Source organism: Roseomonas sp. USHLN139 (assembly GCF_037145735.1).
Taxonomy (GTDB): domain Bacteria; phylum Pseudomonadota; class Alphaproteobacteria; order Acetobacterales; family Acetobacteraceae; genus Pseudoroseomonas.
The window spans coordinates 734,043-779,945 of the sequence record NZ_JBBCWY010000002.1 but is presented as its reverse complement, the minus strand read 5'-3'; the positions used below and the strand labels follow the sequence as shown (position 1 = coordinate 779,945).

Sequence of the window (45,903 nt, the reverse complement as noted above, 5' to 3'; positions counted from 1 at the left end):
ATGCGCTCTGGGATGCCATCCGTGACGCCCTCCCGCAGTTCTCACCGCAGGAGTGTGCCAGCTACTTCACCGCCGCAGGATATGAACCAGAATGATCGGATTATGCTCTAGCCTGCTCTGGAGGTCGACACGGCCGCCCACCTTCTCGATGGCGCTGCGCACCACATCCATGCCGACGCCGCGCCCCGAGAGATCGGAGATCTGCTCGGCGGTGGAGAAGCCGGCGGCGAAGACCAGCCTGACCGCCTCCTCGTCCGACAGCGCCGCCGCCGCCTCGGCATCCAGCATGCCCCGCTCCACCGCCTTGCTGCGGATGCGCGCCGGGTCGATGCCGCGGCCATCGTCGCTGACCGCGACGATGATGCACTCGTTCTCCTGCTTCGCCGCCAGGCGCAGCGTGCCCTGCTCGGGCTTGCCGGTCGCCAGGCGCTGCTCGGCCGGCTCCAGGCCATGGTCCAGGCTGTTGCGGACCATGTGGATCAGGGGATCGCTCAGCGCCTCGATCATGTTCTTGTCGGCCTCGGTCTCCTCGCCTTCCAGCACCAGCTCGACCTGCTTGCCGAGCTTGCGGCTGATGTCGCGCACGAGCCGCGGGAAGCGCTGGAAGATGTGGCTGACCGGCAGCATGCGGATCGCCATCACCGCCGACTGCATGTCCTCCGCCAGGCGGTTCACCACCGCGTGCTGGTCCTTGATGTCCCGCGCCAGCTCGCGCGCGCTGGCGCCGGCCTCCGCCTTGCGGGCGAGATAGGCGAGGCTGTTCTTGGCGATGATCAGCTCGCCGATCAGGTTCATCAGCGTGTCGATCTTCGACTGCTCGACCCGCAGCGTCGTCAGCGGCGCCGCGCGCAGCTCGGCGCCGGGGGCCTGCGCTGCCTCGGCCGCGCCGCCGCGCGGCTCGGCGGGCTCGGGCCGGCGGGCCGGGCGGCATCCCTGCAGCAGCGCCGCCAGCGCCTCGCGCCTTCCCTCCGCCGCGGCGGCGGTGGCGGCGGCGAGGGCCGGCTCGTCGAGCGCCAGCCCGGCATGGCGGGCGATGCGCCGCAGCACGCCGGCCGCGGCGGCGGCGCGGCCGGCCGCCAGCTCCGGTTCCGCGCTCTGGCCCAGCATGCGGAGCTGGGCATCCACCAGCTCGCCGATGACATCATGGTCCGGCCGCAGCGTCTGCAGCGGGGCATAGGCCACGATCTCGACATCGTCGCAGTAGCGGAAGATGTGCCTGACATCCTCCAGCGGCGCGACCGAGAGCAGCTGGAACGACAGCTGGCACTGCAAGGGGTCCAGCAGCGCCGCCGGGGCCCAGGCTTCCGGCTGGACAATGTGCAGCATGACCAGCTCGGGCGTCTGCCGCGCCAGCTGCAGCGGATCCTCCCCGGCGAAGAAGCAGTCGGCGCCGGGGCGGTACTCCACCGCGACGATGTCACGGTCGGCCGCCCGCGCCGCCTGTTCGGCCGCGTCGCGCGCGGCGGCAGCGAGGCCGGCGACCCAGCCGGGCGCCTTGCAGGGCGCCTGCGGCGACGCCGCGGCGGCGCCGGCAGCGGCGGCGGCAGGGCCACTCAGCAGGGCACGCAGGGCTTTTGCGCGCGCCGCCGCGACCTCCGCGGCCCCGTCGGGCAGGGTCTCGCTGCGTTCCAGATCCTCCAGCCAGGCGCGGGTCTGGTCGAGCGCGGCGAGCAGCAGATCCACCATCTCGCCGGTCAGCTTCAGCCGCTGGTCGCGCACCGCATCGAGCAGATCCTCCCCGGCATGCACCAGGGCGGTGAGCGGCGCGATCTCGAAGAGGCCGGAGGTGCCCTTCAGGGTGTGGACGGCGCGGAACACCGTGTTGACCAGTTCCGGATCGCCGCCCGATCGCTCCAGGCCCAGCAGCCCTTCGCCGGCGGTGTCGAGCAGGTCGCGCGCCTCGGTGAGGAATTGTTCGAGCAGCGGGTTCATGTGAGCGGCATCCCCAGCAGCACCCGCACGATGCTGGTCAGGCGCTCCGGCCGGACCGGCTTGTGCAGGTACAGATTGGCGCCGACCGCCTGCGACTTGGGCGCGCCCTGCTCGACGCTCTCGGTGCTGATCATGACCGCGGGGATGCTGCTGAGCACCGGCTCCTGCCGCACCGCGCGCAGCATGCCGTAGCCGTCGAGATAGGGCATGTTCACATCGACCAGGAAAAGGTCGGGCGGCGCGAGCAGCGCCTTCTCCAGCCCCTCCGCGCCGTTCCAGGCCTCCTCCACCAGGCATCCCAGGGCCGAGAGGATGCCGCTGTAGTAGAGCCGGACGGTGGCCGCGTCGTCGACGATCAGGATCTTGCTGCGCATGACGCCCTCAGGGATGCCGCTGGTAGACGATCGCGTCCGCGAACTTCCGTGCCGTGAACAGCGAGGAAATCCGGCTCATCGATTCGGAGTGGCCGAGGCAGACGAAGCCGCCGGGGCGCAGCGCATCGTGCAGGGCTTCCGCCGCCCGGCGCCGCGAGGCGTCATCGAAATAGATCAGCAGGTTGCGGCAGAAGATGACATCGACATGCTGGAAGCGCCGCATATCCGTCTCGCTGCTGATATTGACCTGGCGGAACTCGATCGACTCCCGCAGGCTCTGCACCACCTGCCAGCGCTCGCCGCCCAGCGCGTTGAAGTACCGGCCCAGCGCGCGTGGCGGCACATGCTGGACGGAGCGCGCATCGTAGATGCCGGCGCGCGCCTGCTCGAGCACCCGCGTATCGATGTCGGAGGCCAGCAGGCGGACATCGTAGCGGTCCACCTCCGGCCAGTTCTCCAGCAGGTAGATCGCCAGCGAATAGGCCTCCTCGCCGGTCGAGCAGGGCATCGACCAGATCTGCACCGGATCATTCGACCGCCGCCCGCGCACCAGCTCCGGCAGGATGGAATCGACCAGGCAGCGGAACTGATAGGCCTCCCGGTAGAAATAGGTCTCGTTCACCGTCATGGCGTTGACGAGGTTCTGCATCTCGACCGCCTTCGGATCATGGAAGCGGAGGAGGTTCAGATACTCGGCGAAGCTGCCGGTTCCGGTGGCCGCGATGCGGTCGGCCAGCCGCCGGTCGACGAAGTAGCGTTTCGATTCACCGAAAACGATGCCGGTCTTGCGGTAGAAGAGCTCCTGGAAGCGGGCGAAGTCGCCCTCCTGGATGGCCGTCTCCGCGTTCGTCACGCGCGATCACCGGCGGCAAGGCGGTCCCGCACCGCCTTCGCGGCGAAGGCGAGAAAGGGTTCGTCCGCGAAGCGGGCGGCCGTCCGTTCCAGGGCCGGTACCGAGGCGGGGCCGCCGATCTGCCCCAGCGTCTCGATGGCGCTGGCACAGACATTGATGTCGGCCTCGCTTTCCAGCAGCGCAGCGATCCAGCCTTCCGCCTCCTGGCAGCGTACCCCGCCCAGTGCCACCAGCGCGGCGATGCGCAGATCGATGTCCGGATCCTGCAGCATCGGCCGCAGCGCCAGGGCGGCAGCCGGGCCGATATCCTGCAGGGCGAGGACCACGGCATTCCGCAGCCAGGCATTGTCCGAACGTAGATGCGCCAGCAGCGCCGCCATGGCGTCCGGCGTGGCGATCCGGCCCAGCGCGCCCACCAGCGCGTCGAGCACCGTGCGGTCGGCCTCGGCGGCCAGGGCGGCGGCCAGGGCGGTCACGGCTTCCGGATGGTGCCCCAGATCCTGGGCCGCCCTGCGCCGCGTGGCGGCCTCCGCCGATTCTAACGCCGCGAGCAGGGTCGCGACCGCCGGCGGCGGTGCCGCCTGCGCCGGTTCCTGCGCGCTGCCGGCCTTCAACAGGGCCATGATCGTCTCTCCGTTCCAGTCCACTGCCTGAGTTGCGTGGCGATGCGGTCACAGGGAAGGATGGCGGTGGCACCCCCTCGTCGGACGAGCTCGCCGGGCATGCCGAAGACGACGGCGGATTCCTCCGCCTCGGCGATGGTGCGGCCGCCGCGCTGATGCAGCAGCGCCATCTCCTGCGCGCCATCGTCGCCCATGCCGGTGAGCTGGACGCCGATCATGGAGGCGGCCGGCACCACCGCCAGCGCGCTGCTGACCATGCGGCTGACGCTCGGGTGCCAGGGGCTGCCATCGGCGGCGACGGAGCGGGCGATCAGGCGGCCTAGCCGCATCTCCAGCACGATGTCCGCCTCGCCGCGCGCGATGTAGATATGCCCCGCCCGCAGCGGCGTCGGCTGGCCGACCTCGGCCACCGGCAGCGCGCAGAGGCCGTTCAGCCGCTGCGCCAGCGAGGCGGTGAAGGCGCGCGGCATGTGCTGCGCGATGACGATGGCCTGGGGATAGTCCGGCGGCAGCGCCGGCAGCACCTCCTCGAGGACACGCGGACCGCCGGTCGAGACGCCGATCAGGGTCAGGCCGAGGCTCTGCCGCGACTGGTCGCGCAGCTCCGCCCGGCGGCGCTCGCCCAGGGCGCGCTCGGCGCGCAGGTTTTCGCGCAGGCCGCGCATGCGGCGGGGGCGGGCGGCGGCGGCGGCGCGGACCTTGGCCAGCAGCTCGGCCTGCAGGCGCTCGATGCCGGAGGGCACCCCGGCGCTGCCCGGCTTCAGCACGACATCGACCGCCCCGAGGGCGAGGGCGCGCACCGTCGCGTCACTGCCTGCGGCGGTGGCCGAGGAGACCATCACCACCGGGCGCGGCGCCTCGCGCATGATGCGTTCCAGGCAGGCCAGCCCGTCCATGTCCGGCATGTTCACGTCCAGCGTGACGACCTGCGGGGCATGGCGGGCGAGCTGCTCCAGCGCCTCGACGCCGCTGCGGGCCTGCACGACCTCGATGTCGTCCTCCGCCTCCAGCAGCTTGCGGAGCTGCCGGCGCATCAGGGCCGAATCGTCGACGATCAGAACTCTCAACATGCGCTGCGTCAAAGCGCGGCAAGGGCGCCCTGCTCCTCCATGTTCAGCAGCCGTTCAGCCTTCAGCAGCAGCAGCATGCGCTTCTGCCGCTCGAGATTGGCCACACGGTCGATCAGCAGTTCCTGCTCGTCCGACAGTCGCGGCGCCGGGCCGATGGAGGAGCGCGCCACCTTCAGCACCTCCACCACGCTGTCGACGATGAAGCCGGTGCGCGCCTGCCCCACCATCAGCACCATGATCCGCTGCCGATCGTTGCGCGCCAGGTCGGGCAGGCCGAAGCGCCGCCGCTGATCGATCACCGGCAGGACGACGCCGCGGAGATTGACCACCCCCTCGATGAAGCCGGGGGTCTTCGGCACCCGCGTCAGCTGCTCGGGGATCCGGACGATTTCCTGGATGGCGGCGATCGGGACGCCGTACTCCTCGTTCCCCAGGCGGAACACCACGAGCTGCTCCTCGTCATCCGAATTCGTCATGTCGTCGCCATGGCCTGCCGCCCCCTCATCGCCCTCCGCCTGCGCCGCCGCGCCGACGCCCCCGAGGCGCAGCGGATCCTCGGCCGGGAACATTCTTTCTGCGGAGAGGATGGTCACGAGCCTCTTCCCGCCTTCCAGCCGGCAGATGGAGTCGAGTTCCGCGCCGCGTCCGCCGGAGGCCAGCAGCGGCGGCACGGCATCGACCATCGCGCGCGCGACGCGCAGCACTTCCTTCACCGCATCCATGATGATGCCGACCGAGACCGGGCTGCCGCCGGCATCCGCCCCGCCCAGGGAGACCACCACGATGCGGTTGTGCTCCTCGGGCACGCCCTGGGGCATGCCGAACATGCGGCGCAGCGAGACCAGCGGCAGCAGGCGGTTGCGCAGCGTCATCACCCCCATGACATGCGGCTCGCTGCGCGGCACCGCGCTGATGCGCGCGGGGATCTGGACGATCTCCTGCACGTCATCCATCGCGAAGGCATACTCCTGGCCCTCGACCTCGAAACTCACGAGCTGCAGCTCGTCGCCGCCACGCGGCCCGTCGCCGCTCTCCTGCGGCGGCGGCATGCCGGGGAGCTCCGCCGCGGGTGACGTCGGGCGCTCCGGCTCCGGCGCCTTCTCCCGGACATCGCCGAGGCTGGCGGGGTCCAGCAGCATGATCATGCCCTTGTCCCGCTTGACCACGCCCTGCAGCAGTTCGGTCCGGATGGTGCCGCTCAGCGCGTCGACCGGCTCGATCTCATGCTCCTCGGTGGTGATGACGCTGGCCATGCGGTCGACGACGAAGCCGGACAGCGCGCCGCGGTTGATGACCACGACCCGCGTGGCGTCGTCATGCGGGCCATCGCGCATGCCGAAGACGCGCCGCAGGCTGGTGATGGGCAGCACCGCGCCGCGCAGATTGGCGATGCCCTCCAGGCTGCCCGGTGCCCGCGGCACCCGGACGACGCCGGGCATCCGGATGATCTCCTGCACCTCCGCCAGGGGCACGCCGAAGATTTCATCCCGCACCCAGAAGGTGACGAACTGCCGGCTCGCGGCACGGGGGCCGGGCGCTTCGCTCATGGGTTCAGCCTCCGCTCAGGGGGGGCATGGCCGGCTCAGGCTTCGTGGCTCTGCAGATCCTCTGCCAGGGCGGTGATCTCCTCGACGGCCGCGGCCAGCTCCTCCGCCCCCTTGGACTGCTGGCGGGCAGCCTGGGCGGCCTCGCCGGAGGCCTGCGAGGCCTGGTGCGCCGCCGCGGAGATCTGCTCCATGCCCTTCTTGGCCTCGCCTAGGGCATTGAGGATTTCCGCGGCGCCGGAAGCGATGTCGCGGCTGCTGCCAAGGATCAGGCCCATCTCGGCCTCCATCGCGCCGAGATTGCTCATGATGGCCTTGTTCTTCTCGACCTCGGCGGTCGCGGCGGCGGCGATCTCGTCGAGATCGCGCCGCACCGCCACGATCTGGTCCTGGACCGCCTTCACCAGATCCTTGATCCGCTCCGCATTCTCCGAGCTGTCGCGCGCCAGGTTGCGGATGTCGGTGGAGACCACCATGAAGCCCTTGCCGAATTCGCCGGCGCGCGCCGCCTCGATCGAGCCGTTCACCGCCAGCATGTTGGTCTGGATTGACACGGTCGAGATCGAATCGACGATCTTGTCGATGCGGCGCGCCACCTGTTCCAGCGCATTGATCTGCTCGCGCGAGCGGGCGTTCTCCTCGACGGAGCGCTGCACGCCGGTGATGATCTGGTCGACCGTCACCCGGTTCTCGCGCAGCGCCGCCGCCATGGCCTGCCCCTTGTCGCGGGCCTCGGTCGCTCGGTTGCTGGCGATCGTCGCGCCGCGCTCGATCTGGGTGATGGCGGCGGCCGATTGCTGGGTCGCCGCGGCCTGCTGCTGCGCGCCCCGGCTGATCTGGTCGATCGCCGCCATGATCTGCGAGGCGGCGCGGTTGATCTCCTCGACGGCGGCGGAGAGCTCCTCGGAGGCCGCCGCCATTTCCTCGGCGCTCTTCTCGATGTCGCTGCTGCTGCGCAGCTCCTCCGCCATTTCGGAGAGTTCCGCCGAGGCCTGCTCGCTCTGCGACAGGGCGGAGGTCTGCTGGTCGACCGTGCGCATCGCCTCCTGGCAGGCGGCCGACTGCTCCTCGGCGGCGGCGGCGATCGCCTCGGCCCCCTTCTGGGCTTCCCGGGCCGCCTCGCTGGACTGCTCGGCCGCCGCCAGGATCTCCCGCGCGCCCTGCAGCACCTCGACCATGTCCAGCCGCAGCTGCTCCAGCTGGTTGGTGACGATCTGGCCCTTCTCCGCCTCCTGGGTGGCCGCGGCCGCCGAGGCATTGATGCCCTCGGCGATCACCTTCACCTCCTTCTGGATCTGGCCGATGAGCTCCTGGATGTCGCGCGCGCTCTTCTCGCTGGTCTCGGCCAGGTTGCGCACCTCGTCGGCCACCACGGCGAAGCCCTTGCCGTGCTGGCCGGCGCGCGCCGCCTCGATCGCCGCGTTGAGCGCCAGCAGGTTGGTCTGGTCGGCGATGCGCGCCACCGCCTTGACGATCTCGCCGATATTGGCGGCCTGCTTCTCCAGCTCCTCCACCATGGTCACCGAGGTGGTCTGGCGCTGCGCCGCGCGGCCGATGCTCAGGATGGTGGCGCTGATCTGCGCCGTCACGCCGCTGACCAGGGTCTGCAGCGCCGCCGACTTGGTGCCGGAGGCCTCGGCATTCTCGCGCTGCCGGGCGATGTTGGCGGTGATTCGGGTGACGGCGCGCATCGATTCCTCGGCGGCGCTCGACGCCTCCTCGGCGCCGCTGGCGATCTGCCCCATCGAGCGGCGCAGTTCCTCGACCGCCGATCCCGCCTCGGCGATGCCGCTGGCCACCTCGGTCGTCGCCGCCGCCACGCGCTCCGCCGCCTTCTGCTGCTTGCCCGGGCCGCGCGCCTGTTTCCGCGGCGGCGGCGGCGGCCGCCGCACGGACCCGCCCGCCGGCCGTCCGTCGCGCCCGGTCAGGGCGCTGGGCCCCTCGGGCACGGTCCGCGCCGTTTCGGAGCGGACGTCAAAAGACTTAACCAGGGCCATGGGGGCTGACCTGCCGAAGGTTGAACGGCTCCAGCCTTACAGGGTGACCGGTTGACGGACCGTTTCAGGGCCGCCGGCGTCGCGGCCTGCCCGCCCTGGCCGGCGGCGGCGCCCACGCCCGGCATTCACGAATCCTTGCATCACCGCCCCCGATGATGGCCGGCCGGCGGCCGTCACCTTGCCCGGCCTGGCCTGTGGAGTGGATCGCGTGAGCATGACAGACGAGCGGCGCCGGCTTCGGCGGCTTCGCGGCTACGGCCTTCTCGACACCCCGCCGGAGCCCGCCTTCGACCGCCTGACCCGGCTGGCCTCCTCCATGTTCGACGTGCCCGTGGCGCTGATCGCCCTGCTCGATGCCCAGCGGCTCTGGTTCAAGAGCCGCGTGGGGCTTGCCGCCACCGAGATGCCGCGCGCGTCCGCGCTGGGCGCGCCGCCCGGCCATCAGGGCGTCTGGGTGGTCCTGGATGCCAGCCAGGATGCGCGGCTGCGCAGCCATCCGATGGTCGTGGGCGAGCCGCATGTCCGCTTCTGCGCCGAGGCGCCCCTGCTCGCGCCGGATGGCACCTGCCTGGGGTCCTTCTGCCTGCTCGGCTTCCAGCCCCGCGCCGGCTTCGGCGAGGAGGAGCGGAGCCAGCTCCAGCACCTCGCCCGGCTCGCCGTCGAGGAGATGGAGCGGCGGGTCGGCGCGCCGCGCATGTCACCCCGGTGGCGGGCCGCCGTCGCGCTCCGCAACCTGGGTGGCGCTGCGCTGCTGGGCGCGGCGATGATGGCGGCCGCCGGCGCGGCAGGCCCGGCGGGGGGATGGGCGGTGCTCGCCGGCCTGGCCACGGCCAGCGCCGGCGCGGCGGCCTGGGCCTGGCAGGCCGGGCGATCCGCGCCGCCGGCGGCGGGCCGGGAGGCCGGCGCCACGGGCCTCGCGCCGGACCGGCAGCGGCTGGCCGAGGTCGAGGAGGACGAGGCGGTCTGGCGCGGCATCCTGCGCCAGGAAGGCTTCGCGGGCAGCCTCTGCCGGCCGGGCGACGTCATGCGGGCGCGGCTCGACCTCGCCGCGCAGCGGGGTGGCGCGCGGGGAGGCGCCGATCGCTGCGCCGCCTGGCTGCCGGAGCTCTGCGAATACACGCGGGACCAGCTCTGCTCCGCCATCGAGGAAACCGAAGGCGCCGCCTACATGATCATGGACCGGCTGCGGCAGGTCGAAGCGCTGGTGCAGGAGTTCCGCACCCTGGTGCATCATTCCGACGCGGAATCCGCCTCGCTGCTCCGGGCCTCGGGCGAGAGCGTCTCGCGCAACGAGGGCTTCATCCAGAGCCTGCATGCCTATCTGCAGGAGCGTTCCGACGCCACCGAGGCCGACCGGCAGTGCTTCCAGCGCATCGCCGAGGATGCCCAGCTGCTGCAGGATTCCGTCGAGTCGATCAGCAAGATCGTCGCCACCACCAATATCCTCGCCCTGAACGCCACCATCGAGGCGGCGCGGGCCGGCGAGGCGGGCCGCGGCTTCGCCGTGGTGGCCGCCGAGGTGCGCACCCTGGCGCGGGAGACGAAGCACGCCGTCGACCGCATCGAGACCGGGCTGGACAGCTTCCAGGCGAATATCCGGGCGCGTCTGCTGGCGACGCAGGCCGAATCAGGCTCGGCGGGCGAGCGCCGCCTGCTGGACGAGCTGGGCGGGCAGTTGCACGCGCTGGGCATCGGCTATGAGGGCCTCACCCGCCACCAGAAGCAGATCCTGGTCAGCATGGAGAACCTCAGCCAGAACCTGGCCGATTTCATGACGGCGGCGATGGCCGAGGTGCAGTTCCAGGATGTCGTGCGGCAGCGGCTGCAAAACATCGTCGATGGCGTCGCCGTCCTCGAGACCAGCGATGCCGAGAGCGCGGTCGAGCTGATGAAGACCCGGGCCAGGGTCGGCGCCCGGGAGAATGTCATCGACCTCTTCTAGCCGCCAGGAGGGGGCGGCGGGGTCACGCCCGGGGCGCCGCCCAGATCTGCGCTTCGGTCCAGCCGAGCGCGGCGAACTCGCCGGCCCGCAGCGGCGCCTCGGCTTCCGGGAAGAATTCGTCGAGCTGCGGCGGGGCGACGCTGCTGCCGCTCAGCATGGCATGCGCCTGGCCGCGATGGTGGATCTGGTGCTCGAAGAGATGCAGCAGCAGCCGGTCGCGCCGCTCGGCCTGGATGCGGCTGCCGCGATGCACGCGGACGATGCCGTCGAGATCGGCCGGCGCCAGGGCCTCCACCACCGCCAGCAGCCGGCGGTCGACCGCCTCCTGGGCGGCGCGCAGGCTGGCGATGTCACGGCAGGGCTCGCGCTCCGCCCAGGCGGCGGGGCCGAGCGAGCCGCCCTCCAGCGCGTCCACATAGAACCAGTCGACGATCAGGATGTGGTTCAGCGTGGCGCGCAGGCTGGGGAAGAAGCCGGTGCGCGGCGCTTCCAGCTCGCCCGGGGCGAGCCCGGCGCAGGCGGCCAGCAGCCGGTGGTTCGCCCAGGCATTGTTGTAGGCCAGGCTGCGGAAGGGCAGCAGGACATCCGGCATGGCGGGTTCCTCGGTGGCAGGGGCAGGGCGCGATCCTGCACCGGGCGGCGGCGGCTGCCCAGCCGAGGGCGGCCGGGGCGGCGGGGAGGGCCGCCACCCTGACGCCGATGTGACGCGCGGGCTTGTGCGGCGGAGAATACGATAATAAGAATCATTCTCATGAAGACCCAGACCCGGAGCCGCCGATGCCCCTGCTCGAGGTGAATGACCTGGCCGTCCGCTTCGACACCGCCGACGGCGCCATCCACGCCGTGAACGGCGTCAGCTACGCCCTGGAGCCCGGCGAGACGCTGGGCGTGGTGGGGGAGAGCGGCTCGGGCAAGAGCGTGCATGTCCTCTCCATGCTCGGCCTGATCCCCAGGCCGCCGGGCCGCATCGTCCGCGGCAGCGCCCGCTTCAACGGCCGCGACCTGCTGGCGATGTCCGAGGGCGAGCTGCGCGACATCCGCGGCAACGAGATCGGCATGATCTTCCAGGATCCGATGACCTCGCTGAACCCGGTGCTGACGGTGCGCACGCAGATCACCGAGGCGCTGGTCTGCCACCGCAAGATGGGCCGCTCGGCAGCGAAGCAGCGCGCCATCGAGCTGCTCGACCTGGTCGGCATCCCCGACCCGCACAAGCGGGTGAACCAGTATCCGCATGAATTCTCGGGCGGCATGCGCCAGCGGGTGATGATCGCCATCGGCATCGCCTGCGAGCCGAAGCTGCTGATCGCCGACGAACCGACGACGGCACTCGACGTCACCGTGCAGGCCCAGGTGCTGGACCTGATGCGCGACCTGAAGAAGAAGCTCGGCATGGCGATGATCTGGATCACCCATGACATGGGCGTGGTCGCCGGCATCGCCGACACCGTGCAGGTCATGTATGGCGGCCGCATCATGGAGCGCGGCCCGACGCGCGCCGTGTTCCACGACACCCGCAGCGCCTATACCGACGGGCTGCTGCGCTCGCTGCCCGACCATGACGCGCCGGTCGTCGTCGATGCGCAAGGCCGCCGCCCGCGGCTGAGCCAGATCCCCGGCCAGCCGCCCGACATGGCCCGCCCGCAGGCGGGCGACCCCTTCGCGCCGCGCAACCCGCATGCCACCGAGCGCTGCCATGTCGAGGCGCCGCCGCTGCAGCAGGCGCCGGGCGGCGCGCCCGGTCATCTCGTCGCCGCCTGGTACGACCTCCGCGCCACCCGGGAGAAGGCCGCATGAGCGCCGCCACGCCACTGCTCCGCGTCGAGGGGCTGACCCGCGACTTCGTCACCCGCAAGGACCTGTTCGGCCGCGCCACGGCGAAGCTGCGCGCGGTCAACGACGTCTCCTTCGAGATCGCGCCCGGCGAGACGCTCGGCCTGGTCGGCGAATCCGGCTCCGGCAAGAGCACCACGGGCCGGCTGGTGCTGCGGCTCGACGAGCCGACCGAGGGCCGCATCTTCTTCGAGGGCCAGGAGATCACCGGGCTGCGCGGCGGCGGCCTCGCCCCGGTCCGCCGGAAGCTGCAGGTGGTCTTCCAGGATCCCTATTCCTCGCTGAACCCGCGCATGCGGGTGGGCGAGAGCGTCGGCGAGCCGCTCTCCGTCCATGGCGTGGTCGGCAGCGCGGCGGAGCGGCGCGACGCGGTGGCCGAGCTGTTCCGCCGGGTCGGGCTCGATCCGCGCTTCATGGACCGCTTCCCGCACCAGTTCTCCGGCGGCCAGCGCCAGCGCATCGGCATCGCCCGCGCCGTGGCCCTCAGCCCGAAGCTGATCGTGGCGGATGAGCCGATCACCGCGCTCGACGTCTCGATCCAGGCGCAGATCATCAACCTCTTCCTCGACCTGCAGGAGCAGATGGGCATGGCCTATCTGTTCATCGCCCATGACCTCGGCATGGTGCGCTACCTCTGCCACCGCGTCGCCGTCATGCTGCGCGGCCGCATCGTCGAGATGGGGCCGACCGACCAGGTCTTCGCGCATCCGCAGCACCGCTACACCCAGGCGCTGCTCTCGGCTGCGCCGATCCCGGACCCGGATCGCGAGCTGCAGCGCCGCCGCCTGCCCTACGAGCCGGTGCCGCCGCCGCCCGAGGCCCAGCTCGCCGAGGTGGCGCCCGGCCATTGGGTGCTGGCCGCCTGAGGCCGGCGCCGGACGGGGCGGCGTCCCGTCCGGCCTCTCCCCGCGCCCGCCCGCACAGCAGCAGGAAGCCATCATGTCGGTGATCGAATTCCCCCAGCGCCTCGACGCCTTGCCCGAGCTGGAAGGGGCGCTGCTCTGGTCGATGCGCGCCTGGGCGCTCGGCCTGTCGCGCGGCATCGCCGTCGCCGCCGAGATCCAGGCCCTGTATGACGAGCTGGGCGCGCCCGAGGCCGCGCAATGCCTGACCGGCTTCATGACCACGCTGAACAACGGCGCCACCCGCATGCTCGACGTCAACTGCGTCTGCCACCCGGCGGTCAGCGGTGACGAGTTCGACCTGCTCGACGTGCTGGCGCTGCAGCAGGAAGGGCGCGACGCGGATGCGACCGTGCTGCTGACCCGGATGATGGCGCCGGAGGAGGCCGGGCAGGGCGCCGCCTGGATCGGCCAGCTGATCGCCTGGCTGAATGCCGCCGGGCACCGCATGCCGCGCGCCTCGGCGGCGCTGCGCCGCCACGCCTTCCGCGCGCAATTCGCCTGGACGGCGACGACCTCCTCGGCCTGCCTGCACTGAGCGCGGCCCAGGCCACAGGCGGGACGCAAGGCACCACGATGTAGCCCCGGGTCGATAACCGAGGGAAGGCTACAAGTATCTGTTTTTCTTGAAAAAACCTTGCGCGGCCCGGCGCGGCGCGATAGGAGGCGGCGATCGGGGAGTAGCCACCGCCACCGAGGCGGAACCGGGTCAACATGCTCGCGCCGGCTGGCGCGTGGCCCGGCGTGTCGTCCGTCTCGCGCGGCGATCTGGCAAGACCGGGACGGATGCGGGGCCTGGGCCTCTCGCAGCCCGTCTCCGTGACCTGCCCGCGTGAGATCGAGAACATGTCCCCCATCGCCATCGCCGTCCTGGCGCTCAGCATGTCGGTCGATGCCTTCGCCGCCGCGCTCGGCCGCGGCGCCACCGCCGGGCGCGGCCGCCTCGGCGACGCCATGCGCACCGGCCTGGTCTTCGGCAGCGTCGAGGCCATCACCCCCGTCATCGGCTGGGGCGCCGGCGTGCTCGCCGCCGGCACGATCCGCAGCATCGACCATTGGATCGCCTTCGGCCTGCTCGCCCTGGTCGGCGGCCGCATGCTGCTGGAGGCCTTCCGCCGCGACGAGGCCGAGGAACCCGCCGGCCGCTCCTTCTGGATGCTGCTGGCGACGGCGGTCGGCACCAGCCTGGACGCCATGGCCGTCGGCGTCTCGCTGGCCTTCCTGGAGGTGAACATCTGGGTGATCGCCGCCGCCATCGGCTTCGCCACCTTCTGCCTGGCCACCGGCGGCATGCTGGCCGGCCGCCTGCTCGGCCGCCGCTTCGGCCGCTATGCCGAGATGCTGGGCGGCGTGGCGCTGATCATCCTCGGCGTGACGATCCTCGTCGAGCATCTCTCCGCCTGACAGCGGCCTGCCCGACCGGCTAGACCAGGGGCAGCAGAGGAGAGGCGAGGATGATGGACCAGGAGGCCCTGACGGCCTGGGCGACGGCGAATGGCTGGACGATGCAGGGCGGCTTTCTCAGCCTGACCAAGCCCTCGGCGCCGAAGGAAGCGATCGTCCGCCTGGTGATGAAGGCGACGGTGGTCAATGTCGAGGTGAAGAAGCCCGCCGGCAAATGGGAGAAGGTCGCCGGCGCCGCCTATGGCAAGATCGAGCCGGACGAGGAAGGCGGCCCGCCGACCGGCCTCGGCTTCGAGAAGATCCCGAGCTTCTCGATGCTGATGCGCGAGAACAAGGACCGCCAGGTCTTCGCCGGTTTCGGCCGCTGAGGCCCCGGGGGGAGGGTGCTCCCCCCGGGTGACGGCTTACGACAGCGCCGGCAGGTGGCTTTCGATCTCGGCACGCTGCGGCTCCAGGAAATGCGGCAGCTTCAGCGTCTGGCCGAGGCGCTCGGCCGGCTCGTCCACCGCGAAGCCGGGGGCGTCGGTGGCGATCTCGAACAGCACATGGCCGGGCTCGCGGAAATAGACCGAGCGGAAGTAGTTGCGGTCCTTCTGCTCGGTGGTGGCGATGCCGTGATTGGCCGCCAGCTTGCGCACCATCTCGGCCTCCGCCGCGTCATCGGCGGCGCGGAAGGCCAGGTGATGCACCGAGCCGCGCCCCGTTCGGCCGCGCAGGAAGCCGCCGACGGCGCGCAGGTCGACGATGCCGCCGATCGCTGTGCCCGGCGCCTGGAAGCGCGTCACATTGCCCTCGCGCGCCGCCTCGGCGAAGCCCAGCACATCGGAGAGGATGGCCCCCGTCGCGGCGGAATCCTCCAGTATCAGGCTGACGCTGTGGAAGCCGCGCAGGGCGTGCTCGGCCGGGATTTCCGAACTCGCCCAGCCGGGCTCATTCTCGATGCCGGCCATGCCCAGCAGAGCGAGGCGCATGCCGTCCGGGTCGCGGAAGCTCAGCACCGTCTCGCCGAAGCGCTCGCTGCGGGTGAGCTCGGCGACGCCGGCGGCGGTCAGGCGATGCGTCCAGAAGCCGACCGAGGCCTGCGGCACGCGGAACACCGTCTCCTGCAGCTCGCCGGCGCCGAGCCGGCCCTCGGCCGCCTGCGCCCAGGGGAAGAAGGTCAGGATGGTGCCGGGGGTGCCGGCCTCGTCGCCGTAATACAGGTGCCAGGCGCCGGGATCGTCGAAATTCACCGTCTTCTTCACCAGGCGCAGGCCCAGGATGCGGGTGTAGAAATCGACGTTGCGGCGGGCTTCGCCGGAGATGGCGGTGACGTGGTGGATGCCGAACTGCGACATGGCTCGTGGCCTCCGTTCAGGGTTTGGGGAAGGCCAGCGCCCTCCGTCAAGGCCAGAGATCGCCCGTCCGGGGCCCGGAATCCAGCGGCAACCGATTGCGCCGCTGCAATCATGATCTTGCAATCTGCAGCATGGCATTGCGTGGAAGAACGGCGCAGAATGGCCGCCCCCGCCTGTCCGGAACCGGATGCCCGACGCCCTCAACACCCTGGAATGGGATGATTTCCGCCTGATCCTGGCGATCGCCGAGGCGCAGGGCCTGCCGGCCGCGGCGGCACGCCTCGGCGTCGCCCATTCCACCGTCTTCCGCCGCCTCGGCCAGATCGAGGCGCTGCTCGGCACCCCGCTCTTCGAGCGCCACCGCACCGGCTATGCCGCGACGGCGGCGGGGGAGGCGGTGGTGGCGCTGGCCGCCCGCATGCAAAGCGAGATCACCGAGCTGACCCGGCAGCTGGCCGGCCAGGCGGTGGCGGCCTCGGGCGAGATCCGGCTGGCCACCAGCGACGCGCTGCTGCACGGGCTGCTGCTGCCAGTTTTTGCCCGGTTCCGCGCCGCCCATCCGGGCGTGCGGCTCGACATTGTCACCGGCAATGCAGCGGCCAACCTGTCGCGGCGCGACGCCGACGTCGCCATCCGCGCCAGCGAGGCGCCGCCGGAGACCCTGGTCGGCCGCCGCGCCGGCCGCATCGCCTGGGCGCTCTACGGTGTGGCGGGGCTGGCGGAGGCCACGGCGCCCTGGCTGGCGCCGGGGGACCCGCTCGCTGGCCTGCCCGCCGCCGGCTTCCTCCGCCGCCATGTGCCCGCCGGCCGCATCGCCGCCCGGCTGGACAGCGTCCTGGCCCTGGCCGCCGCCGCCGAGGCCGGGATCGGCATCGCGCATCTGCCCTGCTTCCTCGGCGAGGCGCGCCCGGCGCTGCACCGCCTGGCGCCGCCGGAGCCCGGGCTCGCCAGCGACCTCTGGCTGCTGACCCATCCCGACCTGCGCCAGGCGCCCCGCATCCGGCTGTTCCTGGATTTCTGCGCGGGCGAGATCGCCGGGCTGAAGGGGCTGATCGAGGGCTAGCGCGCGCCGGGGAGTGCCATGGCGCGCCTAGGCTTCCAGCGCCTTGTCCACCGCCGCCTCGGCATGGATCGCCGTGGTGTCGAACAGCGGCACGGCACTGTCCTCGGGACCGACCAGCAGCATGATCTCGGTGCAGCCCAGGATGATCGCCTCGGCGCCGCGCGCGACCAGGGCGGCGATGACCGCGCGATAGGCCGCGCGCGAGCGGTCGACGACCTTGCCCTGGACCAGCTCCTCATAGATCACGCGATGCACCTCGGCGCGCTGCGCGTCGTCGGGGACCAGCACCGCCAGCCCGTGCCGGTCTTCCAGCCGGCCGCGGTAGAAGGCCTGCTCCATGGTGAAGGCGGTGCCGAGCAGGCCGACCGTGCGGAAGCCGGCCGCCTTGATCTTCTCCGCGGTCGGGTCGGCGATATGCAGCAGCGGCAGGCTGACCGCCGCCTGCACCTCGTCCGCCATCCGGTGCATGGTATTGGTGCAGATCAGCAGGAAATCGGCGCCGCCCCGTTCCAGGCGCCGCGCCGCGGCGACCAGCTCGGCGGTCGCCGCCTCCCATTGCCCGGCATGCTGCAGCGCCTCGATTCGGGCGAAGTCGAAGGACCACATCAGGCATTCGGCCGAATGCAGCCCGCCCAGCCGCTCGCGCACCGTCTGGTTGATGATCCGATAGTATTCGGCGGAGCTTTCCCAGCTCATCCCCCCGAGCAGCCCGATCACCTTCACGCGTCTTCTCCCGCTGGACCTGCCGCATCAAGGTCCAGGCGGGGCAAGGGCGCAAGCCCCGGCAGGCCGGTCCGCTGCGGGGGCTCTGCCGCCGGGCGGCATTCGAGGGTTTGCAGGGCGCGCCGCGGCCGGCAAGCTGGCGGCTTCACCAGACGGCGAGGGCCAGGCCATGCGCGACGATGCTTTCATTCCGGGCCCCCGGCTCACCCTGCCCGGTGCCGCCGACGGTCCGCTCGCCGGGCTGCGCTTCGCCGCCAAGGACCTGTTCGACATCGCCGGCCAGCCGACCGGCGCCGGCAATCCCGACTGGGCCGCCAGCCACCCGCTGCCGCAGCGCCATGCCTGGGCGGTGCAGACCCTGCTCGACGCCGGCGCCGCGCTGGCCGGCAAGACCGTCACCTGCGAGGTCTCGCTTGGCATCCTCGGCTTCAACCAGTTCCACGGCACGCCGCGCAATCCGGCGGCGCCGGGCTGCCTGCCGGGCGGCTCCTCCAGCGGCTCCGCCTCGGCGGTCGCGGCGGGCGAGTGCGACACCGCGCTCGGCACCGACACCGGCGGCTCGGTGCGGGTGCCGGCCAGCCTCTGCGGCCTCTATGGGCTGCGCCCGACGCATGGGCGCATCCCCGTCACTGGCATGGTCACCCAGGCGCCCAGCTTCGACACCACCGGCTGGTTCGCCCGAGATGCCGCCACCTTCGCCCGCGTCGCCGCCGTCATGCTGGGCGAGCCGATTCCGGAAACGGTGCCGCCGGCGCCGCTGCTGCTTGCCACCGACGCCTTCGCCCTGGCCGACGAGGCGGTGCAGCAGGCGCTCGCCCCGGCGGTGGAGCGTGTCGCGGCGCTGCTCGGCCAGGGCGTCGAGCGCATCACCCTGGGCGAGCCCGGCGAGCTCGCCGTCTGGGGCGCCCAGCGCAACATCGTCCAGCGCGCCGAGGGCTGGCAGACCTTCCGGCCCTGGATCGACGCCGCCAATCCGCGCTTCGCCTTCAACGTCGCCCGCAACCTGGCCTTCGCCGCCTCGCTGACCGAGGCGCAGGTGGCCCTGGCCCAGAGCGTGCGCGAGCGGGTGCGCGCCCGCGCCCGGCTGCTGCTCGAGGGCGGCGCCATGCTGGCCATCCCGACCACCCCCTTCACCGCGCCGCCGCTCGGCCTGCCGCTGGCCGAGATCGACCGCCTGGCCGACCGCATCGGCCTGCTCTGCTCCTTCGCCGGCCTCTCCGGCGTGCCGCAGATCAGCCTTCCCCTGGCGATGGCCGAGGGCAAGCCGGTCGGCCTGTCGCTGATCGCCGCCCCCGGCCAGGATGCCCGGCTGGTGGCCATCGCCCGCGCCCTTTGACCTTGGAGAACCCATGATGCCCGAGCTGACCAATTCCGAGCTGACCAACCCCGAGCTGAACATCCCCGAGATCGTCGCCGAGGTCCGCGCCGCCTTCGAGCGCTACGACCGCGCCCTGGCGGAGAACGACGTCGCCGTGCTCGACGACAGCTTCTGGCGCGACGCGAAGACGCTGCGCTACGGCGTCGCCGAGAACCTCTACGGCCATGACGCCATCGCCGCCTTCCGCGCCGGGCGGACGCCCACCGAGCACGCGGCCCGCGCGCGGCGGCTGGAGAACACCGTCATCAACAGCTTCGGCCGCGACTTCGCCGTCGCCAACACGGAATACGTCCTGCTGCAGTCGGGGCAGCGCGGGCGGCAGAGCCAGACCTGGGTCCGCTTTCCGGAAGGCTGGAAGGTGGTGGCGGCCCATGTGTCGATCATGCAGGAAAAGAAATAGGCAAGGCTGGGGAGAAGGTATTCTCCCCAGACCCCTCATCTATCTTTGTCAGAAAGCAGGCGGGCGATGGACGCGACAAGGCCGATGGGCGGGTTGGGGCTGCTCTGGCAGCTGCTGCGCGCGCGGGGACGCAACCGCGCCGACCTGTTCTACGAATTCATGGGCACCAGCAACCGCATGGCGGAGGACTGCACCTACCTCAACTGCGGATACTGGGAAGGCACCACCGACTATCGCCAGGCGGCGGAAGCCCTGGTCGACCTGCTGGCGGACGCCGCGGCGATCGCGCCGGGGGACCAGGTGCTCGACGCCGGCTGCGGCTTCGGCGACCAGGATGCCCATATCGCCCGCAGCCGCCGCACCGGCCGCATCCTCGCCGTCAACGTGACCCCGGTGCAGATCGCGACGGCGCAGCAGAGCAATGCGGCGCCCGGCGTCGAATACCGCCTCTGCCCCGCCACCCGCATCGACGAGCCCGATGCCAGCTTCGACGCCGTCATCTCGCTGGAGGCCGCCTTCCATTTCGACACCCGCGAGGACTTCTTCCGCGAGGCGTGGCGCCTGCTGAAGCCGGGCGGGCGCCTGGCCATCATCGACCTGGTGCCGCTGGAGCGCGACGGCCGCCTCGACACCGGCGGGCTGCGCGGCGACTTCGACCGCTGGGCCGGCCAGGTGCCGCCCGCCAATGTCTATGGCGCCAGCCGCTACCGGGATCTGCTGCGGCAGGCCGGCTTCGCGGAGGTCGCCCTGCGCTCGATCCGCGACCAGGTGTTTCCCGGCTTCCGCCGCCACATCAAGGCCATGGCGCGCGACCCCCAGGCACGGCAGCGCATGCATCCGATGATCCGCCTGGGCCTGCGCTTCGCCGATATCGATCCCTATGCCGCCTCCGACTACCTGGTGGTCACGGCCCGCAAGCCGGGCTGATCCAGCCAGAGATCCGCCTCGGCCTGCTCTGGCCAGATCTCGGCCGGGGTGCCGTCGATCCACAGCCGCCAACGCCCCATCCGCAGCGGCGCCAGCGCCTGCCGCCCGGTGGGCAGCGCGGCCTCGAGCAGCGTAGTCTCCTCCAGCGCCAGGCGGAGCGTCGCCGGCCGGTCCAGCACGATGCCCAGCTGCGCCGGCGGCGGCCCGCCGAGCCGGTCGCGCAGGCGCAGGCGGATGACATGGCCGATTTCCGCCAGCGCCTCTTCCCGTTCGCCCTCGACCGGGGCCTGCAGCCGCGCGGCCAGGCGGCGCAGCACATTGGCACTGCTGTGCCGCCGCAGGCAGAGGATGAAGGGAAAGCCGAAGCGCATCAGGTAGTCGGCGTTCAGCCGGGCCAGCACCTCGGGCTCGACCAGGGCGCCGAGCGGGGTATCGCCCTGCTCCCGCCGTGAGGCCGCGGTCAGGCTGGCCGGCAGCGGGCCGGCGACCAGCGGCTCATGCGCGTTGAGGAAGGCAAGCTGCTGCGCCACCGGCGCCGCCACCATCGCGGCCATCAGCGCCTTCTGCAGCGCCGCCGGATCGGCGAAGGGGCGCGCCGCCGCCGCCGCCGCCACCACCCAGGGGGCCCGCTCGACCACGCCGTCCAGCGCGGCGCAGAAATCCTCGGCCGAGGCGGCGTTCAGATCGGACAGCAGCATCACGGCGGCGCCGGCGCGGCGGCCAGCAGCTCCCGCGTATAGGCCGCCGCGGGCTGGTGCAGCACCTGCGCGGTCGGGCCCTGCTCGACGATGCGGCCCTGGCGCATGACGATGACGCGGTCGCAGAGCAGCTGCACCACATGCAGGTCGTGGCTGACGAACAGGTAGCTCATCCCCAGCCGCTGCTTGAGCTCCTGCAGCAGGTTCAGCACCACCGCCTGCACCGAGACGTCGAGCGCCGCGGTCGGCTCGTCGAGGATCACCAGCTCGGGGTTCAGCGCGATGGCGCGGGCGATGCCGACACGCGCCTTCTGCCCGCCCGACAGCTGGTGCGGGAAGCGGCCGAGCAGCGCCTCCGGCAGGCCGACCAGCCGCGCCAGCTCGCGGCAGCGCGCCGCCAGCGCCGCGCCGCGCAGCTCGCCCATGCGCAGGATCGGGTCGGCGATGGCGCGCTCGGCGGTGTAGCGCGGGTTCAGGCTGTCGGTCGGGTCCTGGAACACCATCTGGATGCGCCGCCGCAGGGCCGAGCGGGTGAAGTCGCGCGGCGCGATGTCTCCCAGTTCCTGTCCGTCGAAGCGGATCGCGCCGCTGGTCCGCTCCAACAGCCGCATCAGCATCATCGAGGTGGTCGACTTGCCGCAGCCGCTCTCGCCGACCAGGCCGACGCTCTCGCCGCGGCGGATCTGGAAGGAGATGCCGTCCACCGCCCGCGCCGGCGGCAAAGCCGGGCCGCGCCGCAGCCAGGAGCCGAGGCCGCCGCTGCCGGCGCGGGGGAATTCCTTGACCAGGTTGATGACGTCGAGCAGCACCGGCCCCGGGGTGGCGTCCGGCGCCTCGACGGGCGGCGCCTCGCCTTCCGGCAGCAGATCGGGCAGGCGGGCGCCAGGGCGCGGCGTGGCACGCAGCAGGCGGTGGGTATAGGGGTGCTGCGGCGCCCGGAAGATATCGCGGGCTGGCGCGTCCTCGACGACGCGGCCGCGCTCCATCACCACCACGCGGTCGCAATAGGCGGCGGCCAGGCCGAGGTCGTGGGTGATCAGCAGGGTCGACATGCCGCGGGCGCGGGTCAGTTCGGTGACCAGCTCCATCACCGTCTTCTGCGTCGTCACGTCGAGGCCGGTGGTCGGCTCGTCGGCGATCAGCAGCTGCGGCCGGCAGGCCAGCGCCAGCGCGATGACGATGCGCTGGCACATGCCGCCCGACAGCTCGAAGGGATAGGCGTGGTAGCGCTCCTCCGGCCGGGCGATGCGGACCTGCTCCAGCATCTCGATGGCGCGGGCGCGGGCGGTCTGGCGGGTGGCCTGGGCGTGGCGGATCAGCACGTCCTCGATCTGCCGGCCGACGGCGCGGATCGGGTTCAGCGCGGCGCGCGGGTTCTGGAAGATCATCGAGATCTCCCGCCCCCGCAGGTCGCGCATCTCGCGTTCCGGCAGGCCGGGGAGGTCGATGCCGGAGAAGCCGATGCTGCCCTCGGCGATCTTGCCCGCGCGGTCGAGGATGCGCATCACCGCATAGGAGGTGACCGACTTGCCGGAGCCGCTCTCGCCGACGATGCCGACCGTCTCGCCCTTGCGGACACTGATGGAGATCTGGCGCACCGCCTGCACCGGCCCGGCGCGGGTGGCGAATTCGACGGTCAGGTCGCGGATCTCGAGCAGCGGCGGGTTTTCCAGGGTGGTGGCGGACATGGGGCGTCCTCCCTCAGCTGCGCCGCTGCGGGTCGACGATGTCGCGCAGACCGTCGCCCAGCAGGTTGAAGCAGAACACCGCCAGCATCAGCGCCAGGCCGGGGAACAGCGCCACCCACCATTCGCCGGAGACGATGAAGCTGGCGCCCTCGGCCACCATGATCCCCCATTCCGGCGTCGGCGGCCGGACGCCGAGGCCGATGAAGGAAAGACCGGCGGCGTTGAGGATGGCATAGCCCATGGTCAGCGAGACCTGCACCGCCATGATCGGCAGGATATTCGGCAGGATCTGGGTCAGCAGGATGCGCAGCTCGGAATTGCCGGTCAGCCGGGCGGCGAGGACGAAGCCGGCCTCGCGGCGGATGGCGGCCTCGGCGCGGGCCAGCCGGGCATAGAGCGGGAAATTGACGATGGCGGTGGCGATGACGATGTTGGTCACCGTGTTGCCCAGCGCGGCGACGATGCCCATGGCCAGCACGAAGAGCGGAAAGGCCATGATGGTGTCGGCGATGCGGCCGACCAGGCGGTCGGTCCAGCCGCCGAAGAAGCCGGCGGCGACGCCGGCCAGCCCGCCGAGGGCGAAGACCAGCGCCACCGAGGCGATGGCCACCGTCATGTCGAGCCGTGCCGCCACGACCACGCGGCTGAGGATGTCGCGGCCGAGCTGGTCGGTGCCGAAGGGATGCGCCCAGCTCGGCGGCTGCAGCGCGATCGCGGTGTTGCTGGCCAACGGATCGTAGGGCACCAGCGCCGGCCCGAAGGCCGCGCAGAGCAGCAGCAGGAAGAACAGCCCGAAGGCGAGGCCGGTGACGGCATTGCCGGTGACCACGTGGCGCGCATGGCGCAGCGAGGCCGTGAAGGCAGAGGGGGAAGCCTGGGTCGCGCTCATGCCGCCATCCTCGCGCGCGGGTCGACCAGGCCGTAGAGCAGGTCGATCGCCAGGTTCAGCAGGACATAGAGGATGGCCATGGCCAGGACGAAGCCCTGGACGGGGGCGAAGTCCGAGGCGATCAGCGCCTCCACCGCATAGGACCCGACGCCGGGCCAGGCGAAGACCTTCTCCACCAGCACATTGGCGCCGAGCAGGAAGGAGAAGACCATGCCCAGCGTGGTCAGCACCGGCAGCATGGCGTTGCGGAAGCCATAGGTCAGGATCACCGCGCGTGGGCTCAGGCCGCTGGCGCGTGCCGTGCGGACGAAATCGGCGCCGAGCACGGCCAGCATGCTGGCGCGGCTGATGCGGGCGATCGGGGCCAGGGCGAAGAGGCAGAGGGTGCAGACCGGCAGCACCATCTGGGCGAGGGCGGCGCGGAAGGTCTCGGTGTCGCCGACCAGCAGGCTGTCGACCAGGAAGAAGCCGGTGACGGTGGGCGGCGCGCTGGCGAAGGCGTCGAGGCGGCCGAGCGGCGCCGGCGACCAGCCGAGCAGGAAGTAGAAGACATAGACCAGCAGCAGGCCGGTGAAGAAGACCGGCAGGCTGACGCCGCCGGTGACCAGGATGCGGCAGGCATGGTCGGCGAGGCTGCCCTGCTTCACCGCCGCCAGGATGCCGAGCGGGATGGCGATGAGCATGGCCAGCAGCAGCGCCGAGAGGGTCAGCTCGGCGCTGGCCGGCAGGCGGGCGGCGAGGTCGCTGAGCACCGGCTGGCCGGTGGTCAGCGACATGCCGAGATCGCCCCGGAAGAGCGCGGTGACGTAGCGCAGGAACTGCTCCGGCAGCGGCCGGTCGAGGCCGAGCTCGGCGCGGATCTGTGCGATGCTTTCGGCGCTGGCGGTGGGGCCGGCGAAATAGCTGGCGGTATCCCCCGGCAGCACCCGCGTCAGCACGAAGGTCGCCAGGATGACGCCGATGAGCGCGGGGATCGCTCCCGCCAACCTCAGTGCGATGGTCCGCATGGTGCTTGGGGCTTTCTTGCAGAAATAGAGGGGGGATTCGGGGGGATACCTCCCCCCGACCTTTCTTGCTTATCCCTTCGTCAGATACCGGAAGTCCGGCTCCCGGCAGGGCCAGAACTGGTAGCCGCCGATGTTCTTCTGCATGGCGACGTCGTGCAGCGGCTGGCAGATCGGCAGGGCGGGCAGCTCGGAGAAGGCCATCTCGATGAAGCCCTTGACGTCGCGCTCGTAGCTGGCCGCATCGGCCGCAAAGCGGGCGCCATCGACCAGGCGGTCCATCTCCCTGTTCTGGTAGCTGGAGATGTTGAAGATCGAGTTGTTGGAATGGTAGTTCCAGAAGAAGTAGTAGTCCGGATAGTCTAGCCAGCCACCGAAGCGGTTGATCGCCATCGGCGCGGTCTTCTTGTTGAGCTCGCCGCGGAAGTTGGCGCCGGGGATCTTCTGCAGCTCGATGATGATGCCGAGGGGGGCGAGGGCTTCCTTGATGAGGACGGCCATCGGCTCGGCGATGGTGGCGGCACCGGCGTCGAAGATCAGGCTGGTGGTGATGCCGCCGGGCGCCAGCTGGGCGACCAGTGCCTTCGCCTTGTCGATGTTGGTGTCGTAGGGGTAGGGCTGCGGCCAGGCGGTGGTGGCCTTGCCGTCGCCGCCCCACATGGCGATGCCGCGGCCGAAGAGCGAGGCCTGCATGATCTTCTCATAAGGCAGGGCCCAGGCGACGGCCTGGCGCAACCGGGCATCGGTGAAGGGGCCGGTCGCCGCGTTCAGGGCCAGGGACCACAGCGCGTTGGGCACCGGCACGCCCACCACCTTGACCTTGCCGCCATCGGCCAGGTCCTTGAAGTCCTTGGGCGGCAGGCCGTAGCTGATATCGGCGTCGCCGCGCTCGATCAGCGCGCGGCGGGTGCTGGGCGAGGGGATGTCGCGGGCGATGATCCGGCGCAGCGACGGCAGCTTGCCCGAGGTCCAGTCGTCGTTGCGGACATAGATGGTCTCGACGCCGGGCTTCCAGCTTTCCACCTTGAAGGCGCCGGAGCCGGCGACGTTGTTCTTCAGCCAGTCCTTGGCCCAGGGATCACCGCCGGCATTCTTCTGGGCGAGCTCGCTGTCGAAGACGAAGGGGATGGTGACCGCCAGGTTGGGCAGGGTCATCTTGTCGCGGCGGGCGAAGTCGATGCGGAAGGTGCGGTCATCCACCGCGACGAATTGTTCCGCCTTTTCCAGCGAGCCCGCCGCCATCTGGGTCGTCGCGAAGCCGCCGATGCTGACGGCGCGGTCGAGCGACCACTTGACGTCCTTCGCCGTCACCGCCCGGCCGGAATGGAACTTCGTTTCGCGCAGCCTGAAGGTCGCCGACATGCCATCGCTGGCGACCTGCCAGCTTTCGGCCAGCTCGCCCTCCAGCTCGTTGATGGCGAAGGTGCCGCCCTGGCCGTCGGGCAGCGGCACCGGCTTGAAGCGCAGCAGCCGGTCATAGCAGTTCAGCGAGACGCCATTGACCGGCTGGGCCGAGCCGATGCCCTGCATGTCCAGGCTGTTCGGCCCGTATTCCTGCACCAGCAGCAGGGTCTCGCGCCGGCTGGGCGCGGCGGTCTGGGCATCCGCCAGAGTGGGTTTGACGAAGGGCGCGGCGAGGGCGGTGGCAAGCAGGCTGCGGCGGTGCATGGAAGCCTCTCATCCAGGAACGGGATCGGGAATGCGCAAAGCCTGAGCAGGCAGCGCAGAAAATTCGGGCACCAGCGCCTGGCGCAGCGGCGCCAGCGGGTCGCTCGGCAAAGCCCCAGGCGGGCGCAGCATGGTCTGCACATGCGCCAGATGGCCGCGCATCAGGGTGGCCGCCCGGCGCATGGCGCCGCGCGCCAGGGCGTCGAGGATCTGCCGGTGCTCGGCCGAGGACAGGCCGGCATCGCGCGGCGACTGGTGCAGGGCGGCGATCAGCATGGTGCGCGCCGTCAGGTCGCGCAGCAGCTCGGCGATCACCGGATTGCCCAGCACCTCGGCCAGGCAGACATGGAAATTGCCCAGCGCCAGGCTACGGCTTCCGGCATCGCCGGCCTGGATGACCTGTTCTTCCTCGGCGATCTGGGCGCGCAGGCGGGCGATGCCTGCCGCATCCGGCGGCACCGCCTGGTCCAGCATGCCGCATTCCAGGGCGCTGCGGGCGGCGAGCGTGGCGCGGGCTTCCGCCAGCGAGGGCTCGGCGACGAACCAGCCGCGCCGCGTCGCCAGGCAGACGATGCGCCGCGCCGCCAGCCGCATCATCGCCTCGCGCACCAGGGTGCGGGAGACGGCGAAGAGATCGGCCAGCTGCTGCTCGCCCAGCCGCGTGCCGGGGCGGATGCGGCCGGCCAGCACCGCCTGCAGGATGCGCTCGTCGATCGACAGCGGGGTTGCATGGCGGGCTTGCATACAAGCCGGCCATGCAACGGGCATGCCAGGGCTAGGCGGGCGACGCCCCGGCCCAGTCGCCGGCCGCCAGCATCGCCGCCACCTCGGCCTTCAGCAGCGCGACCACGGCGCCGGTGGCGCGGGTGTCGGCACGGTCGGGCGGGCGCACCAGCAGGATCTGCCGGCGGATCGGGGGGGTAAGGGGGGCCATGCTGAACTGCCGCGCCGCCTCCTCCGCCGCGATGGAGGAGGGCGGCAGCACGCTGTGCCCCAGCCCCGCCGCCACCAGGTCCTTGATGACCCGGAAGCTGTCGGCCTCGAAGCGGACCGCCAGCGGCGCGCCGGCGCGGGAGGCCGCGGTCTCGATCAGCAGGCGCAGCCCGTGCGGCCGGCTGGGCAGCACCATCGGCAGGGCGGCCAGGCTGTCGACACTGACTGGCGCGCCATCCAGCGCCCCGGCCGGGCCGATCAGCGCCAGCTCGTCCAGCAGCAGCGTCTCGCAGCGGAGGTGCAGCCCGTCGCCCGGGCCATAGAGCAGGCTGACATCGAGCTGCCCGCGCTGCAGCCATTCGACCAGGTGGCCGGCATAGCCCTCGACGATGCGGAGAGAGACGCCCGGCAGCTCCGCCGCCACCCGCCGCGCCAGCCGGCCGGACAGGACATGGCTGGTGGTCGGCATCAGCCCCAGCGCCACCTGGCCGCGCACCTCGGAGGCGAGCGCCCGGACCTCCTCCACCGAGCGCTCGATCTGCCGCAGCGGGCCGGTGACCCGCTCCAGCAGGGCGCGCCCGGCCTCGGTCAGCTGCATGCCGCGGCCGTGGCGGGTGAAGAGGGCCAGCCCCACCTCGGCCTCCAGCAGGCGGATCTGCCGCGACAGCGCCGGCTGCGCCAGCCGCAGCCGGTCGGAAGCCTTGCTGAGCGAGCCGCTCTCGGCGATCTGCAGGAAGCTGCGCAATTGCCGCAGGTCCATGGGCGCTCTCCCTTCGCGATCGGCGATATCGCCTATCGCGCTTTTCGAATTTCCTGAAGGCTGCCGCTGCGGGAGACTGCTGGCAAGACGGTTCGAGCCTGAGGGGGAAGCATGACGGCGGTTCTGGAGCGCGCGGAGGCGCGCGCGGCGGAGGCATGGCCCGACGCCATTTTCGACATCCTGAAGCGGGCCGATGTGCGCCAGGTCGCCTATGTGCCCGATGGCGGCCATGCCCGGCTGATCCGCGCCGTGCAGGCCGAGCCGTCCATGAAGGCCATCGCCCTGACCACCGAGGAGGAAGGCCTGGCCCTGCTGACCGGCGCCTCGCTGGGCGGCGAGCGCGGCGTGCTGCTGATGCAGTCCAGCGGTGTCGGCAACTGCATCAACATGCTGTCGCTGGTGAAGCTGACCCGCACGCCGGTGCTGATCCTGGTGACCATGCGCGGCGAGTTCGGCGAGTTCAACCCCTGGCAGGTGCCGATGGGCTCCACCACCCAGGCGGCGCTGGCGCTGATGGACCTCCAGGTGCTGCGCGCGGCCTCGGCCGAGGAAGTGCCCGAGGTGGTCCAGGCCGGCGCCAACATGGCCTTCGCCGGCGGCACCGCGACCGCTGTCCTGCTCTCTCAGCGCCTGATCGGCGCCAAGGTCTTCTCCAAATGAGTTCTTTCCAGTTCGAGCGTCGTGCGGCGGTGGCGCGGTTGCTGCGGGACCGCGGCGAGGCGGTGGTGATCAGCGGGCTGGGCTCGGCCACCTATGACCTGGCGGCGGCTGGCGACACCGACCGCAATTTCTACCTCTGGGGCGCCATGGGGGGTGCGGCCGTCATGGGGCTGGGCCTGGCGCTGGCCCGGCCGGACGTGCCCGTGCTGGTGCTGACCGGCGATGGCGAGATGCTGATGGGCCTGGGCAGCTTCTCCACCATCGCCCTGCAGGCGCCGCGCAACCTGGTGATCGCCGTGCTGGACAACGGCCTCTATGGCGAGACCGGCGGCCAGCCCAGCCATACCGGCGCGGCGCATGGCGCGGCCCGCACCGACCTGCTGGCGGTGGCGCGCGGCTGCGGCATCGCCGATGCGCGCGAGGTGGCCGATGCGGCGGCGCTGGACGCTCTGGCGGCGCGGCTGCGCGACGGCGGCGAGGGGCCCTGCGTCGCCCGGATCCCGGTCGATCCGGCCGAGGCGGAGCGCGTGCTGCCGCTGCGCGACGCCGTGCTGATGCGCGGCCGCACCCGCGCGGCGCTGGGCCTCAGCCCCGGAGTGTAGCAGGATGGCGGTGACGCGAAGCGCCGGCACAAGGCGCCGCATCCCAGGGAGGTTGTTTCCAAGATGAGTGTTTCCTTCACCCGGCGCGGGATGCTGGGCGCGGCGCTGGCCCTGCCGGCGCTGGCTGCCCGCGCCGACACCTGGCCGAGCGGCCCGATCCGGATCGTCGTTCCCTTCGCCCCCGGCGGCTCAACCGACGCGGTGGCGCGGCTGGCCGCGCCCGGGCTGCAGCAGCGGCTGGGCGTGCCGATCATCGTCGAGAACCGCAGCGGCGCCGCCGGCAGCATCGGCAGCGACATGGTCGCCAAGGCCCGGCCGGACGGCCAGACCTGGCTGCTGACCTTCGACTCGCACGCCCTCATGCCGGTGCTGGTGCCGAACCTGCCCTTCGACCTGACGGCGGACTTCATCCCCGTCACCCAGATCGGCCGCGCGCCCTATGTCATCGCCTGTCAGCCGGCCAAGCCCTACAAGACGCTGGCCGAGGTCTTCGCCACCGCCCGGCAGAAGGGCTCGGTCACCTTCGGCTCCACCGGCAATGGCACCATCGGGCATCTCGCCATGCTGATGCTGGCCAAGCGCGGCGGCGCCGAGGTGACGCATCTGCCCTATCGTGGCGGCGGGCTGGCGGTGAACGACGCGGTGGCCGGCCATATCGACATGATGATCGGCAGCAGCGCCCTGCTGGCGCCGCAGATCTCGGCCAATACGCTGCGGCCGCTGCTGCAGCTGGGCGCCACCCGCCTGGCCGGCCTGCCGAGCGTGCCGACCGCGGTCGAAAGCGGCTTCGACGGGCTGACGGCCGAGGCCTGGTGGGGGGTCTTCGCCCCGGCCAAGACGCCGGCGCCGGCCGTGGCGCGCTTCCACGACGCCCTGGTCGCCTCCTACCGCGAAGCCCGCATCGCCCAGCAATTCGCCGAGGTCAACCAGGCGGAGCTCGTCCTTTCCGACGGGCCGGCGCTGGGACGCTTCGTGCAGTCGCAGGTCGAGACCTGGGGCAGGACGGCGCGGGAGAACAACATCAAGCCCGACTAGCCGACGGGCGCAGGGGGCGGGCGCAGGGGGCGGGCGCAGGGGAGGGGCGGGGTCCAGCGGAATGGCCTTCCCTGGACCCTGCCGCCGTGCGGCGGCCGGCTCAGTCCGGCAGGGCGTTCCAGGCCTCCTCCACCTCGGAGGACAGCGACATCGGGTCGAAGGGCTTGCCGATCACCCGGATGGCGCCCAGGTCCAGGTAGCGCTGGTGGTCGGTGGACTGCACCTTGGCGGTCATGAAGATCACCGGGATGTCGCGGGTCTCGGGGCGGGCGCGCAGCTCGGTCAGGATCTCCGGCCCGGTCATGCCGGGCAGCATGACGTCCAGCAGGATCAGCTGCGGCCGCATCGCCTCGACCTGTTCCAGGAAGGGCGGCGCATGGTCGAAGGCATGCACCTCGTAGCCGCCGATGCTCTCCAGGGCGATGATCGCCACCTCCTGGATATCCGGCTCATCCTCGACATAGGCAATGCGCTGCAGGGCCTCACGCGGCATTGGTCTCGCTCCCCATGATGCGATCGATCTGCGTGTTGACCGCGGCGACCAGCCGCTCGGTGCCGGTGCGGTCCTTGACGATCCAGTCCAGCAGTTCCCCCAGATGGGCCGGGCGGTCGGCGCAGGTGAAGACCATCGCCGCCGGCGCCTCGCCCACCACCGGGGCGTGCAGCAGGCGCAGCCCGTTGCCATCCTGCAGCCCGACATCGATGATCAGCAGGTCGAAGCTGCTCTCGGCCAGCGCCCGCTCGGCCTCCGCGGCACTGCGCACCGAGACCACCTCGGCGCGGAAGGACAGCAGGGTGGCGATCACGTTCAGCAGATCGGCATCGTCATCGACATGCAGGATCCGCGGCGGGCCGCCGCTGCGCCGCGCCGGCCCGCCACCGCGCCGCGCGCACTCGAGCAGCGGGATGACGAACTGGAAGACCGTGCCGCCGCCCTCGCGGCTGCGGAAGCTGATCCGTCCGGCATGGTGCTCAACCAGCGCCTTGGTGATCGCCAGGCCCAGCCCGGTGCCGCCCTTGGCGCGCCGGTCCGAGCCATCGGCCTGGGCGAAGCGGGAGAAGATCTTGTCGCGGAAATTGGCCGGGATGCCGGGCCCCTGGTCGGAGACGCTGACCATCGCCAGCCGGCCGCGATTCTCGATGCTGATCTCCACCTCGCCCTGCTTCGGGGAGAATTTCACCGCGTTGGAAATCAGGTTGCACATGATCTGCATCAGCCGGTTCGGATCGCCGAAGACCTGCATCGGCGTCGTGTCGCCGGCCATGGTCAGGCTGACGTCGAAGCTGCGCGCATAGCCCTCGTTGGCCTCGATCGACTGCTGCACGATCTCGGTCAGGCTGACCTCGCGCGCGTCGAACTGCATGCTGCCGCTCTCGATCTTCTGCAGGTCGAGGATGTCGTTGACCAGCAGCACCAGCCGCTCGCTGTTGCTGAGCGCGATCTTCACCAGCCGCCCCGCCGCCACCGGGATCGGCCCCATCTTGCCGGCATCGACCAGCCCGAGCGCGCCGCGGATCGAGGTGAGCGGCGTGCGCAGCTCGTGGCTGACGGTCGAGATGAACTCGTCCTTCACCCGCTCCGCCTGCTTGCGCTGGGTGATGTCGCCGAGCGTGCAGATCCAGATCCACCGCTCGCCGTCGCGCACCTTGCTCAGCGCGATCTCGATCGGGATCAGATGGCCGGCGGCGTGCCGCGCCTCCAGCTCATGCCCGCTCGCCTCCCCCTCGCCCCGGGAGCTCTGCTGCAGCAGGTCGGTGATGCGCTGCGGATCGGCGGCGATGGTGGAGAGCTGCAACCCCAGCAGCTCCTCCTCGCCGCGGCCGAGGATCTTCAGCGCCGCCGGGTTGCAGGCCTCGATATTGCCCTCCTCGTCCAGGCTCATGATGCCGTAGGGGGCGTTCTCGATCATCACCCGCCGCCGCTCGCCATAGAGCTGCAGCAGCGACTGCACTTCCTCCAGCGAGCGGGTGCGCTCGGCCACCTTGCTCTCCAGCCCGCCGGTCAGCTCGCCGAGCTTGTGCAGCATGACGCCGAAGTCGCGGCTCAGGCTGCCCACCTCGTCCGGTCCCGGCGGCGGCAGCGTCACCTCGACCGAGCCGGTCTGCGCCACCTGCTGCGCCGCCTGGCTCAGCGCCCTGAGCGGCCGCGTCAGGCTGCGCCCGAGCGGGATCGAGGCCAGGATCACGGCGACCATCATGGTGACGGCCGCGGCCAGGGTGCGCGCATTGTGCTCGCGCAGCGGGGCCATCGCCTGGGTGACGTCCTGCTCGCTCTCCACCACCAGGTTCAGCCCCTTCAGCGCCGTCTCCACCTCCAGCGCCTGGCGCACCCGCAGCGGCTCGGCGATGTCCTGGCTGCCGGGCGACAGCGCCAGCAGCACGCCGCCGCCCTCGAGCCGCAGGGTCAGCGTGTCGGTGGCGCTGCGCGCCGCCCTCAGCAGCCGCTCGGTCTCGATCACGCCGACCACGGCGCCGTCCACCTGCGCGCTCATCAGCCCGACCACCGGCAGCGCCACCCAGATCCGGTCCGAGCCATGCTCGACCGTCACCGCCGAGCCGCCCCTGGCCAGGCTCGGGAACCAGCCCTGCTGCGCCAGCGAGGCCGGCAGGCTGTCCTGCGTGCCGGCCATGATCGTGCCGTCGATCTGGTACAGGCCGATCGGCAGCGCCATCTGCTTCGAGGAGGCGATGCTGCCGAGCACGTCGCGCAGCAGCCGGCTGTTCAGGATCTCGCCCTGGATCAGCGTCTCGATCAGCGGGTTCTTGGTGACCTCGTCCAGCGCCTCGGCGAGCATGTTGACGCTCTGCTGCACCCGCTGCGCGATCAGCGCGGTGCGCGCCTCCTGCCGCTGGCGGATGCCCTCCTCCACCTCGCGCGACAGGTAGTGGTGGCTGATCAGCCCGGTCAGCCCGCAGGCCAGCAGCGCCATGGCCGCCGCGGCGATGCTGAAGCGATGAGCGATGCTGGAATTGATCCAGCGGAAGAGGGCGCGGAAAGGCAAGGTGGTTGCTCCGGTCCATTCCAGGGCGCAGCGGTCTCGGCCGTGGCGGGGTCGCGGGCGGCGCGGCCGCCCGGCTCCGGCGCACGGCCGTGGCGCCCGGCCGTGGCGCAGGGGCGCGTCATCCGCCGTAATGGCCCGTGCCACAGACGATGTCCTCGCGCAGGCGCATGACGAAGGTGTCCTTCACCTCGTTCCGCCGGGTCGCCGGGTTGAGCCATTCGTAGCGCATCCAGCCCTCGCCCTGGGTCACCGCCAGGCGGATCAGCGCCGCCGCGAAGGGCTGGCCGCGGGCGTCGCGCAGGCTCGCCAGGTTGCGGCCGAGCAGCGCCGGGTTGAAGCCATGCGCCAGCACCGTGCCGTCGATGCCGTTGCAGAACACATAGCGCTCGCCTTCGACGAAGGCGCCCTGCGGATCGTTGAAGGCCGCCAGCGCCCGCTCGGTGCCGACCTGGTCCATATAGGCCGCGGCCCGGCGCAGCAGGGCCTCGGTCTCCGCCCGCTGGCGCGCCTCCCGCTCGGCCTCCGGCGCCGCCGCCAGCCGCCCCGGCGCGAGCAGCAGCAGCGCCGCGAGCCAGGCCCGGCGGGGCAGGCGGCCTGGGCGCGGGAGGAGGCGGAGAGGCGGCACCAGGGGGTCCTTCCCGGAACGGTCGCGGCGTGGCGCCGCATCCGGCGGATTGAACACGCGCGCGTGTGAAGATTGGCTGAAGCGCGGGCCTGGGCGGTTGCATCGGCTCAGCGCTCGCGGAAGGCCTCGCCCAGCGAGCGCTGCAGCGGCGCCAGCAGGTAGCGCAGCAGGCTGTTCTCGCCGGTGCGGATATCGGCCAGCACGCTCATCCCGGAGAGGATGCGGGTATCGGCCTGCAGCCCGACATGCTCGCGCGAGAGCGCCAGCTCCGCCTTGTAGTAGGGCGTGCCGTCGCGGTCGTGGTAGGAGGAGGCGGAGACATTGGTGACCACGGCCGGGATCACGCCGAAGCGGGTATAGTCGAAGGTCAGCACCTTGACCCGCGCCTCCTGGCCGACCCGGATATGGCCGATGTCGCGGGCGGTGATGCGCGCCTCGACGCGCAGCCTGGCATCGGCCGGCACCAGCTCCAGCAGCAGCGCGCCGGGCGAGATGACGCCGCCCGCCGTCTTCACCTGGATGTTCTGCACCGTGCCGCGCGCCGGCGCCACGACCCGCAGCCGCTGCACCCGCCCCTCGGCCCGCTGGATCGCCTGGCGCAGCTCCTGCATCTCGGCGGTGACCTTGCTGAGTTCGGTGGCCAGATCGGCGCGGAAGCGGGTCTCCAGCTCGGAGAGCCGCGCCTCGGACTCGCCCAGCGCCTCGCGCGTGCGCGTCGCCTCGCGCACCAGCGAGACATGGTTGCCCTCCAGCCGGGCCAGCTCGCGCTGCGATTCCAGCAGCTGGAAGCGCGGCGCCAGCCCCTTCGAGACCAGCTCGCGGCGGCCGACCACCTGCTCGCGCAGGAAGCCGATCTGGTTGAGGATCGAGTCCACCTGGCCGGCATTGACCTCGAGCTCGGCGCGGCGGCCCAGGATCTGCTGGCTGATCACCTGGCGCTGCACGGCATGCGCGCGGCTGCGCGCCTGCAGCAGCTCGGCCTGGGCGAGCACCAGCGCGCGATACTCCTCCTCGGCCGGGATGGTGGCGATGCTCTCCTGCCCGCCCATCACCGCGGTGATCTGCTGCGCCTGCAGCTGCAGCCCGGCCAGCCGGGTGCGCAGCTGGTTCAGCTCCGGCTCGGCCTGGCCGGGATCCATCTCGACCAGCGCCTGGCCTTCCTCGACCAGCGCGCCCTCCTCGACCAGGACGCGGGCGACGATGCCGCCCTCCAGGTGCTGCACCTGCTTGACCGAGCCGATCGGCAGGATCTCGCCCGAGCTGACCGAGATCTCGGCCACCGGCATGATGGCGGACCAGCTCAGCCCGGCCACCAGCAGCCCGCCGATGCCCAGCACCGCGATCATCGCCAGCCGGCTGATGCCCTCGGTCTCGAACAGGCTGGCGCCGGTGACCCGGTCCTCGCCGGTCAGGCTGCGCGCCAGCGCGCTGGTCGGACTGTTGGGGCGAAGCGTGGAGCTCATCGGGCGGCGCTTTCCAACCGGGCCGCCAGGTCGCGCGGCGTGCCATCGAAGATGATGCTGCCCTGGCGCAGCGCGATGACCCGGTCGCAGGCCGAGGCCAGCTGCGAATCATGCGTCACCAGCAGCACGGTCTGCTTGCCGCGGATCCGCTCCAGCTCGGCCAGCAGCGCGCGGCGGCATTCGGGGCGGCTGACATCGGGCTCGTCCAGCAGCACCAGCTTCGCCTCCAGCAGCCAGGCCCGCGCCAGGCGCAGGCCGCTGCGCAGATGCTCGGCACCCGCCAGCCGCGGCAGCGGCGTGGCGAAGCCCTGCGGCAGTTCCTCGACCTCGGCGCGGATGCCGGCGCGCTCGCAGGCCTCCTCCAGCGCCAGGTCGGTGGCGGCGGGGGCGCCGAGCCGCAGGAATTCGGCCACCGTGACCGGCAGGTCGGGCAGTTCCTGCGGCGCATAGGCGAGGCTGCGGCGCAGCGCCCGCGGGGTGATCTGCCGCAGATCGGTCTGGTCCAGCAGCACGGCGCCGAATTGCGGCCGGTAGAGGCCGAGGATCAGCTTCAGGATGGTCGACTTGCCGGCGCCGTTCGGCCCGGTGATCGCCACCAGCTCGCCCGGCTTCACCTCGAAGCTGATCTGCTGCAGCACCGGCCCGGCGCCGCCCGGATAGGAGAACAGCGCGCCGGCGAAGCCGATCCGCCCGCCGCTGCCGCGACGGATATTGTCGGCCGCGCCCTTGACCTGGGCGGAGAATTCCTCGGGGCTTGCCATCAGCCCGTCCAGCGAGCCCACCGCGCCGCGCACCGTGCGGATGCGCGCCAGCGCCGTCAGCACCATGCCGAGCGGCGAGAGCATGCGCCAGACCAGCGCCATGGCGGCGATCAGCCCGCCGACGCTGAGCTGCCCGGCCAGCGCCATGGTGGCCCCGATGCCCAGGGTGGCGACGGCGCAGAAGGTGGTGATGCTCTGCGCGGCGACCTGGGCGGTGGCGGAGACCCGCGCCTCGACCAGCCCGGCGCGCGCATAGCTGGCCGAAGCCTGGCGGTAGCGTGCCAGCCACAGCGGCTCGGCGCCCTTCTCCTTGATCGGCCGCAGCATGTCGATCATCTCGTTCTGCAGCGCCTGGAAGGCGGCGACCGCGGCCGAGGCCTCCATCGCGCCGCGCCGCGCCCGCCGCAGCAGCCAGAGGCTGAGGCCGAGGCCGAGCGCGAGCACCAGCAGGGGGGCGAGGGTCAGCCAGCCGGCCAGGAAGACCAGGGCCAGCAGATAGCCGAGGATGAAGGGCACCTCGATGCAGGCCAGGCTGAGCGGGCCGAAGAAGAAGCTGCGGATGGCGTCCCATTCGCGCAGCCGCCCGCGCGCCATCATCGGCGTCATGCGGTCGGCGAGCTCGGGCGGCAGGCGCAGCATCTTGCCGACCAGGTCGCTGACCGCGGCCAGATCGACCCGCCCGGCCAGATGGCCCAGCATGACGGCGCGCAGCACCCGCAGCCCGAGATCGCCGAGCAGCGCAATGCCGAGGCCGAGGCCGAGCAGCGCCAGCAGCTGGACGTCGTCCGCCGCCAGCGCCTGGTCGTAGACGGCCAGGGTGAAGAGCGGCAGCGCCAGCCCGAGCAGGTTGATCACCGCCGCCATGGCGATCACCAGGGTCAGGCCGCGCCCGGTCAGCCCGCGCAGCACCACCGACCAGCGCGGTTGGAGGCCCTCGGGGAGCATGAAGGTGACGCAGCGGACGCGGCGGCGCAGCGCCGGCACCGGGGCCTCGGCGCCCGACATCGCCTCGACGCAGACCAGCTCCTCGCCCTGCGGCAGGATCACCAGCAGCGCCTGGCCCGGGCTGCGCGCCCCCGGCGCCTCGATCAGGCAGGGGAAGCCGCTGCGCAGCGCCGCCTCGACCCGCAGCCGGCGGATCCGCGCACCGAGGCCGAGCAGGCGGGCCACCGAGCAGGCGCGGTCGAAGCTCAGCGGCTCGCGGCCGAGGGCTTCCGCGACCTCGACCGGCAGACCGCGCCAGCCGCTGGCCTGCAGCAGCCCGGCGAGGCCGACCGGCACCGCCTCGGCCTCTGCCTCCAGCGAGGCGGCGACCGGCGCGCCGGGGATGAAATAGGCGAGGGTGGTCATGCCTCGGCCACCAGCCGGCTGTCCTGGAAGCGCAGTTTCAGGTCGGCATGCTTGCGCAGCGCCGCATTGCCGGTCAGCACGATCAGCGTGGCGCGCCCCTTCAGCCGCTTCAGGAAGTCGCCGAGGCGGAGCTGCGCCGCCGGATCGAGGCCGATCTCCGCCTCGTCCAGCAGCAGCAGCCGCGGCTTGGCGGAAAGCGCCGAGACCAGCGCCGCGCCCTGGCGGATGCCGACCGGCAGGCTGCGCCCGCCCTGCTCGATCGGCGTGTCATAGCCGTCCGGCAGCCGCTTCACCGCGGTGTCGAGGCCGAAGAGGAAGGAGAGATACTGCACCTCCGCCTCGCGCTCGGGATGGCCGAAGCCGGTCAGGTTGTCCATCAGCGAGCCGCTGAACAGCGTCGTGCTGCGGCCGATCAGCGCCGCCTGGCGGCGCACCAGCGGCGCCGTCGCCGGCGACAGCCGGGTCTCGCCCAGCATGATCTCGCCCTCGGCCACCTCGACATAGCCGAGCAGCGCCGCCAGCAGGCTGCGGCAGGGGCTGCCGGGCGGCGCCTCGATGGTGACCAGCTTGCCGGCCGGCACCTCGAGCGCCAGCGGCGGCCCGCCATCATCCGCGGCGAAGCGGATGCCCTGCATGCGGATCGCCGGCGGCGCCGTCCACAGCGCCTCGCTGGCCTCCAGCTCGATGTTCTCGACTGCCAATGCCTGCAGCCGTCCCATCGCCTCGCGCGCGCGCCGCGCCTCGTGCCAGCCCTGCAGCAGGCCGAGGCCGGATTGCAGCGGCTGCATCACGCGGCCGGCCAGCAGGGTGCAGGCGGCCAGCCCGCCGGTGGAGAGCCGGCCTTCCAGCACCAGCAGCGCGCCGATGCCGACGACCAGCGCCACCTGCACCTGGCCGGCGACGGCGAACACCTCGCGCAGGATGGTGCCGAGGGTGATGGTGTCGCGCAGCAGGGTGGCATGCCCCTCCTGCAGCCGCTGCAGCTTGCCCGGCAGCAGCAGGTCGGCGCAGAGCCCGCGCGCCAGCGCCAGGGCCGGGAAGACGCCGCGCAGGAAGCTGTCGCGCTGCTGCTCGGCGCGCAGGCGCTGCAGGTCGGCATAGGCGAGCTGGCGCGAGACCTGCCAGCCCATCAGCAGGAACAGGCCGGCGACCCCCAGCGGCACCAGCACCAGCCCGCCGCCGATGATGCCGATCAGCACCAGGAAGAGCAGGCCGAAGGGCAGGTCGAACAGCACCTGCAGCCGCTGGGTGCGGGATTCCCGCAGCACGGCGGCGGCGGCGATGCCGGTGCTGATCTCGGCCGTGCTGAAACCGGACAGGGCCTGCGGCGTGCCGCGCATCACGTCGCGCATCAGCCGGCAGCGCACCAGGTGCTCGCGCAGGCTGTCGACGCGCAGGGCGATGCTGGCACGGGCGATGCGCAGCGCGATCTCCGCCACCACCAGGATGGCCAGGCCCAGCAGCATGCTGGCCAGCGTCTGGCCGGTGCCGTTGGGCAGCACGCGGTCATAGACGTGCAGCACCACGATGGGGACGCTGAGGCTGAGGATGTTCAGGCACATCGAGGCGATGCCGAGCCCGAACTGACCCTGCAGGTCGGTGATCCTGGGATTTTTCCGGAATTCTGGCACCACGCGCATCCCTGGTGTCCGGTGGACCGTCCTGGCCCACCCGGATCACAGAATGCCGGTCCCGCCTTAATGCGGGGCTTAAGGGCGATGCCGATTCCGCGCGGCCGGTTAAGGAATTTTTGGAGGCTGCGCAGGCAGTCTAGGGCGAGCCGACCGCGCCGGGGCTGGTGCCACACCAGCCGGGCCGGCTGCCGGTCACAATCCCCCGACAAGAAGTCAGGGACTTCCCGCCGTCGGATTGGAGCGCCGTCATGTCTGACCAGCCCGCAAACCCTGCCTCGAACACGTCACGTCGGGGGGCGGGCAATGGTGGCCTCGACCCCGCGAGCCTGCGCCGGCAGCTGAGCGAGGAGGAGCTGCACAGCCTGCACACCGGCAGCCGCGCGACCTATAGCGGGGTGACCGATGCGGCGCAGCGCGCGACCGGCGCGCCGATGGGCGGACAGAGCCAGCCGCTCAACGCGCCGGACGGCGAGACCGGCGGGGCCACGTATGCCGCCAATGGGAGCGCCGGCCAGGGGACCGCGGCCCTCGCATCGGCCGCGGCGCAGACGGCGGCGTCCGGCAGTGGCGCGGCGGCGACGACGCCCCCGGCCGTGACCAATGCAGCGCGCGGGGCGGGCGCCGCCGCCGGCAACGGCCTGGCTGGCGCCGGTGCCGGCCAGGGCAATGCGCCCACTGCTGGGCTTCCTGGCACCGCCGCCACCAGCGGCCTGGCCTCTGGCAACAGCTTCCCCGGCGGGACGACCAGCGCGCGCGGTGCGGCGACCACGGCGGCCGCGACGACGGCGGAGTCCGGCGCCGCAGGCGGAACGGGCGGCATCGCCACGGGGTCCGGCGACGCCCCGGTCGCGGGTGGCAGTACCGGGCTGGGCAGTACCGGCCTGGCGGCTTTAGGAACCGGCGGCACGGGGATGACGGATGGCGGCACCGGCACGACTGGTCCAGGAACCGGCAGCACAGGCACAACCGGTGGCAACACGGGGACAGGGGGCGGAACCGGCACGGGCGGCACCGTGACGGCAGGGCCGGGGACCGGCGGCACGGGCACGACGGATGGTGGTACCGGGTCGGGCGGCGGCACCGGCACGGGTGGCACTGGGGCCGCAGCTCCGGGAACCGGCGGCACCGGTACGACGGATGGCGGTGCCGGGTCGGGCAGTGGCACCGGTACGGGCGGCACTGGGACGGCAGGTCCGGGAACCGGCAGCACGGGCGCGACAGACGGTGGCACGGCAGCAGGGGGTGGCACCGGCACGGGTGGCGCCGGGACCGCGGGTTCAGGAGCTGGGGGCACGGGCACAACGGGTGGCGGCACACCGGGTCCCGGAGCGGGGGGCAGTGGATCGGTCGACGGCAGTGGTCCGGTAGCCCCGGGCATCACCTTGCCCTCGCTGCCGATTGCTGGCCTTGAAGGCATCTCGGTTTCGCTGCCGATCAACGTGAGTGCCCCTCAAACCGGTGAATCGCTGTCGGTGACAATCAGCGGCCTGCCGGCGGGCGCCACGCTCTCGGCCGGGACGCTGAACCCGGATGGCAGCTACACCCTGACCCAGGCGCAGCTGAGCGGCCTGACGCTGACCGCGCCGGACCCCGGCAATACCACGCTGACGGTGACCGCAACGGTGACCGACAGCGGCAGCGGCACCACGGCGACCAGCAGCGCGACGCTCGGGCTGTCGGTGTTGAACCTGGCGGATGCCCCCGGCCTGACCCTGCCCAGCCTGCCGTTGGCCGGGCTGGAGGATGTGGCGATCGCGCTGCCGATCACCCTGGCGCCGCTGGCGGCGAGCGAGACGGTCAGCGTGACAATTAGCGGCATGCCGGCGGGGGCGACGCTCTCGGCGGGGACGCTGAACCCGGATGGCAGCTACACGCTGACCCAGGCGCAGCTGAGCGGCCTGACGCTGACCGCGCCAGACCCCGGCAATACCACGCTGACGGTGACCGCGACGGTGACCGACAGCGGCAGTGGCACCACGGCGACCAGCAGCGCGACGCTGGGGCTGACGGTGCTGAACCTGGCGGATGCGCCCGGGCTGACTCTGCCGAGCCTGCCGCTGGCGGGGCTCGAGGATGTGGCGATCGCGCTGCCGATCGCCCTGGCGCCGCTGGGGGCGAGCGAGACGGTCAGCGTGACGGTCAGCGGGCTGCCGGCGGGCGCCACGCTTTCGGCCGGGACACTGAACCCGGACGGCAGCTACACGCTGACCCAGGCGCAGCTCACCGGCCTGACGCTGACCGCAGCCGATCCGGGCAGCGCGACACTAACGGTGACCGCGACGGTGACCGACAGTGGCAGCGGCACCACGGCGACCAGCAGCGCCACCATCGCGCTGAACGTGCTGAACCTGGCGGATGCGCCGGGCCTGACCCTGCCTAGCCTGCCGCTGGCGGGGCTGGAGGATGTCGCGATCGCGCTGCCGATCGCCCTGGCGCCGCTGGGAGCGAGCGAGACGGTCAGCGTGACGGTCAGCGGGCTGCCGGCCGGCGCCACGCTCTCCGCCGGGACGCTGAACCCGGATGGCAGCTACACGCTGACCCAGGCGCAGCTGACGGGCCTGACGCTGACCGCGGCCGATCCGGGCAGTACCACGCTGACGGTGACCGCAACGGTGACCGACAGCGGCAGCGGCACGACGGCGACCAGCAGCGCGACGCTGGGGCTGACGGTGCTGAACCTGGCGGATGCCCCCGGCCTGACCCTGCCGAGCCTGCCGCTGGCGGGGCTGGAGGATGTGGCGATCGCGCTGCCAATCACCCTGGCGCCGCTGGGAGCGAGCGAGACGGTCAGCGTGACGGTCAGCGGCCTGCCGGCCGGCGCCACGCTCTCGGCCGGGACGCTGAACCCGGATGGCAGCTACACCCTGACCCAGGCGCAGCTGACGGGCCTAACGCTGACCGCGGCCGATCCCGGCAGCACCAACCTGCATGTCACCGCGACGGTGACCGACAGTGGCAGCGGCACCACGGCGACCAGCAGCGCGACGCTGGGGCTGAACGTGCTGAACCTGGCGGATGCGCCCGGGCTGACCCTGCCGAGCCTGCCGCTGGCGGGGCTGGAGGATGTGGCGATCGCGCTGCCGATCGCCCTGGCGCCGCTGGGAGCGAGCGAGACGGTCAGCGTGACGGTCAGCGGCCTGCCGGCGGGGGCCACGCTCTCGGCCGGGACGCTAAACCCGGACGGCAGCTACACGCTGACCCAGGCGCAGCTGAGCGGCCTGACCATCACTGCGCCTGACCCCGGCAATACCACGCTGCAGGTCACCGCGACGGTGACCGACAGCGGCAGCGGCACGACGGCGACCAGCAGCGCGACGCTGGGGCTGACGGTGCTGAACCTGGCGGATGCCCCCGGCCTGACCCTGCCGAGCCTGCCGCTGGCGGGGCTGGAGGATGTGGCGATCGCGCTGCCGATCGCCCTGGCGCCGCTGGGGGCGAGCGAGACGGTCAGCGTGACGGTCAGCGGCCTGCCGGCGGGGGCCACGCTCTCGGCCGGGACGCTAAACCCGGACGGCAGCTACACGCTGACCCAGGCGCAGCTGACGGGCCTGACGCTGACCGCGGCCGATCCGGGCAGCGCGACACTGACGGTGACCGCGACGGTGACCGACAGTGGCAGCGGCACCACGGCGACCAGCAGCGCCACCATCGCGCTGAACGTGCTGAACCTGGCGGATGCCCCCGGCCTGACCCTGCCGAGCCTGCCGCTGGCGGGCCTTGAGGATGTCGCGATCGCGCTGCCGATCGCCCTGGCGCCGCTGGGGGCAAGCGAGACGGTCAGCGTGACGATCAGCGGGCTGCCGGCCGGCGCCACGCTCTCGGCCGGGACGCTGAACCCGGATGGCAGCTACACGCTGACCCAGGCGCAGCTGACGGGCCTGACGCTGACCGCGGCGGATCCCGGCAACACCAACCTGCATGTCACAGCGACGGTGACCGACAGCCTCAGCCACACCTCGGCCAGCACCGCGGCGGATGTGGCGCTCAATGTCATCGCCACGCCGACCCTGCCGACGCTCACCCTGCCGGCGATCCCGATCGTCGGGCTGGAGGACGCGCCGATCCTGCTGCCGCTCGGGCTGAGCGGGTTGAATGTCGGCAGCCTGACCTCCGTGAGCATCAGCGGATTGCCGGCCGGCGCCTCGCTCTCGGTCGGCGTGCTGCAGCCTGACGGGAGCTACATGCTCGACCCCGGCAACCTGCTGAACAATCTGCTGAACCTGTCGCTCACCGCGCCGGAACCGGGCACCGTCCCGCTGCAGATCACGATCAGTGTCACCGAGCCGGTCACCCATACGGTCGTCTCGACCGTCGCCTCGCTGCCGATCACCGTGCAGAACATTGCCGATGCACCGACGATCACCGTGCCGGCGGGCCATAGCTTGACGATCCTGGAGGATGCCTGGACCAGCCTGCCGATCAGCATCTCCAGCGGCGCGCCCACCGAATCCATCACCTCGATCCGGCTGACCAACCTGCCGAGCGGCGCCACGCTGAACCACGGCGTCAAGGATCTGCTGAGCAACGACTGGACACTGAACCTCTCGGACCTCAGCGGCCTGCAGATCGACGGCACGGCCCCCGGCTCGGCCAATATCGGGGTGACGGCCACCGTCTTCGACAGCAGCACCCTGACCCTGGCCAGCAGCAGCACCACCCTGTCGCTGACGGTGCTGAACACCGCCGATCCGGCGACGTTGAACCTGCCCTTGTTCAACAACGTCAATGCCAAGGTGGGGCTGAGCACCTCGCTGGCCAGTTCGGTCAGCGGGCTGCAGGGCAGCGAGACGGTGTCGATCACGGTCAGCGGCCTGGCCCCGGGGGCGACCCTCTCGACGGGCGCGCTGCAGGGCGATGGCAGCTATGTGATGACCGCCTCGCAATTCGCCAGCGCCACCGTCAAGCCGACGACCAGCACCGATTTCGACCTGACCATCACCGCGACCACGACCGACAGCATCACCCACACCACGGCGAGCGTGACCGACACGCTGCACATCAACGCCTATACGCTGATCCCCTGAGCGGGCGGGGCCCGGCCGGTCGGCCGGGCCCCGTTCAGCTTGCGTCAGGCATTTGCCGCTAGTCTGGCCAGAGGCAGCGTCAGCTGACACCGGGCAGGACAGGACCGAGAGGATTCCATGGGACAGAGCATGGCAACTTCCGGCAAGACGCGGCTGCTGATCGTGGATGATTCCATGTTCATGCGCATGGCCATTTCCGCGATGTGCGAGTTGCGCGACGATATCGAGGTGGTGGGGGAGGCGGAGAATGGTGATGAGGGCGTCGCCATGGCCGGCGAGCTGTCGCCCGACGTCATCACCATGGATCTCGACATGCCGAAGATGGACGGCATCACCGCGACCAAGCTGATCACCGAGCAGCGCAGCGTGCCGATCATCATCCTCAGTTCATTGTCCGAGCGCGGCAGCGAGCTCACCTTCCGCGCGCTCAATGCCGGGGCCAGCGACTTCGTCTGCAAATCCGCCTCGGCGCTGGATGTCGATCTCAGCAGCATCGCCGAGACGCTGGTCGAGAAGATCCAGCACTGGGGCAAGCAGGCGCGCCTGCAGACCGAACCCGCCGCGGCCGGCCCGGCGGCGCTCGTCCAGCAGCATCATGACCTGGCCTTCGCCATGGCCGGGGAGGGCGGGCCGCAGGCGCTGTCCACCCTGCTGCAGGGCATCCAGCGGCTGCGCATGCCGATGCTGGTCGCCCCCGACCTGCCGCCGCCGATGTTCAGCCCGTTCCTGCGCTTCCTCGAGACCCGCATCGCCCTGCCGATCTTCGCCGCCGAGGATGGCACCACGCTGGGACACGACCGCATCGCCGTGCTGGCGCCCGGCCAGGTGGCGCGGCTGGCCTTCAGGGCGGGCGGGCCGGTGCTGCAGGTCACGGCCTCGTCCCCTCCCGGCGCCACGCCGCTCGCGACGCTGCTGGCCTCGCCGGGGCTCGACGAACGCCGGCTGCTGGTCATGGCCCTCAGCGCCCAGCATGCCGACACCCTGGCGGCCGGCAGGCTGCGGGCCCTCGGGCATACGCTGGTCGCCCAGGACCCGGCCCATTGCATCGCCCGCGGCGCCAGCGACGCCCTGCTGCAAAGCGGTCTGGTCGGCACCGGCATGGGCCTGGCCGATATCAAGCAACTCGTCATGGAAGGTCACGCCCATGGCTGACAGAGCCGTCCCAGCCGCCGCCCGCGAAGCGGTGCGCCAGAAGCTGGAACAGATCCGCGGCCTCTATGCGGCGCGGCTGGGCGAGAAGCTCAGCGAGCTCGATGCCGCGCTGGAGCAGAGTCGCCGCAGCGGCGAAGGTCGCGACCTGAAGCTGGCGCTGCGCCTGGCGCACAATGTCGCCGGCACGGCCAGCGTCGTCGGCCTGCGCCGCGTCGGCCTGGCGGCGCTGGAATTCGAGAAGCTGCTGGACAGCATGGTGGAGCATGCCGGCCCGCTGCCCGATGCCGCCCTGGCCGCCGCCGCCCGCAGCCTGCACGCGGCCGCCGCCGAGGAGCTCGGCCTGCCGCAGCCCTGACCGCCGCGGCGGCGGGGCGCAGCAGGCGGGTGCCGCGGGACCGGCTCAGACCCCGAGACGGTCGCGCAGGCGCCCCTGCCAGACCGTGGCCGCGACGCCCAGCTTCCAGAAGCGGTGGAAGGGCATCGGCCGGACCGGGCTGAACGGCATGTCGATCGCGGCCTGCGGCGTGCCCTGGACCCGGCGGGCCAGCTGCCGCCCCATCGCGGTGGCCATGGCGACCCCGCGGCCATTATAGCCCAGCCCGATCAGCAGGCCGGGGGCCGGCTCGTGCAGATGCGGATAATGGTCGGCGGTC

The 45,903-nt window shown here is 71.8% G+C and carries 40 protein-coding genes (1 of these 40 cut by a window edge); 16 read left to right on the top strand and 24 right to left on the bottom strand.

Going from position 1 to position 45,903, the window contains the following annotated elements; genetic code table 11:
* Nucleotides 1-66: 66 nt before the first annotated feature.
* Genes WFI16_RS10465 through WFI16_RS10435 form a run of 7 tightly spaced genes read right to left on the bottom strand, consistent with a single transcriptional unit; the run spans nt 67 to nt 8,345 of the window.
* Nucleotides 67-1,932: a chemotaxis protein CheA gene (locus WFI16_RS10465; protein WP_419897774.1), complete on the bottom strand. Its 1,866-nt coding sequence runs from the start codon at nt 1,930-1,932 to the stop codon at nt 67-69.
* Entirely contained in the window at nt 1,929-2,306 is a 378-nt protein-coding gene (locus WFI16_RS10460; RefSeq protein ID WP_419897773.1) for a response regulator, read from the bottom strand. The genes WFI16_RS10465 and WFI16_RS10460 overlap by 4 nt, the downstream gene beginning before the upstream one ends.
* A 7-nt stretch (nt 2,307-2,313) precedes the next feature.
* The gene (locus WFI16_RS10455; protein WP_419897772.1) at nt 2,314-3,159 is read right to left on the bottom strand and encodes a CheR family methyltransferase; all 846 of its coding nucleotides are present in this window, start codon (nt 3,157-3,159) and stop codon (nt 2,314-2,316) included.
* The gene (locus WFI16_RS10450; protein ID WP_419897771.1) at nt 3,156-3,782 is read right to left on the bottom strand and encodes a HEAT repeat domain-containing protein; all 627 of its coding nucleotides are present in this window, start codon (nt 3,780-3,782) and stop codon (nt 3,156-3,158) included. The genes WFI16_RS10455 and WFI16_RS10450 overlap by 4 nt, the downstream gene beginning before the upstream one ends.
* Entirely contained in the window at nt 3,770-4,852 is a 1,083-nt protein-coding gene (gene cheB / locus WFI16_RS10445) for a chemotaxis-specific protein-glutamate methyltransferase CheB (protein WP_419897770.1), read from the bottom strand. The genes WFI16_RS10450 and cheB overlap by 13 nt, the downstream gene beginning before the upstream one ends.
* 8 nt (nt 4,853-4,860) lie before the next feature.
* A complete protein-coding gene (locus WFI16_RS10440; RefSeq protein WP_419897769.1) occupies nt 4,861-6,399 on the bottom strand; it encodes a chemotaxis protein CheW in 1,539 nt (512 codons plus the stop codon).
* 35 nt (nt 6,400-6,434) lie between these two features.
* On the bottom strand, nt 6,435-8,345 hold the full coding sequence (locus tag WFI16_RS10435) for a methyl-accepting chemotaxis protein (RefSeq protein ID WP_419897768.1): 1,911 nt from the start codon (nt 8,343-8,345) through the stop codon (nt 6,435-6,437).
* A 262-nt stretch (nt 8,346-8,607) separates the two neighbouring features.
* Between WFI16_RS10435 and WFI16_RS10430 the strand changes: the two genes are divergently transcribed.
* Nucleotides 8,608-10,335: a methyl-accepting chemotaxis protein gene (locus WFI16_RS10430; RefSeq protein ID WP_419897782.1), complete on the top strand. Its 1,728-nt coding sequence runs from the start codon at nt 8,608-8,610 to the stop codon at nt 10,333-10,335.
* A gap of 22 nt (nt 10,336-10,357) precedes the next feature.
* Here the strand turns inward: WFI16_RS10430 and WFI16_RS10425 are convergent, their stop codons facing one another.
* Nucleotides 10,358-10,927 carry a DinB family protein gene (locus WFI16_RS10425; RefSeq protein WP_419897767.1) on the bottom strand — a complete coding sequence of 190 codons (570 nt, stop codon included), beginning with the start codon at nt 10,925-10,927 and terminating at the stop codon, nt 10,358-10,360.
* 185 nt (nt 10,928-11,112) lie between these two features.
* Here WFI16_RS10425 and WFI16_RS10420 point away from each other — a divergent pair, with 185 nt between their 5' ends.
* From WFI16_RS10420 to WFI16_RS10400, 5 genes are all read left to right on the top strand, one after another.
* Nucleotides 11,113-12,132 (top strand): ABC transporter ATP-binding protein, encoded by a 1,020-nt coding sequence (locus WFI16_RS10420; protein ID WP_419897766.1) that lies wholly within the window; start codon nt 11,113-11,115, stop codon nt 12,130-12,132.
* A complete protein-coding gene (locus WFI16_RS10415; RefSeq protein ID WP_419897765.1) occupies nt 12,129-13,034 on the top strand; it encodes an ABC transporter ATP-binding protein in 906 nt (301 codons plus the stop codon). The genes WFI16_RS10420 and WFI16_RS10415 overlap by 4 nt, the downstream gene beginning before the upstream one ends.
* A gap of 73 nt (nt 13,035-13,107) precedes the next feature.
* Nucleotides 13,108-13,608 carry a hypothetical protein gene (locus WFI16_RS10410; protein WP_419897764.1) on the top strand — a complete coding sequence of 167 codons (501 nt, stop codon included), beginning with the start codon at nt 13,108-13,110 and terminating at the stop codon, nt 13,606-13,608.
* Nucleotides 13,609-13,916: 308 nt separating this feature from the next.
* Nucleotides 13,917-14,474, top strand: a complete 558-nt coding sequence (locus tag WFI16_RS10405) for a manganese efflux pump MntP (RefSeq protein ID WP_419897763.1) — start codon at nt 13,917-13,919, stop codon at nt 14,472-14,474.
* Between the two features lie 53 nt (nt 14,475-14,527).
* Nucleotides 14,528-14,842 (top strand): hypothetical protein, encoded by a 315-nt coding sequence (locus WFI16_RS10400; protein WP_419897762.1) that lies wholly within the window; start codon nt 14,528-14,530, stop codon nt 14,840-14,842.
* A 36-nt stretch (nt 14,843-14,878) separates the two neighbouring features.
* On the opposite strand, the gene WFI16_RS10395 is transcribed toward WFI16_RS10400, so the two are convergent.
* The gene (locus tag WFI16_RS10395) at nt 14,879-15,811 is read right to left on the bottom strand and encodes a ring-cleaving dioxygenase (protein WP_419897761.1); all 933 of its coding nucleotides are present in this window, start codon (nt 15,809-15,811) and stop codon (nt 14,879-14,881) included.
* A gap of 187 nt (nt 15,812-15,998) precedes the next feature.
* Between WFI16_RS10395 and WFI16_RS10390 the strand changes: the two genes are divergently transcribed.
* Nucleotides 15,999-16,874 (top strand): LysR family transcriptional regulator, encoded by an 876-nt coding sequence (locus WFI16_RS10390; RefSeq protein WP_419897760.1) that lies wholly within the window; start codon nt 15,999-16,001, stop codon nt 16,872-16,874.
* A gap of 27 nt (nt 16,875-16,901) precedes the next feature.
* On the opposite strand, the gene WFI16_RS10385 is transcribed toward WFI16_RS10390, so the two are convergent.
* Nucleotides 16,902-17,597, bottom strand: a complete 696-nt coding sequence (locus tag WFI16_RS10385; protein ID WP_419897759.1) for an aspartate/glutamate racemase family protein — start codon at nt 17,595-17,597, stop codon at nt 16,902-16,904.
* 169 nt (nt 17,598-17,766) lie between these two features.
* On the opposite strand from WFI16_RS10385, the gene WFI16_RS10380 reads away from it, so the two are divergent.
* From WFI16_RS10380 to WFI16_RS10370, 3 genes are all read left to right on the top strand, one after another.
* Nucleotides 17,767-18,933, top strand: coding sequence for an amidase (locus tag WFI16_RS10380; protein ID WP_419897758.1), 1,167 nt, complete (start codon nt 17,767-17,769; stop codon nt 18,931-18,933).
* Between the two features lie 16 nt (nt 18,934-18,949).
* Nucleotides 18,950-19,375 (top strand): oxalurate catabolism protein HpxZ, encoded by a 426-nt coding sequence (hpxZ, locus tag WFI16_RS10375; RefSeq protein WP_419897757.1) that lies wholly within the window; start codon nt 18,950-18,952, stop codon nt 19,373-19,375.
* A gap of 66 nt (nt 19,376-19,441) precedes the next feature.
* Nucleotides 19,442-20,302, top strand: coding sequence for a class I SAM-dependent methyltransferase (locus WFI16_RS10370; RefSeq protein ID WP_419897756.1), 861 nt, complete (start codon nt 19,442-19,444; stop codon nt 20,300-20,302).
* Here the strand turns inward: WFI16_RS10370 and uraD are convergent.
* The 7 genes from uraD to WFI16_RS10335 form a co-directional block, all read right to left on the bottom strand.
* On the bottom strand, nt 20,269-21,000 hold the full coding sequence (uraD, locus tag WFI16_RS10365) for a 2-oxo-4-hydroxy-4-carboxy-5-ureidoimidazoline decarboxylase (RefSeq protein WP_419897755.1): 732 nt from the start codon (nt 20,998-21,000) through the stop codon (nt 20,269-20,271). The genes WFI16_RS10370 and uraD overlap by 34 nt on opposite strands.
* The gene (locus WFI16_RS10360) at nt 21,000-22,688 is read right to left on the bottom strand and encodes an ABC transporter ATP-binding protein (RefSeq protein ID WP_419897754.1); all 1,689 of its coding nucleotides are present in this window, start codon (nt 22,686-22,688) and stop codon (nt 21,000-21,002) included. The genes uraD and WFI16_RS10360 overlap by 1 nt, the downstream gene beginning before the upstream one ends.
* A 13-nt stretch (nt 22,689-22,701) precedes the next feature.
* Nucleotides 22,702-23,577, bottom strand: coding sequence for an ABC transporter permease (locus tag WFI16_RS10355; RefSeq protein WP_419897753.1), 876 nt, complete (start codon nt 23,575-23,577; stop codon nt 22,702-22,704).
* A complete protein-coding gene (locus WFI16_RS10350) occupies nt 23,574-24,584 on the bottom strand; it encodes an ABC transporter permease (RefSeq protein WP_419897752.1) in 1,011 nt (336 codons plus the stop codon). The genes WFI16_RS10355 and WFI16_RS10350 overlap by 4 nt, the downstream gene beginning before the upstream one ends.
* A 69-nt stretch (nt 24,585-24,653) precedes the next feature.
* Nucleotides 24,654-26,249 (bottom strand): ABC transporter substrate-binding protein, encoded by a 1,596-nt coding sequence (locus WFI16_RS10345; protein ID WP_419897751.1) that lies wholly within the window; start codon nt 26,247-26,249, stop codon nt 24,654-24,656.
* A gap of 9 nt (nt 26,250-26,258) precedes the next feature.
* Nucleotides 26,259-26,993 carry a GntR family transcriptional regulator gene (locus WFI16_RS10340; protein ID WP_419897750.1) on the bottom strand — a complete coding sequence of 245 codons (735 nt, stop codon included), beginning with the start codon at nt 26,991-26,993 and terminating at the stop codon, nt 26,259-26,261.
* Nucleotides 26,994-27,024: 31 nt separating this feature from the next.
* Nucleotides 27,025-27,942: a LysR family transcriptional regulator gene (locus WFI16_RS10335; protein WP_419897749.1), complete on the bottom strand. Its 918-nt coding sequence runs from the start codon at nt 27,940-27,942 to the stop codon at nt 27,025-27,027.
* Between the two features lie 111 nt (nt 27,943-28,053).
* On the opposite strand from WFI16_RS10335, the gene WFI16_RS10330 reads away from it, so the two are divergent.
* The 3 genes from WFI16_RS10330 (at nt 28,054) to WFI16_RS10320 (ending at nt 30,239) form a co-directional block, all read left to right on the top strand.
* Nucleotides 28,054-28,602, top strand: coding sequence for a thiamine pyrophosphate-binding protein (locus tag WFI16_RS10330; RefSeq protein WP_419897748.1), 549 nt, complete (start codon nt 28,054-28,056; stop codon nt 28,600-28,602).
* Nucleotides 28,599-29,204 (top strand): thiamine pyrophosphate-dependent enzyme, encoded by a 606-nt coding sequence (locus WFI16_RS10325; RefSeq protein ID WP_419897747.1) that lies wholly within the window; start codon nt 28,599-28,601, stop codon nt 29,202-29,204. Before WFI16_RS10330 ends, WFI16_RS10325 begins: the two co-directional genes overlap by 4 nt.
* A 63-nt stretch (nt 29,205-29,267) precedes the next feature.
* Nucleotides 29,268-30,239 carry a tripartite tricarboxylate transporter substrate-binding protein gene (locus tag WFI16_RS10320; protein ID WP_419897746.1) on the top strand — a complete coding sequence of 324 codons (972 nt, stop codon included), beginning with the start codon at nt 29,268-29,270 and terminating at the stop codon, nt 30,237-30,239.
* 100 nt (nt 30,240-30,339) lie between these two features.
* On the opposite strand, the gene WFI16_RS10315 is transcribed toward WFI16_RS10320, so the two are convergent.
* The 6 genes from WFI16_RS10315 to WFI16_RS10290 all read right to left on the bottom strand — a co-directional run bounded on the left by WFI16_RS10315 (nt 30,340) and on the right by WFI16_RS10290 (nt 39,071).
* Nucleotides 30,340-30,732, bottom strand: a complete 393-nt coding sequence (locus tag WFI16_RS10315; RefSeq protein WP_419897745.1) for a response regulator — start codon at nt 30,730-30,732, stop codon at nt 30,340-30,342.
* Nucleotides 30,722-33,241, bottom strand: coding sequence for a sensor histidine kinase (locus WFI16_RS10310; protein ID WP_419897744.1), 2,520 nt, complete (start codon nt 33,239-33,241; stop codon nt 30,722-30,724). The genes WFI16_RS10315 and WFI16_RS10310 overlap by 11 nt, the downstream gene beginning before the upstream one ends.
* A 118-nt stretch (nt 33,242-33,359) precedes the next feature.
* The gene (locus tag WFI16_RS10305; RefSeq protein WP_419897743.1) at nt 33,360-33,866 is read right to left on the bottom strand and encodes a cache domain-containing protein; all 507 of its coding nucleotides are present in this window, start codon (nt 33,864-33,866) and stop codon (nt 33,360-33,362) included.
* A gap of 107 nt (nt 33,867-33,973) precedes the next feature.
* The gene (locus WFI16_RS10300; RefSeq protein WP_419897742.1) at nt 33,974-35,329 is read right to left on the bottom strand and encodes an HlyD family type I secretion periplasmic adaptor subunit; all 1,356 of its coding nucleotides are present in this window, start codon (nt 35,327-35,329) and stop codon (nt 33,974-33,976) included.
* The gene (locus WFI16_RS10295; protein ID WP_419897741.1) at nt 35,326-37,440 is read right to left on the bottom strand and encodes a peptidase domain-containing ABC transporter; all 2,115 of its coding nucleotides are present in this window, start codon (nt 37,438-37,440) and stop codon (nt 35,326-35,328) included. The genes WFI16_RS10300 and WFI16_RS10295 overlap by 4 nt, the downstream gene beginning before the upstream one ends.
* Nucleotides 37,437-39,071, bottom strand: a complete 1,635-nt coding sequence (locus tag WFI16_RS10290; RefSeq protein WP_419897740.1) for an ATP-binding cassette domain-containing protein — start codon at nt 39,069-39,071, stop codon at nt 37,437-37,439. The genes WFI16_RS10295 and WFI16_RS10290 overlap by 4 nt, the downstream gene beginning before the upstream one ends.
* 1,475 nt (nt 39,072-40,546) lie before the next feature.
* Between WFI16_RS10290 and WFI16_RS10285 the strand changes: the two genes are divergently transcribed.
* The 3 genes from WFI16_RS10285 to WFI16_RS10275 all read left to right on the top strand — a co-directional run bounded on the left by WFI16_RS10285 (nt 40,547) and on the right by WFI16_RS10275 (nt 45,605).
* Complete coding sequence (locus WFI16_RS10285; protein WP_419897739.1) at nt 40,547-44,098, top strand: beta strand repeat-containing protein; 3,552 nt, start codon at nt 40,547-40,549, stop codon at nt 44,096-44,098.
* 117 nt (nt 44,099-44,215) lie between these two features.
* Nucleotides 44,216-45,250, top strand: coding sequence for a response regulator (locus tag WFI16_RS10280; protein ID WP_419897738.1), 1,035 nt, complete (start codon nt 44,216-44,218; stop codon nt 45,248-45,250).
* Nucleotides 45,243-45,605 carry an Hpt domain-containing protein gene (locus tag WFI16_RS10275; protein ID WP_419897737.1) on the top strand — a complete coding sequence of 121 codons (363 nt, stop codon included), beginning with the start codon at nt 45,243-45,245 and terminating at the stop codon, nt 45,603-45,605. The genes WFI16_RS10280 and WFI16_RS10275 overlap by 8 nt, the downstream gene beginning before the upstream one ends.
* Before the next feature lie 45 nt (nt 45,606-45,650).
* Here WFI16_RS10275 and WFI16_RS10270 read toward each other — a convergent pair whose 3' ends face one another.
* Nucleotides 45,651-45,903: the final stretch of an NAD(P)/FAD-dependent oxidoreductase gene (locus WFI16_RS10270; protein WP_419897736.1), read on the bottom strand. 1,028 nt of this gene lie beyond the right edge of the window; only the last 253 of its 1,281 coding nucleotides appear in the window; its start codon lies off the right edge, out of view; it ends in the stop codon at nt 45,651-45,653.

Excerpts from the sequence above, each read along its gene's own strand:
- hpxZ (WP_419897757.1), top strand. The coding sequence starts at position 18,950 with ATGCCCGAGCTGACCAATTCCGAGCTGACCAACCCCGAGCTGAACATC.
- WFI16_RS10430 (WP_419897782.1), top strand. The coding sequence starts at position 8,608 with ATGACAGACGAGCGGCGCCGGCTTCGGCGGCTTCGCGGCTACGGCCTT.
- WFI16_RS10415 (WP_419897765.1), top strand. The coding sequence starts at position 12,129 with ATGAGCGCCGCCACGCCACTGCTCCGCGTCGAGGGGCTGACCCGCGAC.
- WFI16_RS10325 (WP_419897747.1), top strand. The coding sequence starts at position 28,599 with ATGAGTTCTTTCCAGTTCGAGCGTCGTGCGGCGGTGGCGCGGTTGCTG.
- WFI16_RS10355 (WP_419897753.1), bottom strand. The coding sequence starts at position 23,577 with ATGAGCGCGACCCAGGCTTCCCCCTCTGCCTTCACGGCCTCGCTGCGC.
- WFI16_RS10315 (WP_419897745.1), bottom strand. The coding sequence starts at position 30,732 with ATGCCGCGTGAGGCCCTGCAGCGCATTGCCTATGTCGAGGATGAGCCG.
- WFI16_RS10390 (WP_419897760.1), top strand. The coding sequence starts at position 15,999 with ATGCCCGACGCCCTCAACACCCTGGAATGGGATGATTTCCGCCTGATC.
- WFI16_RS10400 (WP_419897762.1), top strand. The coding sequence starts at position 14,528 with ATGGACCAGGAGGCCCTGACGGCCTGGGCGACGGCGAATGGCTGGACG.
- WFI16_RS10350 (WP_419897752.1), bottom strand. The coding sequence starts at position 24,584 with ATGCGGACCATCGCACTGAGGTTGGCGGGAGCGATCCCCGCGCTCATC.
- WFI16_RS10410 (WP_419897764.1), top strand. The coding sequence starts at position 13,108 with ATGTCGGTGATCGAATTCCCCCAGCGCCTCGACGCCTTGCCCGAGCTG.
- WFI16_RS10340 (WP_419897750.1), bottom strand. The coding sequence starts at position 26,993 with ATGCAAGCCCGCCATGCAACCCCGCTGTCGATCGACGAGCGCATCCTG.
- WFI16_RS10450 (WP_419897771.1), bottom strand. The coding sequence starts at position 3,782 with ATGGCCCTGTTGAAGGCCGGCAGCGCGCAGGAACCGGCGCAGGCGGCA.
- WFI16_RS10420 (WP_419897766.1), top strand. The coding sequence starts at position 11,113 with ATGCCCCTGCTCGAGGTGAATGACCTGGCCGTCCGCTTCGACACCGCC.
- WFI16_RS10440 (WP_419897769.1), bottom strand. The coding sequence starts at position 6,399 with ATGAGCGAAGCGCCCGGCCCCCGTGCCGCGAGCCGGCAGTTCGTCACC.
- WFI16_RS10275 (WP_419897737.1), top strand. The coding sequence starts at position 45,243 with ATGGCTGACAGAGCCGTCCCAGCCGCCGCCCGCGAAGCGGTGCGCCAG.
- WFI16_RS10465 (WP_419897774.1), bottom strand. The coding sequence starts at position 1,932 with ATGAACCCGCTGCTCGAACAATTCCTCACCGAGGCGCGCGACCTGCTC.
- WFI16_RS10380 (WP_419897758.1), top strand. The coding sequence starts at position 17,767 with ATGCGCGACGATGCTTTCATTCCGGGCCCCCGGCTCACCCTGCCCGGT.
- WFI16_RS10370 (WP_419897756.1), top strand. The coding sequence starts at position 19,442 with ATGGACGCGACAAGGCCGATGGGCGGGTTGGGGCTGCTCTGGCAGCTG.
- WFI16_RS10395 (WP_419897761.1), bottom strand. The coding sequence starts at position 15,811 with ATGTCGCAGTTCGGCATCCACCACGTCACCGCCATCTCCGGCGAAGCC.
- WFI16_RS10300 (WP_419897742.1), bottom strand. The coding sequence starts at position 35,329 with ATGAGCTCCACGCTTCGCCCCAACAGTCCGACCAGCGCGCTGGCGCGC.
- WFI16_RS10345 (WP_419897751.1), bottom strand. The coding sequence starts at position 26,249 with ATGCACCGCCGCAGCCTGCTTGCCACCGCCCTCGCCGCGCCCTTCGTC.
- WFI16_RS10280 (WP_419897738.1), top strand. The coding sequence starts at position 44,216 with ATGGGACAGAGCATGGCAACTTCCGGCAAGACGCGGCTGCTGATCGTG.
- WFI16_RS10460 (WP_419897773.1), bottom strand. The coding sequence starts at position 2,306 with ATGCGCAGCAAGATCCTGATCGTCGACGACGCGGCCACCGTCCGGCTC.
- cheB (WP_419897770.1), bottom strand. The coding sequence starts at position 4,852 with ATGTTGAGAGTTCTGATCGTCGACGATTCGGCCCTGATGCGCCGGCAG.
- WFI16_RS10405 (WP_419897763.1), top strand. The coding sequence starts at position 13,917 with ATGTCCCCCATCGCCATCGCCGTCCTGGCGCTCAGCATGTCGGTCGAT.
- WFI16_RS10360 (WP_419897754.1), bottom strand. The coding sequence starts at position 22,688 with ATGTCCGCCACCACCCTGGAAAACCCGCCGCTGCTCGAGATCCGCGAC.
- WFI16_RS10330 (WP_419897748.1), top strand. The coding sequence starts at position 28,054 with ATGACGGCGGTTCTGGAGCGCGCGGAGGCGCGCGCGGCGGAGGCATGG.
- uraD (WP_419897755.1), bottom strand. The coding sequence starts at position 21,000 with ATGCTGCTGTCCGATCTGAACGCCGCCTCGGCCGAGGATTTCTGCGCC.
- WFI16_RS10320 (WP_419897746.1), top strand. The coding sequence starts at position 29,268 with ATGAGTGTTTCCTTCACCCGGCGCGGGATGCTGGGCGCGGCGCTGGCC.
- WFI16_RS10425 (WP_419897767.1), bottom strand. The coding sequence starts at position 10,927 with ATGCCGGATGTCCTGCTGCCCTTCCGCAGCCTGGCCTACAACAATGCC.
- WFI16_RS10295 (WP_419897741.1), bottom strand. The coding sequence starts at position 37,440 with ATGACCACCCTCGCCTATTTCATCCCCGGCGCGCCGGTCGCCGCCTCG.
- WFI16_RS10335 (WP_419897749.1), bottom strand. The coding sequence starts at position 27,942 with ATGGACCTGCGGCAATTGCGCAGCTTCCTGCAGATCGCCGAGAGCGGC.